The organism is Pseudomonas fluorescens, assembly GCF_902497855.1.
In the GTDB taxonomy this organism is placed as follows: Bacteria; Pseudomonadota; Gammaproteobacteria; order Pseudomonadales; family Pseudomonadaceae; genus Aquipseudomonas; species Aquipseudomonas fluorescens_BI.
Window position 1 is genome coordinate 610290 of sequence record NZ_CABVHU010000001.1, and the last position, 57671, is coordinate 667960.

Below are 57671 nucleotides of genomic sequence, written 5' to 3' on the forward strand. Positions count from 1 at the left end.
CTTGGGTGCTTGCAGGTTGGTGTAGGCAAAATGACTGAAGTCGGCGGGATACTTCGCCGGTTCGCCATACACGGTCAGCGCATGTTGCGGTGTTGCATTCACCCCGGCGGCACCCGCTAACAGGGCCACGGCAGTGAATAATAAAGTAGGGAAAGCCAATCGCATTGTCAGCCTTTGAGCCGGGTGGTCGATAACCGCAATTTGTACGCTAGCGGCGCGCCCCCCGCCAGCCGTATCACATAACCGAAACACAACGGCCCGCCAAAAGGCGGGCCGTTATGGAGGAAACTGCGGATCGATCAGTCCTGACGACTGGTCACTTCCAGCAAGTGGTAACCGAACTGGGTCTTTACCGGGCCTTGTACCACGTTGATCGGTGCGCTGAAGACCACGGTGTCGAATTCCTTGACCATCTGGCCCGGACCGAACGAACCCAGGTCACCGCCCTGGCGGCTCGACGGGCAAGTGGAGTTGGCTTTGGCGATTTCGGCGAAATCAGCACCAGCCTCGATTTGCGCCTTGAGTTCGTTGCACTTGGCTTCGCTGGCAACGAGGATGTGACGGGCAGTGGCTTTAGCCATGGGAAATACTCCTTTCAATGTTCAGAAAAGTGGTGAGCCTACTGGATTCAGTGGCCAATTTCCTCCCAAAGTTCCCCCAGTGGCCGCCCGACAGCGGGGCATTGCTCACAGGCCGGCCTGTTTCAAGCGTTCGGCGTGCTCTACATAAAGCTCCACCGGGTCGATGCCTCTGCGGATCTGACCGGCCATCTGACTGATGCTGTCGAAGTGATCCAGCGGATAGTCGGAGCGGATCACGGTGCCCAGATGGGAGCTGTAGCGCCCGACCAGGCCGTCGTTCTGCCTGGCTTCGGTGGTGAAATAACGGGAAAAGCCCTGGCAAAACCCGTGCAGCGGGTCGAGTGCATTGAGCCCTTGATCGAGGAGGTTCCCTTGCAGCGTGCCGCTCCAGGAGTAGTAACGAACGCCGTTGACCAGTTCACGGCCGTTGCCGCCCCATGTGTGCGGCAGCCCTTGAGGGTATTTGTCATTGAATGTGCCCACGCCCTCGGTGGTCAGCGCATTCAGCGCCGCAACGGCGTCTTTTGGCAGCTGGCGGTTGCCACTGAGCAACGATATGAAGTCTGTGAACAAAGTCGCAACCGCCTCGGCGACTTGCTCTGACAGACGCCCGGGTGTCACGGCCTTGCGCAGGACATCGGCCAGCTCCGAGCCGTGGTTCGGTCCGCTGACGGAGGTTACCGACGCGACGGCCCCGGGTGCGATCGCCGCCGCATAACGCGCGGCCAGCGCGCCCTGGCTGTGGCCGATGAGGTTGACCTTGTGCGCGCCGGTACGTTCCAGCACCCGTTCGATCTGCGCCAGCAGCTGGTCACCGCGTACTTCGTTGCGATGGGTGGCCGACAGGTGTGGGACAAACACTCGGACGCCGGCGTTTCTGAGGGCTTGCTTGATGTCATGGAAGAGCTCGAACCGGCCGATGCGATCGAAACCGAAGAGCCCATGGACCAGCAGAATCGGGTAGAGAGTCGTTGCATTCCGTTGCATTGTTCATACCTTTTTCACAGGAGGTTGTGGGATGCTTGCGCCTCACTCTAAAGCACTCCAGCGCGGGTGCGATGTATGAAAAAGCCGCGGTAACCTGATGAAAACGGAATAGGGAAAGTACGAAAGCTCGAAGGGATATGAGGTATTTGTCGCACGGTCTGGACGGCCTTTCGCCGGAGGCAGTGCGCCTGCCTCCGGCGAGTCATTGGTCTGTCAGTCGCGCTGAGCCCGCAACCGGATCGCCGCCTGGCGCAACAAGTCTTCGGTCGCGGTCCAGCCCAGGCAGCCGTCGGTAACCGACACCCCGTACCGCAGCGATGGGCCCAACGCCTGGCAACCTTCGAACAGATGGCTCTCGATCATCATGCCGATCAGCGATCGATCACCTTGCAGGCGTTGCTCGAGCACGTCGTTGAAGACTGCCGGCTGCCGCAACGGGTCTTTGCCACTGTTGGCATGGCTGCAGTCGACCATGATCCGCGCCGGAATCTTCAGCCTGGTCAAATCGCTGTGTACCTGGGCGACGCTCTCGCGATCGTAGTTCGGACCGCGATGGCCGCCGCGCAGAACCAGGTGAGTGTCCTGATTGCCAGGGGTCTGGATGATTGCAGGATGCCCATGACTGTCGACACCGAAATGACGATGGGGATGGGCGGCCGAGCGCATGGCGTCGCTGGCTACGGCCACACCGCCATCGGTGCCGTTCTTGAAGCCGACCGGCATGCCCAGGCCGCTGGCCATTTCCCGGTGGATCTGCGATTCGGTGGTGCGGGCGCCGATCGCCACCCAGCTCAGCAGGTCGTCGAAGTAACCGGCGGCCATCGGTTGCAGCAGTTCGGTGGCAATCGGCAAGCCCAGCTGGAGCATGTCGCGCATCAGCTCGCGAGACAGGGTCAGGCCGCCTGCCATGTCGTCGCTGCCATCCAGGTGCGGATCGTACGCCAGGCCTTTCCAGCCGACTGTGGTGCGGGGTTTTTCGACATAGGCGCGCATCACCAGGAGCATGTCATCGCTGACTTCGGTGGCCAGGCGAGCAAGGTTAGTGGCGTATTCGAGGGCGGACCGGGGATCGTGAATCGAGCAAGGGCCGACGATGACCAGCAGGCGGGCGTCTTCGCCATCGAGGATCGCGCGAACCGCCTGGCGGTGGGCAGCGACTTGTCGGGTCAGGGCATTGGTCAGCGGTAATTGCTGCTTGAGTTGCAACGAGCCTGGCAGACGCAGGGTCAGCGCTTCATTGGCAGGGCTCAGGGTGGACAACGGCAGAGCGGAGACGGACGAGTTCATGTTCAGGCTTCCTGGGCAGGCGGCGGGTTCGGTCCCGCGCACTCGGCCCTACTGGGGTGTTCGACAATTGGCCGGATTGGCTGCGTGTGTGTGCTTGCCACCTGTGGGTGACCGATCGGAGGCGGCAGGCTGTCCCGAGCGGAGGCTGCTAAATCGCCAGGCGGTAAAACTGTCGTAACGGTAATAAGTGGCGTAGTTCATGTCTAAATCCTCGAGTTGTCAGGTGTGTCGCTAAAAATGTGCAGGGCTGAAAAAACAAAACCCCCGGTCGGGAAGCCGACCGGGGGTTGAGAATTCTCTGGTGGCGACCCGTTCAAAGTGGGCGCCGTGTGGGTATCAGGCGCGCCAGTGGCTAAACCAATACCCAAAATAAAAGCTGACCGAAGCACAGACGTCTTTCACCCGGACAGCCGCGACCGAGCGCGGGGCGCTGGCGGTCTGAAGCGGTGAGAGGGTGTCGAGCATGGTCTGTCTCCGATGAGTGCACCGAGCTTACTAGAGGCGGGCAGGCAGATTCAATCAGAAAATGCTATCGGTCGCCGATAGCGTTTTCTATCGCTTGAGTGCGTCGCAGGTTGTGACACACTTGACGCCTGGACCAACCCCATGTCAGCGAGTCGGCAGGACGCCGTGCAATCCTGGCGTCGGACCTGGTGGCCGTTGCCCGGTGCAATGCCAATGGCCCCAAGAGCAAAACAGTGGCGGTCGCGGAGGCTTGATGGCATTGGAATTACGCCCGGCGACGCTCCGGGACCTCGACTTCGCTCGAAAGCTGACCTGCGACAACATGCTGCGCTATTACCGTCAGCATAATCTGCTGTGGCTGGACGAAGGTTTCGATATCGGCTGGGCCGCACGCGAGAACTGGTTGATCGTGGAGGGCGAGACCGTGCTCGGTTACGTCAGCCTGAGTCGGGACGCCAGGGACCTGTACATCCGTGAATTGCACGTCCTCGAAGCGTTTCGAGGGCAGGGCGCCGGCGCCTGGGTGATTGATCGGGTGCTGGCGATGGCGTGCCGGGAACGTCGCCGGGCGTTGCGGCTGACAGTTTTTCAGAACAACCCCGCACGAGCTTTATATGAGAGAAAGGGGCTGGCAGTCGTTGGCACGGACGGGTGTTTCCTGAAGATGCAGCGCGAGATCGATGGGGCGCCTGGCTAAGACACGTATACGGCAAGCCTTTCAAGAACTATTGATACTTTTTATATAGCGCGTTCCGCTAGGTCTGCCAGTCGCTTTTTGCTAAGGTGTCGAGCAACCCAATAAGACCATATCGCGAGGTGTCTGCTTGATTAGGGTGCTAGTAGTCGATGACCATGATCTCGTTCGTACAGGCATTACACGAATGCTGGCTGACATCGATGGCCTGCAAGTGGTCGGCCAGGCTGAATCAGGTGAAGAATCCCTGCTCAAGGCGCGTGAGTTGAAACCCGATGTGGTGCTGATGGACGTCAAGATGCCGGGAATCGGCGGTCTCGAGGCCACGCGCAAATTATTGCGCAGTCACCCGGACATCAAGGTCGTCGCGGTCACCGTGTGCGAAGAGGACCCGTTTCCGACCAGGTTGTTGCAGGCCGGCGCCGCGGGTTACCTGACCAAGGGTGCCGGGTTGCCGGAAATGGTCCAGGCGATCCGCCTGGTGTTTGCCGGGCAACGCTACATCAGCCCGCAGATTGCCCAGCAACTGGCGATCAAGTCTTTCCAGCCGACCAACGATTCACCCTTCGATGCACTGTCGGAGCGCGAAATCCAGATCGCGTTGATGATTGTCGGCTGCCAGAAGGTCCAGATCATTTCCGACAAGCTGTGCCTGTCGCCAAAAACCGTGAATACCTACCGTTACCGCATTTTCGAAAAGCTTTCGATCAGCAGTGATGTCGAGTTGACGCTGTTGGCGGTTCGTCACGGCATGGTCGATGCCAGCCTCTGAAAATGACTGAAGCCTTTGATCCAGGCGCCTTTCTGTCGACGGTCAGTGGGCGCCCCGGTGTGTATCGCATGTTCGACAGCGATGCGCGCCTGCTCTACGTCGGCAAGGCCAAAAACCTCAAAAGTCGTCTGTCGAGCTACTTTCGCAAGTCCGGGCTCGCACCCAAGACCGCGGCCCTGGTGGCGCGTATCGCCCAGGTCGAAACGACGATCACGGCCAATGAAACCGAAGCCCTGTTGCTTGAGCAGACGCTGATCAAGGAGTGGCGTCCGCCCTACAACATCCTGCTGCGCGACGACAAATCCTACCCCTACGTCTTTCTCTCGGATGGCCAGTTCCCGCGCCTGAGCATCCATCGCGGTGCGAAGAAGGCCAAGGGCAAGTACTTCGGTCCTTATCCCAGTGCCGGCGCGATTCGCGAAAGCCTGAGTCTGCTGCAGAAGACCTTTTTCGTGCGCCAGTGCGAGGACAGCTATTACAAGAACCGCACGCGGCCGTGCCTGCAATACCAGATCAAACGCTGCAAGGCACCCTGCGTCGGCCTGGTGGAGCCCGAGGTATACGCCGAAGACGTGCGGCACTCGGTGATGTTCCTCGAGGGGCGCAGCAATGCGTTGACGGACGAATTGTCTGTCGCCATGGAGGAGGCGGCGATCAATCTCGAATTCGAGCGTGCCGCCGAGTTGCGCGACCAGATCTCGTTGCTGCGCCGGGTCCAGGATCAGCAGAGCATGGAAGGTGGCACGGGGGATGTCGACGTGATCGCGGCCTTCGTCAATCCGGGCGGTGCCTGCGTGCACTTGATCAGCGTGCGCGGCGGGCGGGTGTTGGGCAGCAAGAACTTCTTCCCGCAGGTGGGTATTGAAGAAGACGTGTCCGAAGTCATGGCGGCGTTTCTCGGACAATATTACGTCAGCAGCCCCGAACGCGACTTGCCGAGCGAACTGATCGTCAACGTGGTTCACGAAGACTTTCCGACCCTGATCGCGGCCATCGACAAGCTGCGCGGTCGCGAACTGACCATCAGTCACAGGGTTCGCGGAACCCGAGCGCGCTGGCAGCAATTGGCGGTTACCAACGCCGAGCAGGCCCTGGGCGCACGGCTGGCCAACCGGCAACATGTTGCAGCACGTTTCGATGCCTTGGCCGAAGTGCTGAACCTGGACGAGCCACCCCAGCGTCTGGAGTGTTACGACATCAGTCACTCCAGCGGTGAAGCGACCGTGGCCTCCTGCGTGGTGTTCGGCCCGGAAGGCCCGATCAAGTCCGACTACCGACGCTACAACATCGAAGGCGTCACCCCGGGCGATGACTACGCCGCGATGCACCAGGCCCTGACCCGACGCTTCAGCAAACTGAAGGACGGGGAGGGCAAGTTGCCGGACATCCTGTTGGTGGACGGCGGCAAGGGCCAGCTGTCCATGGCCCGGGACGTGCTCAATGAACTGGCGGTGCCCGACCTGATCCTGGTGGGCGTGGCCAAGGGCGCCACACGCAAGGCCGGCTTCGAAACTTTGTACCTGAATGATGCCGCCCACGAATTCACCTTGCGCGGCGATTCCCCCGCGCTGCATTTGATCCAGCAGATACGCGACGAAGCCCACCGTTTCGCAATCACCGGGCACCGTGCCCGTCGCGGCAAAACCCGCCGTACGTCTACGCTTGAAGGCGTCGCCGGCGTCGGCCCGACACGTCGGCGCGATTTGTTGAAACATTTTGGTGGATTGCAGGAGCTGTCTCGTGCCAGCATCGAAGAGATCGCCAAAGCCCCCGGGATCAGTAAAAAGCTCGCAGAGTTGATTTATGCAAATCTGCACAGCGAGTAGAATGCCACCTCACCTCGTAGCCAGTTGTGCCGATGAATATCCCTAATCTGATTACCGTTCTACGCGTCCTGCTCATTCCGATCTTTATTTTGCTGTTTTACCTGCCTTACCACTGGAGCTACCTGGCGTCCGCCTCGGTGTTCGCCTTTGCCGCCGCCACAGACTGGCTGGACGGGTACCTGGCCCGCCGCCTGGAACAAAGCACGCCTTTCGGGGCGTTCCTCGATCCGGTGGCCGACAAGCTGATGGTCGCCGTGGCGCTGGTGTTGTTGGTACAGGAACACGGCAACCTGTGGCTCACGCTGCCGGCCGCCGTGATCATCGGTCGCGAGATCGTGGTCTCGGCGCTACGCGAGTGGATGGCCGAACTCGGCGCCCGTGCCCACGTCGCGGTGTCGAACCTGGGCAAATGGAAAACCGCCGCGCAGATGCTGGCGCTGGTGATCCTGCTGGCCAACCCGTCGGACTTCACGTTCTGGGTCCTGTTCGGTTATGCCTTGCTGCTGGTCTCCGCCGGCCTGACGTTGTGGTCCATGATCCAGTACCTGCGGGCTGCCTGGCCGCATCTGAAGACCGATGCAGAAAAGAAATAAAACTTTTTTGAATCAAAGGCTTGACGGCGCTTCTGAAATCTATAGAATGCGCCACACCAAGACGCGGGAATAGCTCAGTTGGTAGAGCACGACCTTGCCAAGGTCGGGGTCGCGAGTTCGAGTCTCGTTTCCCGCTCCAAACATAGCGCTGCAGAGTTTCATTGAATTCTGTAGTGATTGAAATAAGGACCTTCGGGTCCTTTTTTCGTTCCAGTGGGAAGCCCGTTGCGCCTGCGGTCAGCGCTTCCATCGTGGGTTAATTCCGAAGTAACCGAGCTGTCGCACTGACAAAAACCAGCAGAACACTCACGCAGCCAAGAGCGAATGACAAGGTGCTCAGATGGGCGACCGCCCCGATAAATACGGGACCGATCAGAATCCCCGCGTAGCCCATCGAGATAACAGCGGGGATCGCTACCGCCTGTGGCATACGTTGCTGGCGGCCAACAGCAGTAAAGAGCACAGGGACAATGTTTGAGCATCCAGCACCGACCAGAGCGTAGCCAATCAAGGACGCGGCCCAGCCATCGATTCCAAGCGACACGATCATGCCTGCGGCTGCGCAGAGTCCGCCAAGCGCAACGACGCGCACGCCGCCCAGTTTGCTGACGATGGCATCTCCTGTCAGGCGGCCCACCGTCATCGCAGCAGCGAAGGATGCGTAGCCCAAACCGGCGATGCTCGGCTCTAACCCTCGGCTCGAGACAAGGAAAACCGCGCTCCAGTCGAGTATTGCGCCTTCAGTGAGGAAGACGATGAAACAGAGCGCCCCTAAAAACAGCACGATACCCCTGGGCACCGCGAACATGGGTCCACCCCGTTCAGTGCCATAAGTCAGCAAAGCAGGCGCTGCCTTGTAAAGCGCTCCCAAAACGGTGGCAACGATGCAGAGCGCAGCAATCAACGGATGCAGGCCCAAGGTCAGCAGAGCGGTCGTCGCCCCGGCGCCCAATATGCCTCCGACGCTGTAAAGGCCATGGAAGCCGGACTGAAGTGCCTGCCCGCTGTTTTTTTCGACGATGACGGACTGTATGTTCATGGCGCAATCAAGCATGCCCATGCTGGCGCCGAAGATAATGACGGCGATAACCAGACCCGGCAGCCACACCAAGGTGCTCAACAGCGGAAGAACGGCACACAAGACAATCGTCGACCAGATTACGACGGGGCGGCATCCATAGTGTGCAGTGAGATAACCAGCGAAGGGCATCGCCACGATAGATCCACCGCCCAGGCCAAGCAGCAGCAACCCCAGGCCACCATCGTCCAATCCTGCGCGTGCTTTAACCAATGGGACCAGAGGCGCCCATGCGGACATGAGCAAGCCCGCGATAAGGAAGGCGATGCGTGTAGACATCCGCTCGCTATGGTTAGCCGTGGGTACCAACACCGGCGATGGAGCATTCATAATTCTCGGTAATCCTTATCGATGATGCTAGCCATCGTTTACTCAGCTTAGAAGGTGCGGGTTTCGTATGTTTGTCGCGTGCCCGGGATTCGGAAAACTTAGCGCCTGCGCTCATACGTTGCTCTATAGCTGCTTGGCGCGACGCCAAAGAAGTCACGAAAGCGCATATGGAAGTTGGCGAAACTACAGAAGCCGGTCGCAATCGCGATATCGGTGATCGGCCGATTGCTCTGCAGAATAAGCTGCCGCGCTCGAGTCAAGCGCAGCTCAAGGTAGTAGCGTGTGGGCGTGGCACCCACGAAACGGCAAAAGCGACGCTCTAATTGTCGTCGGGAAATGTTCACACACTCAGCCAGTTCGTCGATCGATAACGGCTCTTCGATGTTCTTTTGCATCAGTTCTAAAGCGAGCTTCAGGGTTTGTGGCAAGGTGGGGTCAGTGTCAACGATGACAGTCGATATCCCGGAGACTTCAGCGGTTTGATCGCAACTGAGTATTTCCTCGACAGCGTGGGTCAGCGACACGCCTTGTTTAGCGGTTATGAGCTCCAGCATCATTCGTAACGAACTGCTGGCGCCGGCGCATGTGATACGGTTTCTATCTAATACGTGAGTCCGACAAGTGACCAGGACTTTGGGGAAAACATCCTCCATCATCGCTCGTCCATCGGGATGGAAGGCACACTCGACACCGTCCATAAGCTGAGCTTCCGCCAGGAAAAATGCACCGTTCCACAAACCGCCCATGGTCGAGCCAAGAGAGGCGACGTTACGTAGCTTGCGCCGTAGTAGTGGGTCGCTGATGAGCTTCACTCGTAAACCACCGGCGACGATGAGGACGTCGATACGATCCGGTAGTTGTGATAGCTCCAGGTCTGCTGAAATCGCAATTCCCAGATCGCTCATTACCAAACGGCCCTTGATGCCGACAGTCAACACCTCAAATGCCGGTGTCTCGCTAATCAGGTTGGCGGTCACCAGCGCATCGATAGCGCCGGTGAACGACATCATCGAGAAATTGTTCAAAAGCACGAAAGCTACACGAGTCACCGCCTGCGGCTTTATTGGTTTCTCCGCCGTATAGGAGTACCCCATGTTTTTGTCTTTGAGCACGCTCTCGAATACGAATGGCATAAAACCTCTTTGACACCTGAACGAATAGCTAAGAAACCGTTGCGGAATCTAGGCAGCGGTTTTTGGAGCGGACAGCAACAAATCAAAGAATGATTGGCAGTCATCACTACCAGGCAATGCTTCAACACTGTTCTTGATGGCATTGCTGAGTGTGGCTCCCAAGCTGTCATCAGCCAGTAAATGGAATTTGGTAGTGAGTTCGTCACTCGACATAGGGTTGCCAGGGTCGCCCTTGGCCGTCGCGGTTGGGCTCGTAAGACGCGTGCCGTCTTTCAGGGTCACCGTGACGCGGGACAGAATTTCCTCCGGGAACCTGGCGGACAGGTCAGGCGCCTCATGAAGAGTTATTTTCTCGCTGATACTTAAGATGTCTGGCGCATGAATGGAGTCCCCGGTGACCTCTTTAGGGCCCAGCTTCCCGCGAACGATCAAGGCAGCCAAGGGGAACGCTAGCGCATACTGGGCCTCGTCCGCATTCTTCGGGAAATGCCCCTGCAAGCACACAGACTCGTGGAAAGTTTCGACATCAATGGTCTCGATCAACTGCGCAGTGATGACTGGATGTGCTCGCATCAAATCGGTCATGGCCGTGAGTGCCGGTTGCGCCCAGCGACATACAGGCCACGGTTTGAAATATTGCTCGTCGATCTCCCAGCGGGCGCCGATGTCCTGCCAGAAAGTGGAAATCTCCAAAGGTTCAACGGTAGCGGCTGGAGCGCCAGTGACACCGAGCTGCGCCATCAGTAGTGCGTTCAGTCCGGCATACGCCCCGGCACCGTGGGCATCACGCAACATCGTCGGAAAGCTCACCAGGCGCATCATCGGGCACCTCGGGCCAAAGTATTCCGCGATACCCAGCGCATGACGGAACGTCGTTTCATCAAGCTTCAGCAGGCGGGCGCCAGCGCAAACCACCCCGATCCCGGAAAAGGCACCTGAGGCATGATATTCCGGGGCGGTGGCCATCAATGCCTGGCCCGCACGCAAGGCAGTCTCGTAGCCGATGCACAGTGCGCTGAGGAATTCTTCGCCGCTGATGTCTTTGCCCTGACTGCGATACGCGTCAACCAATGCAACAATGGCCGGGACAACGGTTGCACCCGCATGCCCCTTGGAGGTGAAGTGACCTTCATGTGCATCCAGGCTATCAACGCAGAAACCGCCTGCATACGCGGCGCCCAATGGATGTACGGCTCTGCCGTCGAACCAAAGGCGGCTGGACAGCTTGTTGGCAGAGTAGTGGGTGTCAGCGTAGGTTTTGAGCATCACGCTGGTTTGATTGTCACGAGCACCGGCGGCCACACCAATGATGTCGAGCAGGCAAGTTTTAACCAACTCGCGTGTATGCAGGGGGGCGTCCTTGAAACTGAAATTCTGGACGAATGAATACAACTGCATTTCATGATTCCTGAATGATGAAGCAGAAACGGATGAAAAAGTTGCCCAGGGAAGGGCAACCTTTTATGCAGATTTAAATGAAGGGACTAATTTTTTGCGGTCGATGTATTAGCCGCGGCGCGTGCGTCTGCCAGCCAGCTGTCGTATTCCGCGCGATGGGCCGCGATCCATTCCTTGGCGTGACGAGTAATGTCAGCTGCACTTTTTTCACCATTGTGCATTTTGAGATTTTGCGCGCTTTCATCGTCGGTAGTGATCTGCATTTCAGACAGGAACTTCACGGCAGCCGGATTTTTCTCGGCGAACTCTTTGTTGATTACCGCTTTGACACTGTCTACGGCGAAACCAAGGTTTTTACCATTAAAGGTAGTGTTGACATCGTTTTTGCCACCTGGAAGATCCGTACGCGGCACGGTTAGCCAGACAACATCTTTGCCTTCGACCAGAACACCGGAGATCCACTGAGGCACCCAGGTGTAATAGAGAATCGGCTTGCCTTGTTTATAACGAGCAATGGTGTCAGCCATCAAGGCAAAGTAGGAGCCCTGGTTGTTTGTGACGGTTTTTTCCAGGCCATAGGCTTTCATATGGTGGGCAATGATCAGCTCACAGCCCCAACCGGGGTTGCAACCTGTCAAGTCGGCTTTACCGTCGCCATTACTGTCGAACAGCTTGGCAATTTCTGGCTTTTTCAAATCATCGATATTGGTGATGTGGTACTCATCAGCCGTTTTCTTATCGATCATGTAGCCCTGCAACACACCCGGCATAATGTCGCCGGTTTTCACCATCGTCTCATCGCCGCCGGCCTTCTGGTAGAAAGATTTGTGCAGCTCCTCCCACAGATGTACCGAGAAATCAGCGTCACCATTGGAAATCGCTACCATCATAGTGGAGTACTCGGTTTCCTTGGGTGTCTCAACGTCGTAGCCCAATTCCTTCAGACCCGCCATTGCAATCTCTCCGCGAAATCGCTCTTCGGCGATTGACGGGAAAATGGGAGTGATTGATACCCCTTTTCCGGGCAACTGTGCCGTAGCGGCCGATGCAAAAACAGGTGAAACCGCTAGTACTAGAAGCGCCACAGAATGAATGAATTTCTGTTTTATGCCGACTGTTGTGAAGTTCATTATCGTTTACCTTGGCTTGGTTAATATGTTGGCAGTTCTTTTGGTTCCTGACGCGCGGCTAGGCGGGTTAACTTTCTTTGGGACTAACTTCTATTTTTGTAACAGTGTTTTTTCTCTTCAGGCGATAAATGACGCCGGCCGGGCCTGTCTGGTACCAGCGCTCACCTTTGGTTGCCCTGTTACTGCGTTCGCCCATTGCCTGGGTCAGGCGGTCGAGGAAAATCGCCAGCAATACCAGCCCCAATCCACTGACGGTTGCCAAGCCCATATCAAGGCGGCCAATCCCGCGAAGTACCATCATCCCCAACCCGCCAACCGAAATCATTGACGCGATCACCACCATGGAAAGCGACAACATTAATGCCTGATTCAGACCCGCCATGATTGTCGGTGCGGCCAAAGGAAGTTGAACCCGCCTCAGCATCTGGCGTGGGGTGCATCCAAAAGCCCGGGCCGCCTCAACCTTGTCTTCCGGTACCTGGCGAATTCCCAGATTGGTGAGCCTGACCAGTGGTGCTACCGAAAAGATAATCGTGACCAGTACACCCGGTACGTTTCCGATACCAAACAGCATCACGACGGGTACCAGATAAACAAATGCAGGCAGTGTTTGCATGGCGTCGAGTACCGGACGCAGAAGCATCTCCAGTCGGTCACTACGGGCACACAGGACACCCAGCGGTATGCCAATAACTGCGCAGAAAAACAGTGAAGTGAGCACCAGGGCGAGGGTAATCATGGCGTCATTCCACACGCCGATCACACCTAATAGAGTGAGAGTAACGAAGCAAAGGATACCTATTTTTCTCCCTCCTACCTGCCAGCCAAAGAGCGTCGCGATGATAATGAATATTGATGGAGGAATAGCCAGCAATCCGTACTGAATACCATTAAGTACCTGGTCGATAGGCCATCTTATCGAGCGAAATATCTCGCGGAAATTATGGACCATATAATTCAGGGCAACTTCCACCCATTGGCCCAAAGGGACGTTGATGGATTGAAACGGGTCTAGAAAACTGAATTCGTTCATGCTAATCACCTGAATGTCCGAACCTGGCAAGCCAGCAAATAGAGACTATTAGTGTCGGCTCATTGTCTGAAGCAGTAGGCTCTTGGAGATCGTGCCTTTGAACACACCCTGGCGATCCAGCACGGCAACTGGATTAACGGCATCAGCAACGATGTGAAAGACGTCCTGCAGGAGAACATCGTCGCGCAGCGTAGGAGTTGATTGATCCATGGCGTACGGATGCTCTGCGCAAATTTTGGCAACATCACCAGCCTTGAGGATCTTCGAGGCATCAAAGCCTTTGAAGAAAGCTCTGACGTAATCGTTCGCGGGGTTGCAAAGCAGCTCTTGCGGAGTACCTATCTGTACTACCCGGCCACCCTCCATGATCGCAATGCGGTGGCCGATGCGAATCGCCTCGTCAATGTCATGGGAGATGAAGATGATGGTGCGATGCTGTTCTGCCTGCAGGCGGATCAGTTCGCCCTGCATTTCGTGGCGAATCAACGGGTCGAGTGCCGAGAAGGCTTCGTCCATCAGCAAGATGGCTGGGTCATTGGCCAGCGCTCGGGCCAGGCCTACCCGCTGTTGCATACCGCCGGACAGTTGGTGCGGATAGCTGTAGGCGTGGCCATCGAGCCCCACCTGCTTGAGTGCTTCGATTGCACGTTTATGCCGTTCACTTTCCTCGACGCCCGAGATCTCCAGGCCGAAAGCAACGTTGTCGATCACACTCATGTGGGGCATCAGGGCAAACGACTGAAACACCATGCTCATGTCTTTGCGACGAACGCTCAGGAGATCAGCATCCGACAGACCGGTGATTTCATGGCCGTTAAGATGGATGGTTCCGGAGGTTGGCTCGATCAATCGATTGAACAACCGGACCATCGTCGACTTCCCGGAACCGGAAAGCCCCATGATGACGAAAATCTCTCCACGTTTTACGGAGAAACTGGCATCAAAAACGCCAACGACTTGACCGGTTTTGCTGAAAATTTCACTTTTATCAGCACCGCGAGCCAGCATCTCCATCGCAAGCTTTGGCTGAGTACCAAAGACTTTGTAAATGTTTTTTACCGAGAGTATCTCGTCACCAAGACTCATAACCCCTCCTGCTGCAATTACGACGTAAGATCAAGAATTCAGGTGTACGTGTCTTGATCAGTTAAGACGGTGCTTGTGGGGGCAGTCAAACTGGGAAAAAGGTTGGGAATTAGTCATTTTGACCATCCTCTTTATTATGTGATGTTTATTATTTTTGTTTTATCGGCGCTGAATTCAGCAGTACCTTGAGAGCCAAGTTATTACCTAAAAGAGTCAGCGTCTAACAACATTTCCTCCAGCCAATCAATAACGTCATGTTATCAATCATTTAGTTATGTCAATTTGCGACTGCGGCAGTGCCGATTGCGAAGACGACTGCCGCTGGACCTGTCTTAGACCCATCGTTTCAGCTACGCTGCAGCGTAGGCTCTAGGTGAAACCCTCCTGCCGATCTCGTCCCTAACGGCCCTCCAAGGGGCCCCGAACCGGATATTCAATACTCTAGGTTATGGTTAAGCACATCGATCCAGACATGACGCTGCTGAAAATGCCGTCTCTGAAAGCCGTGAAGTCATTCGTAGCAGCCGCCAAATATCAGAGCTTTACGCGTGCGGCAGAAGCACTGTGCGTTACTCAAGCGGCAATCAGCCGTCAGATTCGGGAGCTTGAGGCGTACCTTGGGGTAGATCTCTTCAAAAGGGTAGGTCGAGCGGTGGAGTTAACGGAAGCCGGATCCATATTTTTTGATGCGGCACAGATATCTTTCGTCAACATTTCCCAGGCTGCGGAACGCATTCGCACCAACAATGCAGGCAAGCGCACGTTGACGCTTTGCTGTTCTCCCGCGTTTTCAGCCCTCTGGCTCGCAGCGAAACTGCCGGGGTTTTTTACCAAGAACGCAGACATCGACCTCAATCTGGTGACCACTCAAAACTTTTTGTCGATGGAGCCGGGTGTTACTCCAGACATCTTCATCACCAAAATGGCCAGGATTCAGGATGGCTACCGCAGTTATCCGTTGTTTCATGACGTCATCTACCCGGTGTGCACACCTCGTTACAAAGAGGAGCACCCTGAGCTGTCCAGCCTGGAAGGATTACGCGACGGTGTTTTGCTAAACCTCAGCCCCTATGGCAGATCCCAGGTAGCGGAGCACGTTGACTGGGGCGTTTGGCTGGCTTATCACGATGTTGATATCGAGAAACGCCCCCACGACAGCCCTCACGTTTTCAACGCGAACGACTACAACCTGGTAATCAGCATGGTGTTGACACATCAGGGCGTAGCCCTCGGATGGAATCACCTGGTTGCAAACCTGATCGAAAACGGCACGCTGATTCGGCCGATCGAAGAAGAAGTCGTTCTCCATGAAAGTCAGCACTATCTTACATTTCGTGAAGACCGGATCAATGACGACGCCTGTTGCCGGCTCCGCGACTGGATTCTCGCCCAGTTTTCCTGAGCGTTTAGAAGAAAGGACCACGGGCAGTGGCTGAGCAGTCACTTGGGTTGCGGGGAGGGGAGTAGGACGGACGCCCACGGCTAACGGGTACTTCTTCAGGGAGAACTGAAAGGTGTGCCGGTGGTGATCATTCGTGGTTCTCACCACCGGCAGTGACGCACTTAGCCGACAGATCTTAACGGGATCGTGTCATTGAGCTGCTCAAGCATCGTTTTGCAGTACCAATCATCGAACTGACACACGCCAATTTCGCTGGCCACCGATAACGGACCTGGCTCGTAAGCAGGAGAGCTGACGCCGACCTGTGCGCCTTCAACCAAGGTGCGGTCCTGGTCATTGGTTGCCAGCCAAACCTTGGTGAGGCGGTCAATGTCGTAGTCGACACCCTCCTGCGCGTCCTTCTTGACAATCCATTTCGTAGTGACCAGTGTCTCGCCCGGACCGATCGGCAGAACGCGGAAGCTCAGTGCGTGATCACCCAAAAAGTGGTTCCAGGTTGATGGGTAGTTGAAATACAGCAGCGCACCGATGTTGGCTTCACCGGTTGTGTCCAACCGGCCAGCGACCGCAGGCTTGCCATCCATGGTGTAGCTGACGGCCCCGGAAAACAGGGGGATGCGCGTCATTCGGAAACGACCTTCATCATCCATGACCAATCGGCTAGGCAGACCTGCCGCCTCGCAGCGATCCCAGTGCTCTTTGAGTTCGAGATCTTCATCGCCGCCGGCGCCGCCCACTGATGGGTTGTCCACGAATGAGTGCATCAATTCCGGGTGAGTGCAGTCGCAGTGGTAGCACTCACGGTTGTTCTCGAAAACCAGTTTCCAGTTGCCTTTCTCGATGATGTTCGACTCAAACGCGACTTTGCAGTCGTCCAGGTTATGAGGCGCAACGAAAGGGGTGACGGATTTTCTGAACGAAGAAAAGTCTGGGGCGACGTCAGCAACACACACATAAATGTATGTTTCGACGACCTCACAATGCACGGATTTCAACCCATGCTGAGACTTGTCGAAATCGTCCCCCATGTTCCCGGCGAACAGCAGGCGGCCATCCAGTTCGAATGTCCATTTGTGGTAAGGGCACACCAGCTTGGCGACCTTGCCGCTTGCTTCCGGGCACACCTTGGAACCGCGATGACGGCAGGAGTTGTGGAAGGCCCGAATCTGTTTGTCTGCGCCACGGACGACCGCGACGGGGTAGTCGCCGACTTGCAGCGACAGGTACTGACCCGACTTCTCCAGCTCAAATGTGTGCCCTGCGAAGATCCAGCTTTTGTGCCAGATCTGTTCCAGATCCTGCCTGTAAACATCTGGGTCGCTATAGAGGGCACCTGGCAGCGCATGGTCAGGCTTGCGCTGCGCAATAAGATTTGAAACTGCCGATTTAGTGCTCACGGTCAACACACTCCAAAATACCAAGGGGGCGACACGTTCAGCCTGCTCTGCGAGGCGAGGCCAAACGGTCTTGAGTTCGCAGTACCGTCTGTGGATGCAAGCCCATCAAACCGTGCTGCTTCTATCCGCGAACCGGAACGGTTTGCCACGTCCGGGAAGCGCCTTACGAAAAAAATGTGCCTTCTTGGATGGTGGTGCCATCCGTGCACTCATTTCGTTCGAATCCTTACTGATGCAGACAATTCTGTAATGCCGATGTTTGCATCAATAGCAATATTTTCTACAGCTCCTTATTCGAGCTCGGGCAAACGGATTCTAACTAATGGGACGAGTGTACGAGAAGTCTTCGTCGCCAATTCGTCGGTAGATTATCGCTGTTGTAAGGCTACGACGGTAATCATGCACCAACAAGAAACTTTTACGCTGATCAATGCATAAACAAATGTTATCGATTGAAGCTATGACCTCAGTGGCTATCTTTTAAGTCATTGAATATCAAGGAGAAAATATTTTCTGCGGTGCTCGATTTTTCGATCTGAGAACGTATACGCCAGAAATACACGCTATTGACCGCCTTCTTGGCCCATGCCAGTCTGGATTCAACAGTTAACCGTGTTAGTCGGTAAAACAACCTCTGGAGGTCATTTGTGAAAGGCAGCAAAAGTGCTCTTTACGAAGACTTGAAGCCATTGAACAGCGTGATGAAAGTGCCGTAGTTGATCTCGTGTTTGAGCATTGGGAACTGTCCCGTGAAAACAGGGAGATTTTTATCGCGCCTCAAGGCATCAAGCTGACGCGCTCGTTGATCTTCCACCTAACTCGCATTCGGAGCATTTATCTTGAAATTTGAAGGTATTTATACGCCAGCAGTAACTCCTTATAACTCTGATGGGGAGATTGACTGGAATGTGTACTCGGAAGTTTTGGAGTCGCTGATTGAAGCGAAGGTGCACGGCATTATTATCGGCGGGTCGACCGGCGAGTATTATGCGCAGACTTCGGAAGAACGCACCGAGTTGGCAGCCTACGCCAAAGATGTGATCGGCACTCGGGTGCAACTGATCGTCAGTACCGGGGCGATTCGTACCGAAGATGCGGTTCAGTACGCCAAGGATGCCAAATCGATCAAAGCGGACGCTATTCTCGTCACGTCCCCACCTTACGCGCTGCCAACCTCACAGGAAAACGCGATTCACGCGCTCACTATCGATCGCGCAGCGGACTTGCCGATCATGCTTTACAACTATCCGGGGCGCATGTGCGTTTCGATGGATGAAGAATATTTCACGCGTGTCAGCCAATCGAAAAACGTCGTCGCCATCAAGGAAAGTTCCGGCGACATGGGCCAGGTGCATATGCTGGCCCGGCAGTTCCCCAACATCGCCTTGTCCTGCGGATGGGACGACCAGGCCCTCGAATTTTTTGCCTGGGGCGCCCGCAGTTGGGTGTGCGCAGGTTCCAACTTCCTGCCCAAGGAACACGTTGCGCTTTATGAAGCCTGCGTGATCGAAAAGAACTTCGATAAAGGCCGTCAAATCATGTCGGCAATGATGCCGCTGATGAATGCCCTGGACGGCGGCAAGTTCGTGCAGTCGATCAAGTACGGCTGCGAAGTTGCCGGATTGAAAGTCGGTAACGTGCGCCTGCCGTTGCAGCCACTTGAAGCGGACGAAAAGCAGAGTTTCGCGTCGGTCATTACCGAACTCAAACGTAACGTAGCCAACATTTCTTCGGGAGTCAGCCATGGGTGATCTTCTGAGCAAGGCCGAATATGCCGCTCTGGCCAAAGACATTTCGTTGCCATCCAAGGCGTTCATCAATGGCGCGTTTAAACCCGCGAACTCGGGCAAAACCTTTGCCACGAACAACCCGGCAACGGGTGAGTTTTTGACAGACGTCGCTGCCTGTTCGTCCGAGGATGTCGACTTTGCGGTGAGTAACGCCAAAGAGGCCTTCGAGGATGGACGCTGGAGATCGATTTCTCCCAGGGAGCGCAAAGCTGTTCTGTTGAAGTTTGCAAACCTGCTTGAAAGCCATCAACACGAACTGGCAGTCCTCGAGAGCCTCGATAGCGGCAAACCGGTCAGTGAATGTCAATTGGTCGACATCCCGGATACCATCCACACGATCCGCTGGCACGCAGAATTGATTGACAAGATTTATGACAACACCGCCCCGGTGGGCAGCGACGCGCTGACCATGGTGGTCCGGGAGCCGATCGGCGTGGTGGGCTGCGTATTGCCCTGGAACTTCCCGCTGTTGATGCTGGCCTGGAAAATCGGCCCGGCGCTCGCTGCGGGCTGTTCGGTCATCGTCAAGCCTGCCGAACAAACCTCGCTGACCACGTTGCGTGTCGCGCAGCTGGCGTTTGAAGCCGGTATTCCCGCTGGTGTACTCAACATTGTGACCGGCACGGGCAAAGAGGTCGGTGAGCCGATCGGTTTGCATAACGATGTCGACATGGTGAGCTTCACCGGCTCCACCGCGACCGGCCGCCGCTTCCTGCATTACGCCGCCGATTCGAACCTGAAACGCATCGTCCTTGAGTGTGGCGGAAAAAATCCGGCCGTGGTGATGGACGATGCCCAAGACCTGGATCTCGTCGCTCAGCATGTCGTCAATGGCGCGTTCTGGAACATGGGCGAAAACTGCTCCGCAACTTCTCGTCTGATCGTCCATGCGTCGGTTAAAGACGAGCTGCTGGAGCGCATGGGCGCCTACATCCGCGAATGGAAGATGGGGGACCCACTCGATCCGCAGAACCGCGTAGGGTCGCTGGTCAGCCCAGAGCATTTCGCCAAAGTGAAGTCGTACCTTGAGCACGCCGCTGCCGGAAAGCTTGAAGTGGTTTACGGTGGCGCGACCAAAGACGGTGCCTTTGTAGAGCCAACGGTGATAGATGGTGTCGGTCGAGACAACCGTCTGTTTCAGGAAGAGATCTTCGGCCCGATTCTGTCGGTCACCACCTTCAATACGATCTGCGAAGCGATTGCCCTGGCCAATGACACGGTCTATGGCCTGGCCGCCTCGGTGTACACCGCCAGCCTGCGCCGGGCGATCAGGTTGTCGCGGGAAATTCGTGCGGGCATCGTCACCGTGAACTGCTTTGGTGAGGGCGATGCGTCGACGCCATTCGGCGGCTACAAAGAGTCGGGCTTCGGCGGTCGGGACAAATCCATTTTTGCCCATGACCAGTACACCGAAATCAAGACCATCTGGATCGATGTGTCCGATCGGTCGGATGAAGAGACCGAAAAATGAGCACCCATACCATCAAGCGCCTGCCGGTAGACACCGGGGTTTCAGGTTGGGAGGCGATTTCCGCACGCACTGCGCCTGTCCGCATGATTGATGGAAACGTGACGGCGGACTGGCTGATTATCGGGGCCGGTTTTGCCGGCCTGTCCGCCGCACGCAGACTTTCACAGCTGCACCCGGGTGACAGCATTGTTGTGGTCGACGCTCATGAAGTCGCCAAGGGCCCGGCGGGCAGAAACTCTGGCTTCATGATCGATGTGCCGCACAGTTTGTCGTCCGGGGAATACTCGGTGGCGAGTGAGTCTGCAACGGCGCTGGAAATCACGCAAAATCGTTTTGCCATTGCTTTTGCCGCCGACGCCGCACGCGAGTACGGCATGTCCCCAGATACCTTCGACCCTTCCGGGAAGATCAACGCGGCCGCCACTGAGCGGGGATTGAAGCTGAACGTCAATTACGCTCAATCCCTTGAACGCATTGGCGAGAAGTTCAAGATGTTTGATGCCGCGCAAATGCGCGAAATCACCGGGTCCACCTATTACCACGGTGGGATCTACACTCCCGGCGCGGTGATGATTCAACCCGCGCAATACATTAGAGACCTGGCAGCAGGGCTCGAAGGGAAAATCACGCTGTTTGAACGCTCTCCCATTATTGAATTGACGAAGCAGGGAAGTGGTTGGAGCGCTCGCTCTCATAACGGGACGGTGCACGCACCCAAGGTCATTCTGGGGGTTAACGGGCACATTGAAGACTTTGGCCATTATCAAGGACGCCTGTTGCACGTCTTCACTTACGCCTCCATGACGGCAGCTTACAGCGATGATGCATTCAGGAAAGAGGTGCCGGGCAAAGCCAGGTGGGCTTTGTTGCCGGCGGATCCAATGGGTGCGACCGTTCGCAAGATCTCTTCAGACGGTCTCTCGCGTATTGTCATTCGGACAAAGTTCACCTATGACCCGAGTATCCAGGTCACCCCAGAGCGGGTAGCTGCTGTGGCTAAGGAACAGCGACATTCCCTGGATGCGCGCTTTCCCGAGTTGAAATCCACTGCGTTGGAATTCAGTTGGGCCGGCCGTCTGTGTTTGAGTCGTAACAACGCCGCTGCATTTGGCGAGATCGAAGAAAACCTGTATTCGGCTTGCTGCGAAAATGGGTTGGGAACGGTCAAGAGCACCCTGGCAGGTGTCATGGCGGCGGAATTGGCTTCGGGTATACGTTCTGATTTTCTGGACAGTTTCAGTCACGCGCCAGGACCCAGCAGGCTACCCCCCAAGATAATAACGAAGCTGGGCGTCAGTTCGGTCATTCGTTGGCATGAGTTTTGGGCCGGGCGAGAAGGTTAGTAAGTTAAGTTGTCGGCTTTTCCTATAAAGGCCGTTTAATAAGTCACTAATAAGAACGGAATAATCCATGAAAAATATCTGGAAGGCACTCTGCGCACTCGCGCTTTTGGGCATGATGAGTGTGCAGGCACACGCTGAAGAAAAAAACATAGTAATGGGTACCATGTCCTGGGAGGATTTGGTGCCCATTACCGGCATTACCAAGAAAGTACTTGAGAATGCGGGATATACCGTAAAGGTCGTGGAGTTTTCCGAATGGGGTATCGCCTACGCTGCACTCAGCAAAGGGGATATTCAGGTGTTGGCATCCCAGATTGATTACGCTGCAGCCGATTACTGGAAAAAGAATAAAAACAAAATCGAAAAACTGTCGCCGGTCTCCTTTGGTCTTTATCAGGGCATGGCAGTACCCAGTTATGTAGACATCGACTCCATCGAACAACTGAATGCAAACGCGGAAAAACTGGGGAACAGAATCATTGGCATCGAGCCTGGTTCGGGTTTGATGAGTGACGCGAACAACGTTGTCAAAGCGTACGACATCAAGCTCAAGCTGGTCGAAGGTAGTACTTCCGCCATGACCGCGGCTTTGAAATCGGCAGTCGACCGCAAGGAATGGGTGGCGGTAACCGTTTGGGATCCTTCGTGGATGACCAAGAAATTTGATCTCAAATTCTTGAAAGATCCAAAAGGAGTCTTCCCGCCATTGCAGGGTTATTACTGGATCGGACACAAAGGCTTCGCTGAAGCCAATCCGCGTGCGCGCGAACTGATGGCCAGCGTTTATGTGCCTATCACGGACATCACCGCGATGAATGCTGAAGTCAAGGATGGCAAGACCATGGACGAGGCTATCAAGGGCTGGATAGACAGCCATACAGATCTTGTAAGTCGTTGGGGAAATATCAAGAACTATTGAGTTTTGTTTGTTCGCCACTGCCGCCCTTTTGATTAATTAAAGAAACCAGCAAACAACTGGTTCGATGGATTGCGAAATGACAATGGCCACAATTAATACTGACGAAGTGCTGGTGGATTGCCAGTCGGTTTGGAAAATCTTCGGTAAAAGTGCACCGGCAGCCATGAATGCGGTTGTCCAGCAGGGTCTTTCAAAGACCCAGATCCTGCAACATTACGGCTGCGTGGTCGGGGTTTCCGATGTCAGTCTCCAGGTTCGCCGCGGGGAAATCTTTTGCATCATGGGTTTGTCCGGCAGTGGCAAATCCACCCTTATAAGGTTGCTGAACAAGCTGATCACCCCTAGCTCGGGTAAGGTGCTGGTCAAAGGCAAAGACGTTTCATCCTTGTCGCCGGCACAGCTGCGAGAGGTGAGGGCGCGTCACATCGGAATGGTCTTTCAAAGCGTTGCCTTGCTGCCTAATCGTACGGTTCTTGAGAACACCGCGTTTGGCCTGGAAGTGCAGGGTGTGGGCAAGGCTGAACGTTACAAAGTGGCCGAGCAGGCGCTGGCGAAGGTTGGATTGAGCGAGTGGACTTCGCGCTATCCCAGTGAGCTGTCCGGGGGCATGCAACAACGGGTCGGACTGGCGCGTGCACTGACTGCCGATCCAGAAGTGATCTTGATGGATGAGCCGTTCAGCGCGCTTGATCCGCTGATTCGCCGACAGTTACAGGATGAGTTCCGCCAACTGACCAAGGAACTGGGCAAGTCCGCGGTGTTTATTACCCACGACCTGGACGAGGCCATCCGCATTGGTGATCGCATTGCGATCATGAAGGATGGCGCCATCATTCAGGTCGGCACCGCCGAGGAGATCGTGCTCAACCCGGCTGATGACTACGTGGCTGAGTTTGTTGCCGGCATTTCCCGACTGCATCTGGTGAAGGCTCATTCGGTCATGACGTCGGTCCAGGCCTACAAGGCAGCACACCCGATGTGCGACATATCCAGGCTCACCAAAACCTCCCTTGACGCCGATATCAATGAGCTGATCGGATTGACGATGAAGTCCGAGCGCGACGCGCTTGCCGTCGTCGATAACGCAACAGTGGTGGGGATCATTACCCCCCGTGATCTGCTGCGGGGGGTGCAAGGTATTCCCAATGAACTGGCGCCCGTAGCAACTGCCAATGCGATGGAGGCGTCCGCATGAGCACGCCGGATTTTTCCAGTCAGTTCGATGCATCCATTGATACAGGGCTGGAATGGCTTTCGGATAATGGCGAGTTCGTGTTCGATGCCGTCAATGCGGTGCTCAATGGCATTTACGCAGGCGTGCTGTGGTGTATCGCTTATCCACCCCATTACGTCGTGGCGATTGTCCTGGCGTTGATTGGCTGGCGTGTGGTCGGCGTGCGCTTCGCGATTCTCTCAGGTCTGGCATTGCTGCTGTGCGACCTCATCGGGTTGTGGCCAGAGACAGTCAGTACGCTTGCACTGGTGCTCACCGCTACCGTGTTGGCACTGGCGGTCGCCATTCCTCTGGGAGTCGTCGCAGGCCTGGCGCCGGCCTTTGATCGTGTGGTTGATCCTTGTCTGGATTTGATCCAGACGATGCCGCCCTACATCTACCTGCTACCGGCCATTGCGCTGCTCGGCTACGGCCCCGCCACGGCGCTGTTGGCGACTTTTATCGTCGCGCTTCCCCCAGCTCTACGACTGACCTCCCTGGGTATTCGCATGACACCCAAGGAGTTCATCGAATTGGGAGATGCCAGCGGCGTGACTGGTATGCAGATGTTTTTCAAGATCCGCTTACCGTTCGCCATGCCCAGCATCATGGCCGGCGTTAACCAAAGCCTGATGATGGCATTTGGCATGGTTGTCATTGCAGGCATTGTAGGTTCGGGCGGTTTGGGCGAGGCGATTTACGGGTCCGTTCGTACTTTGGATATTGCCAAGTCGATCAACGCAGCCATCGCAATCGTCATATTGACCATGATTCTGGATCGTCTGGCGCAGAGCGCTGCACAATCGCGGGTGGGGGCTTCTCAATGACAACGCACATTCAATTTTCTCCAGGCGAATACCTGGCGCCTGCCGTTGATTGGCTGAACACGAATTTACATGGTTTGTTCAAAGGGATCAGTCAGGTCGTCGAGGCGGTACTCGGTGCAGTGGAGGGAACGCTGCTTGCTCCCCATCCGTATTTATTCATCGGTATTGTCGTCGTCGCGGCGTTCCTTTTTGCCAATAAGCGGGTCGCTGTTTTCGCTGCGGTGATGTTGGCTTTCTGTTTGTTCGCGGGCCTTTGGCTCGCGTCCATCCAGACGATCGCGCTCGTCAGTGTGGCGGTCCTGATCTCGGTGGCCATCGCTTTCCCGCTGGGGGTTCTGGCTGCCCGGGTGAAGCGAGTAGATGAAGCGTTGCTGCCGATTCTGAACATCATGCAAACGGTGCCGCCCTGGGTTTACCTGATCCCTGCGGTGATGCTGTTCAGCCTGGGTCGCGTTCCCGCGATCATCGCAACGATTGTTTACGGCATCCCACCAATGCTCAGATTGACGACCCTGGCCTTCAAGCAGTTACCCAAGGATCTCCTTGAGTTGGGTCAGGCATCCGGTGCTTCACCTAAAGACATTCTGTTCAAAATTGAACTGCCGACGGCTGCACCCACGCTGTTGGTAGGCCTGAACCAATGCATCCTCATGTCGCTGGCGATGGTGGTGCTGGCCGGTCTGGTGGGGGCAGGCGGTCTGGGGGCTGAAGTCACTCGTGGCCTCTCCAGGATGGAGATGGGCCTGGGGCTTCGAGCGGGCCTGGCCATTGTCGCTATTGCGCTGCTGTTGGATCGACTGTCACGGGGCGCGTTGCAGCGTCACTCCCCCAGCAAACACCTTTGAGAGGGCTTCAGTATGAGACGCAGCTTTTTTTGCATTGATTCGCACGCGTGCGGCAACCCGGTTCGGGTCGTAGCGGGCGGGGCACCGCTGATGCCTTCCGTATCGATGGCAGAGCGGCGCGATATTTTCGTGCGTGACCACGACTGGGTGCGCACCGCATTGATGTTCGAGCCCCGGGGGCACGACATCATGTCTGGCGTCATCATCTATCCATCGGTACGTGATGACTGCGACTTCGGTGCATTGTTTATCGAAGTCAGCGGCTGCCTGCCGATGTGTGGAGCGGGCACCATCGGATTATCGACCGTGGTCATTGAAGAGGGCTTGGTGACACCTCGCGAGCCGGGAAAACTAGCGATTGAAACACCGGCAGGACGGGTCGATGTCGAATACACCCTGGGCGGGGAATTTGTTGAGTCGATTCGCTTGTTCAACGTAGCCAGCTACCTGCACAGCGCCGACGTGGTGGTGGAAGTACCTGGCGTTGGAACATTTACGGTGGACATCGCCTACGGCGGGAATTTCTACGCGGTGGTTGAACCACAGGAGTGCTGGACTGGATTCGAAGGGCAGACGACGGCTGACATCGTGGGGTTGAGCCAGAAGCTACGCGCAGCGCTCTCGGCCATTTGTGACCCAGTGCATCCAGAGAACAGCAGAATCAGTGGTGTTCATCACATCATCTGGTGTGACAAACCACAGAGCAGAACCGTGCATGGACGCTGTGCCGTGTTCTACGGTGATAAAGCTATTGATCGTTCTCCCGGCGGTACCGGTACCTCGGCCCGGATGGCTCAGCTCTTCGCAAAGGGTCGGCTGAGCGTCGGGGACGTTTATCGACTCGAAAGTCTGATCGGTACAATCTACGAAGGAAAGGTGGAGGCGTCGGTAAAGGTCGGAACCTTCGACGGCATGAATCCAAGTGTCAGCGGCTGGGCTGAGGTGATAGGTCACAACACTATTTTCGTCGATGACAAAGACCCTTTGGCGCACGGGTTCCAGCTCGCATAAACAGTACGGTCACGGCGCCAGCGGTTGATTCTTCGCAAACGCAGATTCAACCGTGGTTTGCACAAAGGCTGCGTTCGTCAGTGTAAAGAAGCGAGGCGTAAAGTGATCGAACGACGAGATCAAATAACAACTGGGTACCACACCGCAAAAAATACTGCGCCCACCGTTGCCGCTAGTCCTGGGGTCGCAAGGCCCCAACTCGGGATTTTTTTATGCCTGCTTTCAATGCTTATCTTTGCGAGCCAGGACGGAATAACCAAGGTGCTTGTCAACGACTTTCCGGTCGCCCAACTGGTCATGGTGCGTTATTGGGTGTTTGTCGTTTTTGCTCTCGGATATGCCGCCTACCAAGGTAGGGGCAAAGAGTCATTGCGCAGTAAGCACCCTTGGCTCCAGATCATTCGAGCGTTGTTAGCCGTGGGTGAAACCATACTGTTTGCAGTGGGGCTACGATATTTGGGCCTGGCCGAAATGCATGCGCTCTATGCCGTATTTCCACTCATGGCACTTGCATTGGCGGGGGCCGTGCTTGGGGAGTTCATAGGTCTGCGGCGCTGGATTGCCGCCGCCATAGGGTTCACCGGGACACTGATCATCCTTCGGCCTGGCGCAGGCATTTTTGAAGTCGCGGCGCTGATTCCCCTGCTGGCTGCTTTGGCGTTCGCGGTGTTCAACGTACTGACGCGCCGGATTAGCCAGCACGACTCCTTTGCTACGAACATGCTCTTTATGGCAAGTGTGGGTGCCCTGACGGTCACATTTGCGGGGCTACCCGCATGGGTTTCTCCGACTCCGGTCCAGGGCCTCTTGATGGGGATCCTGTCATTGACGGGCGTAGTCGCTCAGATTCTGTTCATTCAAGCACTGAAATACGCAACTGCTGCTACCCTGCAGCCTTTCAACTATGCGCTTCTGGTGTTCGCCACTTTGATTGGTGTGATCGTTTTTGCCGAGCGCCCGAATACCTGGGTGGTTGTCGGCGCAGCGTTGGTGATTGTTGGGGGGCTGTATGCGATTAAAGCGAAGGCGTGAACGTACCTGAGTGTCTGTAGTAATCAATGTGTGGCTGGTTTCCTGGATGAGCACGGCCATAAAAAAGGGCAGCTCAAAGTTGCCCTTTTCCCAACCTGCTCCTCAGGCGGCGCTAAACAGCTTGTGCGGGTCCATGACGAATTTCTTCGGCACCCCGGCATCGAACTCGTGGTAACCGCGCGGTGCGTCGTCCAGGCTGATCACCTGCACGCCGACGACCTCGGCAATGTTGATCCGGTCCCACATGATCGCCTGCATCAGCTGACGGTTGTACTTCATTGTCGGGGTCTGGCCGGTGTGGAAGCTGTGGGACTTGGCCCAGCCAAGGCCGAAACGGATTTTCAGGCTGCCATGCTTGGCGGCTTTGTTGACCGCGCCCGGGTCTTCGGTGACATACAGACCGGGGATCCCGATATTGCCGGCGACCCGCACCACGCCCATCAGCGCGTTGAGCACTTCGGCCGGGGCCTCGTGCTGCGCGCCGTCATGGCCGTGGCCACGGGCTTCGAAGCCGACGGCATCGACCGCACAATCGACTTCCGGCTCACCGAGCAGATCGGCGATTTGCTCGTGCAGCGGAGTGTCCTGAGTCAGGTCGGCGATCTCGAAGCCCTGGGCCTTGGCATGCGCCAGACGCAGCGGATTGACGTCGCCGATTATTACCACCGCCGCACCCAGCAGACGGGCAGAGGCGGCAGCAGCCAGTCCGACTGGACCGGCACCGGCGATATACACTGTGCTGCCAGGGCCGACGCCGGCGGTCACCGCGCCGTGGTAGCCGGTCGGCAGGATATCGGAGAGGCAGGTCAGGTCGCGGATTTTCTCCATGGCCTTGTCGCGGTCGGGCAGCTTAAGCAGGTTGAAGTCGGCATACGGCACCAGCACGTATTCGGCTTGGCCGCCAACCCAGTCACCCATGTCCACATAGCCATAGGCACCGCCGGGGCGCGCCGGGTTGACCGTCAGGCAAACGCCGGTGTGCTGTTCCTTGCAACTGCGACAACGGCCGCAGGCGACGTTGAACGGCACCGAGACCAGGTCACCGATCTGCACGTTTTCCACGTCACGGCCCTTCTCGATCACCTCACCAGTAATCTCATGGCCAAGCACCAGCCCGACCTGGGCCGTGGTCCGACCACGCACCATATGCTGGTCGGAGCCGCAGATATTGGTTGAAACCACGCGCAGGATCACGCCATGGTCGATGCGCTTGCCGCGCGGGTCTTCCATTTTCGGATAGGGGATGGTCTGCACCTCGACCTTGCCTGCGCCGAGATACACGACACCACGATTACCAGACATGTTTTCACCTCGCTTTTGTTGTTGTGAGAACACGGCCCTTGTACTGCGAAGGGGCGCGCGGCCTTACAGTGCAGTGGTATATGTCTTGCGTTTGCGCGTGAGTGCAGATTGGTTGGAAGTCACCTCCCAGCGACGCGTGATTAGCAGTCATCGTATCGATCCTACGCCTGGTATCAGCACCCTGCGAGAGCAGTTTTTCAGGGTTTGTCCGCGACCGGGTTCGCCGTCCTCAGTTCGGGCACAGTCTGCGGGGCCGATCGGACAATCACGCTGATGATGGTCAGTGCTGCAATCACCAACCCCGGTGAAGTCGCCAACAACACCCCAGTGGTCCCGGCCCCGGCCGCCAGAATCTGCCCTGCGGCCAAGGGACCGGCGACCGACCCCAGGCGACCGACAGCCACCGCGGCACCGACGCCGGTGGCACGCACCGAAGTCGGGTACGACGGGGGTGCCAGGGCGTAAAGCACCAGTTGCGCGGCCATCACAAACAACCCAGCGCAAAACCCGGCGACGGCCATGGGGACAATGCCCACCGACAGGCCGACCCCGGCCAGCGCCGCCAGCAATCCGGCATATACGTACAGCACCACCTTGACGCCGTTGCAGCGATCCAGCAGCACCCCACCAAGTAGCGAGCCGAGGGCGCCACCAAGGTTGAACAGCATCTGCACCAGGCCAGCCTCGGCTTTGCTGAAACCTTGTTCCAGCAGCAGTGATGGCAGCCAGTTGAGCAACATGTACATCACGGTCAGGGTGAAGAAGTAGCTCAGCCACAACGCCAGGGTGACGCGAGCCCGGCCTTCGCCGAACAATGCCTGGCCGGTTGAAGCGCGGGGCTCGGTGACAGTGCCTTGTTGCTGGCGAAAGGCGCTGGACTCGGGCAGTAGCAGGATCATCAGCGGCACCACCAGCAAGGGCGCGAGCCCGCCGATGATGAAGGTCGTCTGCCAATGTTCGGTGAAGAGCATGGCGACCACCGCCGCCAGTGCGCCACCCAGCGGCACGCCGGCATACATGATGCTGATCGCGGTGCCACGACGTTGTTCACCCACGGCTTCGGCACACAGAGCGATCAGGTTGGGCAGGGCGGCGCCCAAGCCCAGGCCGGTCATGAAGCGCGCCAGGAGCAGGGTTGAGAAACTGCTGACGTAAGCGGTGCTGAGGGAGAACACGCCGAACAGCAGCACCGCTGCAATGAGGATTTTCTTGCGGCCGATTCGATCGGCAATCCAGCCACCGAAAAAGGCGCCCGGCAGCAAACCGATGATTCCGGCGCTGAACACCCAGCCCATCGATTTCGGGTCCAGGGTAAAGGTCTGGCGCAGGCCCGCGGCGGCGGTACCGGCAGCTTGCAGGTCGAAACCTTCGATCAATGCAACGATAAAACACAGGGCAATGGTCAGCGTCGTACGACGTGATGGGATGTCCATGGCGAACCTCATTATTGTTTTTGTGGGAGTGCTGACGGATGAGCGCGAGCCTGTTCCCCCGAGGCGGTGACAGGCCTGAAATAAGATTAACAAAGATAACTAAAAAATGAATGTCCAAGATTTTTTGCTGAAAAACACAATTAAATTCCATAAAATCAGTTAGATAGCATTGCGATAAAGGTACATCGAAAAAATAGATAATAATATTAATGTTCGTTTATCGGTCACTCACGATTGACGCCACGTCCGGCTGTTTCCATTCTCTGGCCGCAGATCTGCGGGATAACCCAACGATCCCATTCAAAAAACAACAACAATAAGTGGACATCGAACATGCCAGACCTTCCTTGGGACGCCCTTGTGGCGGATTCAACCTTACCTGTTCGCGTACGCCACCTGGCCTTGCTGGGCCTGAGTTTGATTGCGCCATCGGCGCTGGCTGACGGCTTCATCGATGACAGTCACGGCACCTTGACCTTGCGCAATTACTACCTGGATCGGGATTACAAGGACGACGGAGCGAAAACCGCGGCCCGGGAATGGGCTCAGGGTTTCATCATGAATGTGGAGTCGGGCTTTACCCCGGGGAGTGTCGGCTTCGGCCTGGACGCCCGTGGGTTGATGGGGGTCAAGCTGGATTCGGCACCGGACCGTAGCGGCACTGAGTTGCTGCCGGTGTCCAGCAGCGACAAGCGCGCGGCGGACGAGTATTCGCGCCTGGCCATGACTGCCAAGATGCGTGTTGCCCAGACCACGGTGAAGACCGGCGACGTGTCGATCTTCCTGCCATTCGCTTTCGCCAGCCCGTCGCGGCTGCTGCCGCAGACTTTTCGCGGCACCACGCTCAGCTCAAAGGACATCGACGGACTGACCGTCAACACCGGCTATATCGATCGCATCAACAAGCGTGATTCCACCGACTACCAGCCGATGAGCATCGCTTCGCCAAACGGGCGTTTCAACGGCGCGGCCACCTCATCGCACATGGCCTATGTCGGCGGCGATTACCAGGTGAACAAGGACCTCAGCCTGCGCGTGTATCACGCCGAAGTGGCGGACCTGTATCAGCAGAACACCCTGGCGTTGCTGCACACGCTGCAGGTGGGTGAGGGCACGCTGACCAGCGATGTACGCAGTTTTTTCAGCGATGAAGACGGCAGCGCGAAGGCCGGTAAAGTGGACAACCGCAACCTGTCGGCGCTGTTCGGCTATCGCGTCGGCGGCCATCGTCTGAGCCTTGGCTATATGCACGCCAGTGGCGACACGGCGACGCCCTATGTGTCAGGCACCGAGTTGATGGGCATGAGCGAGCTGACCATGAGTTCGGATTTTCTCAATGCCAGGGAGCGAACCTGGCAGGCGATCTACGACTATGACTTCGCTGCCGCCGGGGTGCCCGGCCTGAAGAGCCGCCTGCGTTATGTGCGCGGTGACCATATCGAACTGGCGGCGTTGAATGCCGACGACCGCAAGGAGCGGGAGTTCCAGATGGAGCTTGGGTATGTGATCCAGAGTGGCCCGCTGAAGAATGTCGGGCTGATGGCACGCAAGTCGATCTATCGCAACGACTTCCCCGCCGGCGCGGCGTTTCGCGATGAAAACCAGACCCGCTTTCTGGTGCTCTACACCGTGCCGATCTGGTGAGCCTTTTACAGCCATAAGGCCAGCCGTTCCCCAGGAATGCGCTGGCATCGGCGTTTCAGGCTTGATAGACCTTTTTCAGCAGCCTGAGCAGTTCTTCGCGTTCCTGGCTGTCGAGGGCTGAGGTGGCATCCCTGTCGCTCTCGGCAGCGATCAGCTTCAGCTCCTTGAGCAGCGTCTCGCCGGTCTTGCTGAGGAATATTCCATAGGAGCGTTTGTCCGGTTTGCAGCGTACCCGTACCGCGAGCGCGCGCTCTTCGAGCTTGTTGAGCAGCGGCACCACTTGGGGCGGCTCAATGGCCAGGGCCTTGGCCAGGTCGGACTGCATCAGCCCAGGGTGCCGCTCGATGATTGCCAGTGCCGAGAACTGCGCAGGCCGCAAATCGTGGGTCGACAGTCGGCTGATCAGATTCTGGAACAGTTTCAGCTGGGCACGGCGCATGGCGTAACCGATCAGCTCGTCCAATGCGGAGTCCATCGGCGCCTGAGTTTCGACGTCGTCGGCCAAGGCTTCGGGAGCTGCGACATGTTTGGACGACTTGGCCATTGCAGGGAAATCCCTCGGGTTGCAGGTTAATAAAGATATCTAGTTTGACGAGGTTGGCCAGGAATAGCTACGGCAGAAGCCTGATACGGGGTCTTTTGGAACACCTCGGTGGTGAAAAATATTTGGTTAATTCTGTTAATAGTTAATTGACATAACTAATTTGCCGGTTTAGCTTTTACCCATCGTCAAGCCAAGAACAAGAGAGCATCGCCATGAGCAATTACGAAGGTCGCTGGACAACGGTCAAAGTGGAAATCGAGGAAGGCATCGCATGGGTCATCCTCAACCGCCCGGAAAAACGCAACGCCATGAGCCCGACCCTGAACCGCGAGATGATCGACGTTCTGGAAACCCTGGAGCAGGATCCGGACGCGGGCGTGCTGGTGCTGACCGGTGCCGGCGAAGCCTGGACCGCCGGCATGGACCTCAAGGAATACTTTCGCGAAGTGGACGCCGGCCCGGAAATCCTCCAGGAAAAAATCCGTCGCGAAGCCTCGCAATGGCAGTGGAAACTGCTGCGCATGTATGCCAAGCCGACCATCGCCATGGTCAACGGCTGGTGCTTTGGTGGTGGATTCAGCCCGCTGGTGGCCTGTGACCTGGCGATCTGCGCCGACGAAGCGACCTTCGGCCTCTCGGAAATCAACTGGGGCATTCCGCCGGGCAATCTGGTGAGCAAGGCCATGGCCGACACCGTGGGCCATCGCCAGTCGCTGTACTACATCATGACCGGCAAGACCTTTGGTGGGCAGAAAGCTGCCGAGATGGGCCTGGTCAACGAGAGCGTACCCCTGGCGCAATTGCGTGAAGTGACGGTCGAACTGGCGCGTAACCTGTTGGAGAAAAACCCGGTGGTGCTGCGCGCAGCCAAGCATGGCTTCAAGCGTTGCCGCGAACTGACCTGGGAGCAGAATGAGGATTACCTCTACGCCAAGCTCGATCAGTCGCGCTTGCTCGACACCGAAGGCGGTCGCGAGCAGGGCATGAAGCAATTCCTCGACGACAAGAGCATCAAGCCCGGTCTGCAGGCGTATAAACGCTGAAGCCCGCCGGGACGAACAGCGGGGTCCATCCTGCTGTTCGTTGCCCACGGCGACGCTACTGTTGCACCCCTCGAATGCATTCCCGATAAAGACAAGAAAGAGGAATCACCATGCTGGACGTGCCCCTGTTGATCGGCGGCCAGTCGTGCTCCGCCGGCGACGGTCGAACCTTCGAACGCCGTAATCCGGTGACCGGTGAAGTGGTGTCGCGGGTTGCCGCCGCGACTCTGGAAGATGCCGACGCCGCAGTAGCCGCGGCCCAGGCGGCGTTCCCCGCCTGGGCCGCCCTGGCCCCCAATGAACGACGTACGCGCTTGCTCAACGCGGCTGAGCAATTGCAGGCGCGCAGCGCCGAGTTTATTGCCGCAGCCGGCGAGACCGGGGCCATGGCCAACTGGTATGGCTTCAATGTGCGTCTGGCGGCCAATATGCTGCGTGAAGCGGCGTCGATGACCACCCAGATCAACGGCGAAGTGATCCCCTCGGATGTGCCTGGCAGTTTTGCCATGGCCCTGCGCCAACCCTGCGGCGTGGTGCTGGGCATCGCCCCGTGGAACGCTCCGGTGATTCTCGCCACCCGCGCCATCGCCATGCCCCTGGCCTGCGGCAATACCGTAGTGCTCAAGGCCTCGGAACTGAGCCCGGCGGCGCACCGCCTGATCGGCCAGGTTTTGCAGGACGCCGGCCTGGGCGATGGCGTGGTCAATGTCATCAGCAATGCCCCGGCCGATGCCGCCGCCATTGTCGAACGCTTGATCGCGAACCCGGCGGTGCGGCGCGTCAACTTCACCGGCTCGACCCATGTCGGGCGGATTGTCGGCGAGCTCTCGGCGCGCTACCTCAAGCCAGCGTTACTGGAACTGGGGGGCAAGGCGCCGTTGCTGGTGCTGGATGACGCCGACCTGGATGCGGCAGTCGATGCGGCAGCCTTCGGCGCCTATTTCAATCAGGGGCAGATCTGCATGTCCACCGAGCGCCTGATCGTCGACATCAAGGTCGCCGATGCCTTTGTCGCCAAGCTGGCGGCCAAGGTCGTGACCCTGCGTGCCGGTGATCCGGCTGCTGAAGACTCAGTGCTCGGCTCCCTGGTCGATGCCAGTGCCGGTACGCGGATCAAGTCGCTGATCGACGATGCCCTGGGCAAGGGCGCCCGGCTGGTGGTCGGCGGGCAACTGGACGGCAGCATTTTGCAGCCGACCCTGCTTGATGGCATCACCGAGCAAATGCGCCTGTACCGCGAGGAATCCTTCGGTCCGGTGGCTGTGTTGCTGCGCGGTGAGGGCGATGAAGAGCTGCTGCGTCTGGCCAACGATTCCGAGTTCGGCCTGTCGGCGGCGATTTTCAGCCGTGACACTGGCCGCGCCCTGGCCCTGGCGCAACGGGTCGAGTCGGGCATCTGCCACATCAACGGCCCGACTGTGCACGATGAAGCGCAAATGCCGTTTGGCGGGGTCAAGTCCAGCGGCTACGGCAGTTTTGGCGGCAAAGCCTCGATCGAACACTTCACCCAATTGCGTTGGGTCACCTTGCAGAACGGTCCACGGCACTACCCGATCTGATCCGTCGCCACGGGCGCAGGCTCCTTGGAGTCCGCCGCCCGTGTGCAGGCCAGGCATAACAATAACAAGGCCGCGCAGCCACCGGCTGCCATGCTTGCTGCCCGTCGCCCTGCGTGCGCGGCGCAGGCGTGCCTTGATGGAGGACACGTACGTGAGTTCCGAATTCAGAGCACCATCCCAACCCGTGGCCAACCCGTCGCGTTACCGCCAAGTGTCCATCGGCCGGCCATCGGTCGAGGTCAGTGAAGTACAGGGCGTGTTGCATATGCGCTCCCTGGAGCCACTCGCCGAGCTGCCTTCGCGGCTGCTCGATCGTCTGGTGCATTGGGCCCAGGTGCGCCCCGAGCAGACCTTTATTGCCGCGCGCCAGCCCGGCGGCGAATGGCGCCGAGTCAGCTATGCCGAAATGCTCGACAGCGTGCGGGCCATCGCCCAGGGCCTGCTGAGTTACGGGCTGTCGGCCGACAAGCCCCTGGCGCTGTTCTCGGGCAATGACATCGAACACCTGCAACTGGCCTTGGGCGCGATGTACGCCGGGATTCCCTACTGCCCGGTGTCGCCGGCCTATTCGCTGCTGTCCCAGGACTTTGCCAAGCTGCGCCATGTCTGCGACCTGTTGCAGCCGGGCCTGGTGTTTGTCAGCGATGCCGGCGCTTACCAGCGCGCCATCGACGCCGTACTGCCGCCTGACACGCCGCTGATCACCGTGCGGGGCCAGGTGCCGGGACGCAGCCAGACGAGCTTTGCCACCCTGCTCGAACAGCCCGGCGGCGCCGAGGCCGACGCTGCCTTTGCCGCCACCGGCCCGGACAGCATCGCCAAGTTTCTGTTTACCTCGGGCTCGACCAAATTGCCGAAGGCGGTGATCACCACCCAGCGCATGCTCTGCGCCAACCAACAGATGCTGTTGCAGACCTTCCCGGTGTTCGGCGAAGAACCACCGGTGCTGGTGGACTGGCTACCGTGGAATCATACCTTCGGCGGCAGCCACAACGTTGGCATCGTGTTGTACAACGGCGGCACCTTTTACCTGGACGACGGCAAGCCCACCGCCCTGGGCTTTACCGAAACGCTGCGTAACCTCAAAGAGGTATCGCCCACCGCTTACCTGACCGTACCCAAGGGCTGGGAAGAGCTGGTCAATGCCCTGGAGCAGGACGCCGAGCTGCGGGCGTGTTTTTTCAAGCGCATGAGCCTGTTTTTCTTCGCTGCCGCCGGGCTCTCGCAAAGTCTCTGGGACCGCCTCGACCGGGTCGCCGAGCAGCACTGCGGCGAACGCATCCGGATGATGGCCGGGCTCGGCATGACCGAGGCTTCGCCGTCCTGCACCTTTACCACCGGGCCTCTGTCCATGGCCGGCTACATCGGCCTGCCGGCACCGGGTTGCGAAGTACGCCTGGTGCCGGTGGACGGTAAACTCGAAGGACGCTTTCGCGGGCCGCACATCATGCCCGGCTACTGGCGCGCACCGCAGCAGACCGCCGAGGTCTTCGACGCCCAGGGCTTCTACTGCTCGGGCGACGCGCTCAAGCTCGCCGACCCGCGTGACCCGCAACTGGGGCTGATGTTCGACGGGCGCATCGCCGAGGATTTCAAACTGTCGTCCGGGGTCTTTGTCAGTGTCGGGCCGCTGCGCAATCGCGCGGTGCTCGAGGGCTCGCCCTATGTCCAGGACCTGGTGATTGCCGCGCCGGACCGCGAATGCCTGGGAGCCCTTGTGTTTCCACGGCTGTACGAATGCCGGCGGCTGGCGGGCCTGGGCGCCCAAGCGAGCGACGCCCAAGTGTTGGACAGCGAGCCGGTACGCCAATGGTTCGGCGACTGGTTGCAGCGGCTCAATCGCGAGGCCACAGGTAATGCCAGTCGCCTGGAATGGATTGCCTTGCTCGACGAGCCGGCCTCCATCGACCGTGGGGAAATCACCGACAAAGGCTCGATCAATCAGCGCGCGGTATTGCAATGGCGTGCAGCCAGGGTCGAGGCGCTGTATCGCGGCGAAGACTCGACGATCCTGCGCGCCGGGCCCAAGCCGTGAGTAGCGCCGGGCAATACTCGGCCTTTGCCGATGCGGCGATTTTCGACGCCGTGCGCACCCCTTGGGTCGACCTCGGCGGGGCCCTGGCCCAGGTTTCGCCGATCGACCTGGGGATCAAGGTCGGCCGTGAAGTGCTGGCCCGTGCCGGCATCGACCCGCTGGCGGTGGACAGCGTGCTGGCCGGCTCCATGGCCCAGGCCAGCTTCGATGCCTACCTGCTGCCACGGCATATCGGGTTGTACAGCGGCGTGGCGCAATCGGTCCCGGCGCTGGGAGTGCAGCGCATCTGCGGCACCGGCTTCGAGCTGTTGCGCCAAGCCGCTGAACAACTGCGCGACGAGGTGCAACTGGCCTTGTGCGTGGCCAGTGAATCGATGTCGCGCAACCCGATTGCCGCCTATACCCACCGGGGCGGGTTTCGTCTTGGTGGCGGGGTCGAGTTCAAGGATTTTCTCTGGGAGGCCCTGTACGACCCGGCCCCCGGACTGGACATGATCGCCACCGCCGACAACCTGGCGCGGCGCTATGAGCTGAGCCGCGAGGCGGTAGACCGCTATGCCTGCGACAGCCATCAGCGGGCCTTGCTGGCGCAGCGCGCAGGGGCCTGGGTCGGGGAAATCGTCGCCGTGGATAACCAGCTGTTTGAATTGGAGGGCTATCAGTCGCGCGGCATCAACCTGCCGCGCCGGGCCAGTGCCGTCACCGAGGACAGCCATCCACGGCCCACCGACTTACCGGCCCTGGCCCGCCTGCGAGCGATGCACGCCGGCGGCGTACAAACCGCCGGTAACAGTTGCGCGGTGGTCGATGGCGCGGCGGCGGCGTTGGTGGGGCGGGCCTCGGCTTGCGCGCGCCCGGCCCTGGCTCGGTTGCTGGCCAGTGCGGTGGTTGGCGTGGCGCCAGAGTTCATGGGTATCGGCCCGGCGCCGGCGATCCGCCTGCTGCTGCAACGCAGTGGGCTGAACCTGGGCGACATCGACCGTTTCGAGATCAACGAAGCCCAGGCGGCCCAGGTGCTGGCGGTGGCCCGGGAACTGGAACTGGACAGTGCCCGGCTCAACGTTCAGGGCGGTTCCCTGGCGCTGGGGCATCCCCTGGCCGCTACCGGCCTGCGCCTGGTCATGAGCCTGGCCCGGCAATTACGCCAGCACAATTTGCGTTACGGGATTGCCGCTGCGTGTGTGGGCGGCGGGCAGGGCATGGCGTTGCTGATCGAGAACCCGGCGTACCGCGCCTGAGGCAATATCGGCCCGTCCAGCGAGGCGGGCGACTCTTTTTCTCTCCGATGAGGTTTCCCATGTGGAGCTATCAGGCGCCCCTGCGCGATATGCAATTTGTGCTCGAACACTGGCTGCAGGCGCCCATGGCGTGGCTCCGCAGCCCGGCATTCGAAGGGCTGGATCTGCCCCTGGCGGTACAGGTGCTGGAAGAGGCGGGACGTTTCAGCCAAGGCGTGCTGGCACCGTTGAACGGCAGCGGCGATCGCCAAGGCTGTCGCTGGGCGGCGGGGCAGGTCAGCACCCCGGACGGCTTTGCCGACGCCTACCGAGCGTATGTCGACGGCGGCTGGCCTGCGCTGGCCTGTGCCGAAGCATTGGGCGGGCAAGGCCTGCCGCAACTGCTCGATGCGGCGCTGCAAGAGATGCTCTACGCCAGCAACCACGCCTGGGCCATGTACACCGGCATCTCGCACGGCGCCTACCTGTGCCTCAAGCACCACGGCGCGCCCTGGTTGCAGGAGCGCTACTTGCCTGACATCGTCAGCGGCCAGGCCTTGCCCACCATGTGCCTGACCGAGCCCCAGGCCGGCAGCGATGTCGGGCTGCTGCGCTGTCGCGCCAAGCCCCAGGACGATGGCAGCTATCGCCTGCACGGCAACAAGCTGTTTATCTCCGGTGGCGAGCACGATCTCACGGGCAATATCCTGCACCTGGTGCTGGCGCGCTTGCCGGGTGCGCCGTTGGGCAGTCGCGGTGTTTCCCTGTTCCTGGTGCCCAAGCGACTGGACACTGGCCAGGCCAACGGCGTGCGCTGTGACGGCATCGAACACAAGATGGGCATCAAGGGCAGCGCCACCTGCTCCCTGGTGTTCGAAAGCGCCCAGGGCTGGCTGATCGGCGAGGCCAACCGGGGCCTGGCGGCCATGTTCGTGATGATGAACTCGGCGCGCCTGCATGTCGGCCTGCAAGGCCTGGGGCATGTCGAGGCGGCCTGGCAGAACGCCCGTGAGTATGGTGCCGAACGCTTGCAGATGCGCGCGCCGCTGCGACCGGAAGGCGTGACGGCCCAAGCCGCCGACCCGATCAGTTATCACCCGGCCATGCGCCGGGTGTTACTGGAGCTGCGCACCACCAGCGAAGGCTTGCGGGCCATCGGCTACTGGGCCGCCCATTTACTGGATCAGGCCGAGCATGACCCGGACCCACAGACGCGGCAGCAGGCCGGGCAACTGGCGCAGTTGTTGACGCCGATCATCAAGGCCTTTTTCACCGAGCAGGGGTTTCGTCAGGCGAGCAACGCCTTGCAAGTCTTCGGTGGTTACGGCTACGTCGCCGAGTTCGCCATCGAGCAGACGCTGCGTGACAGCCGCATCGCCATGATCTACGAGGGCAGCAACGAGATTCAGGCCAACGACCTGCTGCTGCGCCAGGTCCTGGGGGATCAGGGCCGCGCGTTCGCCCTGTTGTTGACACAACTGCGCGACGAGGCCAGGCAGGGCGGTAAATGGACCGAATGCGCAGGTTTCGCCGTCGCCCTTGGCAGTCTGTGCGACGCGTTGGCGGCGGTGGTCGACGACATACGTGAACGGTCAGGGGAGGACAGCGAATATCCCTATCGGGCCGCCGGGGATTTTCTTCAGTTGTGCGGCATGACCTTGCTGGCCCTCGCCTGGGCGCGAGCGGCGCGGGTCTCCAGGGCGCTGCCGGAAGAGGATCCGTTGCGCGCCGGCAAGTTGCAAAGCGCCGGGTTCTTTTTCAACTACTTGCCGTCCCGAGTGGCGCAGCATCTGGCAGCGATAGAGGGGGCACAGGCAGCCTTGGCGTTTGTCTGATAGGAGATAATGGATCCATTGGTCGACTCTGATCAATGGTCGTACTCAGAGGGACGAGGACGCTTGTGGATGGTCGATAATCGAACGGAAATATTTGAGGTGAATTAAGGATGTAAGGCATTGATATTTAAGCAGTAAATAATAATGTCCTGAGAGTTTTTCTTCGGCCTGGAACGGTTTTCAGGACAATCAACACTCAAAGCCTATTGCCTATGGATCCATTAGCGGGTTAATTAGCGCCCTGGCAATGGCAGGAGCCCTCCTGACCATTCCGATAAAAACTACAAGAAGGGTTTCGTCATGAATGGCTTATCAAGGGCGCGGAACTGCCCGGGTTCCGTCCGCCGCCTGTGTGTGTGCACGCTGCTGTCTGCTCTTCCATCACTGTGGGTTCATCGCGCGAAGGTCCTGTCATGAGCCTCGATCTGAAGAGCCGCGTGGATAGCGGCCCCATGACCTCCTTTCAATACCTGGCGATCGCCGTCTGCATTGTGCTGAACATGATTGACGGTTTCGACGTGCTGGTAATGGCATTTACCGCCGCCTCGGTATCGGCCGAATGGAGCCTGAGCGGGGCACAGATCGGCTTGCTGCTCAGCGCCGGACTGTTCGGCATGGCCGCCGGTTCGTTGTTTATCGCACCCTGGGCCGACCGCTTTGGCCGGCGCCCGTTGATCCTCTTCTGCCTCGGGCTTTCCGGCCTTGGCATGCTGCTCTCGGCCCTGAGCCAGACTCCCGTGCAGCTGGCCTTGTTGCGTGGCTTCACCGGCCTGGGCATCGGCGGCATCCTGGCCAGCAGCAACGTGATTGCCAGCGAGTACGCCAGCAAGCGCTGGCGCGGCCTGGCGGTCAGCCTGCAATCCACCGGCTATGCCCTGGGCGCGACCCTCGGCGGCTTGCTGGCGGTGTGGCTGCTGACCCACTGGGGCTGGCGCTCGGTGTTCCTGTTTGGCGGCGTGGTGACCTTGCTGGTAATTCCACTGGTGCTGCTGTGGCTGCCGGAATCACTGGACTTTCTGCTCGCCCGCCGCCCGGCCAATGCCCTGGCCCGGATCAATCGCCTGGCCCGGGGCCTGGGACAACCGGCGCTGGCGCAAATGCCGGCGCCGGTGCTCAAGGAGCCCGGTGCTGCCAGTGGTTTCGGCCAGCTCCTGGCGCCGGCCATGCGCCACACCACCTTGCTGATCTGGCTGCTGTTTTTCCTGGTGATGTTCGGCTTCTACTTCGTCATGAGCTGGACCCCGAAACTGCTGGTTGCCGCCGGCTTGTCGGCGCAGCAGGGGATTACTGGCGGGGTGCTGCTGAGCGTCGGCGGGATCTTCGGCGCGGCCCTGATCGGCGGCCTGGCCTCACGCTGGCCGCTGACCCGGGTATTGTCGCTGTTCATGCTGATCACTGCCGGCTTGCTGGTGCTGTTCGTTGGCTCAGGCTCCTCGATTGCCGCGGCCCTGGGGCTCGGCTTGCTGATCGGACTGTTCTCCAACGGCTGCGTCGCCGGGCTCTATGCGCTGTCGCCCGTGGTCTATGACGCCTCGGTGCGCGCCACCGGGGTCGGCTGGGGTATCGGTATCGGGCGCATCGGCGCGATTCTCTCGCCGACCGTGGCCGGCTTCCTGCTCGATGGCGGCTGGCAACCACTGCATCTGTATGGAGTTTTTGCCAGCGTCTTCGTGATGGCCGCCGGCTGCCTGTTGCTGCTCAAGTTGCCCAAGGTCGAGGCCCGACCGGCGCTGGCCAGCGCCTGACCCTGGCGTGCAGCACTCGCGCGCCAATACCCCTTCCGATGCCTTGACCGACTGATTGACGCCCGGCCGCGCCGGGCATTTTCGCAGCCAAAGATGGACGGGCCCTGAACGGCCTGTCGGGGAGCGGCTGCGCCTGTGAAAAGCGGAGAACAATAATAATGAACACCCCTTGCTGCATCCTTGCGCGCTCGATGGCTGCGGCCTCGCTGACCCTGGGCGTCGGCCTGCCGGCCTGGGCTGAAGACGCCGGCTTTTTCGAGAACGCGAAGACCGATCTGCTGTTGCGCAACTATTACTTCAATCGGGATTTTCGCGATCCGGGAGCGGCCAAGAGCCAGGTCGAAGAGTGGGCCCAGGGCTTTATTCTCAAGTTCAATTCCGGCTACACCCCGGGTACCGTCGGCTTCGGTCTGGACGGTATCGCCATGTTCGGCGTCAAGCTCGACAGCAGCCGGGTGGCCAGTGGTTCGGAGTTGCTGCCGGTGCAGGACGACGGGCAGGCAGCGGATAACTTCGGGCGGGTCGGCATGGCGCTGAAAATGCGCATTTCTGCCACCGAATTGAAGGTCGGAGAATTGCTGCCGGATATCCCTGTGCTGCGTTACGACGATGGCCGGCTGCTGCCCCAGACCTTCCGCGGGGCCATGCTCGACTCACGGGAAATCGAAGGGCTGGGGCTAAAGGCCGGGCAATACCGCTCGGTGAGCCTGCACAACTCTTCAGACATGGAGGATCTCTCGGCCTGGGCGGCTCCGGGGGTAACCTCCGATGGGTTCAATTACGCGGGTGCCGAATATCGCTTCAACCAGCAGCGAACCCTGGTCGGGGCCTGGCATTCGCAGTTGGAAGTGGCGACAGCCCGTGGATGTCCGTTTACGGCAGCAGTGGCCGGACCCTGGGCAACGATATGTTCAACGGTAACTTCAGCAACGCCGACGAGCGCTCCTGGCAGGCGCGCTATGACTACAACTTCGTCGCGATGGGTGTTCCCGGGCTGTTGGCGATGGTGCGTTACGGCCATGGTGATAACGCCACTACCAGGGTTGGCAGTAACGGCAAGGAGTGGGAGCGTGATACTGAGGTGAGCTATACCTTCCAGAGTGGCAGCTTTAAGAACCTCAGCGTGCGGCTGAACAACGCCACTAATCGCCGCAGCTTCAACAGCGACTTCGACCAGACCCGGTTGATCGTCAGCTACCCGCTGTCACTGTAGGGGCTGTCTTTGAGATCGCTATCGCCGGCAAGCCGGCTCCTACAGGGTTAAGGCTTGCGGTACTATGGCGGCCCACGTTTTCTGGAAGCCGCCTGGATGAGTAAGCCCGGTCAATTGGTGCTGGTTGCGCTGCGCAAGATGATCGCCTCCGGCGAATTGGCGGCGGGTGAACGCTTGATGGAAATTCCCACGGCGCAGCTGTTCGGTGTGTCACGGATGCCGGTGCGCATGGCGTTCCGCACGCTGGAGCAGGAAGGCTTGCTGGTGCGCTTTGGCGGGCGCGGATTTCAGGTGCGCTCGGTCAGTCCCAATGACATTGCCGGTGCGGTTGAAGTGCGGGGTGTGCTTGAAGGCCTTGCGGCGCGCCAGACCGCCGAGCGAGGGTTGTCGGACGAAGCCCGAGCGACCCTTGAGCTGTGCCTGTTGCAGGGTGATCAGCTGTTTGACAAGGGGTACGTAACCGTAGAGGACCTGGAGGTCTATCACGACCTCAACATGCGATTTCATGAGGTGATCGTCGAAGGCAGCCATAACCCGGCAATTGCCGACGCACTGGCGCGCAACGATCATTTGCCCTTCGCTTCGGTGACAGCCCTGGCAGTGGACCGCGACGACATGGTTCGGGAATACCGACGCTTCAACTACGCCCACATGCAACACCATTCGGTGTTCGACGCCCTGGTCAATCGCCAGGGCGCGCGGGCCGAAGCGATCATGCGTGAGCACGCCAATGCGACCTTGCGCTATGCCGAGATCTTCAGCTCCGCGGCGGCGGATGAGCGCATGAAGGTGATCCTGCGCACGGAGTGAATCGCGTCAGATATCCAGCACCAGCAGCGGCGTTTTCGAGCGTGAGCAGCAGGGCGTGAACTGGTCGTTGAGGGCCTGTTCATCTTCGGTGAGGAACAGGTCGCGGTGCTCTGGCACGCCTTCCAGCACGCGGGTCAGGCAGGTGCCGCAGATCCCTTGCTCGCAGGACATCGCGATCTCGATGCCGTGGCTTTCCAGGACCTGGACCACGGTCTTGTCGGCCGGCACCTCGAAGATCTGGCCACTGCTGCCGACCTTGACCGAAAAACTGCCGTCGTTGCTGCTGTCCAGCGGCGCGGCGGCGAAGTATTCGCGGTGCAGGCAGTCTTCCTGCCAGCCTTGGGCCCGGGCGCTATCCAGCACATGCTGCATGAAGCCTCCAGGCCCGCAGACATACAGATGCACGTTGTCTTCCGGCGTCGCCAGGACCTTGGCGGCATCCAGGGCGGTGTGCGCTTGCTCATCGAAATGCAGAAATACCCGGTCGGCGAAGGGCGCGTCACGCAGGCGCTGGACAAAGGCCGCGCGCTCGCTGGAGCGGGCGCAATAATGCAGCTCGAAGTCGGCGCCGGCATGGGCCAGGCGCTCGGCCATGCACAGGATCGGGGTAATTCCGATACCGCCGGCGAACAACAGGCTGCGACGTGCCTGGTGGGCCAGGGGGAACAGGTTGCGCGGTTCGCTGATGCGCAGGTGTGCGCCACTGTGGATCTGTTCGTGCAGGCTCCGGGAGCCGCCCCGGGACGCCGGGTCCTTGAGGACGCCGATCAGGTAGCGATGCCGTTCCTCGGGGTGATTGCACAGGGAATATTGGCGGATCAGCCCGTCGGGCAGGTGCACGTCGATATGCGCGCCGGCGCTGAAGGCCGGCAGTGGGTGGCCATCGACGTTGGCCAGTTCAAAGCTGCAGATGTCCTGGGCTTCGTTGTTACGGGATACCACCATCACATCGATCATGTTCAGTCCTCGGAGCGTTGCCGCCGTTGGCGGTCACTTCTGGTTATTCGGTAAAGGGCGCAGGCAAGGGAGGAGCGCGGCACCGTCAAGGTGCCGTGCCCGGGTCAGGCGGTGGCGGTGGCGATCAACTGCGGTTCGACTCTCTGTTCCTTGGCGATCAGGCGCTCCAGGACCTTGCGCGATTGCACGCCGCCAGCATCGATATTCAGCTTGAGCAGGTTGCGCGCCGGGTGGGCGAGCAAGTTCTGTTGCTGGCGCTCGAGCATCTCCAGGTCCTCACTGAAAATCTTGCCCTGACCTTCGCGAATGCTCGCGGTCAAGGCTTCATCCTGCGGATTGAAGTTGCGCGCCATGCCCCAGAAGTACCAGATCGAGGTCTCTGTTTGCGGGGTGATGAAGTCGACTACGATGCTCGACGCCTTGAACTGCGGGTCGGCGTGATAACCGCCTTTGCCGGCATGGGCCACGCCGACTTCAATCAGCACATGGCTGGGCGGGGTGAAGCGGCAGATCTGCCAGCGGTCCACCGGCACATCGTCAGCCAGATTGTTGCCGCGCAGGGCCATGCGCCAGAAGGGCGGTGCCATGATGTTTTCCATATGGCGGGCGGTGACCACTTCGTCACCTTCGACCGTGGTCAGCGGCGGCGCTTCGTCAATTTCCTTTTGGCCGATGCTGGACGCATGAACGTAGGTTTCATGAGTCAGGTCCATCAGGTTGTCGATCATCAGGCGGTAGTCGCACTGAATGTGGAACAGGCCACCGCCATAGGCCCACTCGTCGCTGACCGCCCATTCGAGGTGATGGATCAGCGTCGGATCGGCCAACGCCTGATCGCCGGGCCAGACCCAGATAAAGCCATAGCGCTCAACCACGGCGAATGTCTTGTTGCACGGAAAGCCGCGAACCCGTTGCCCGGGCATTTCCACGGTCTTGCCATCACACCCCATGACCAGGCCGTGATAGCCGCAGACCAGATTGCCGTTTTGCACATAACCAAGGGACAGCGGTGCGCCGCGATGGGGGCAAAAATCCTCGACAGCGGCCACCTTGCCTTCGTGCCCGCGGTAAAAAACCATCTTCTCACCACAGATCTGACGGCCCAGTGGCTTGTCGGTGATTTCATCGGGCGTGCAGGCGACATACCAGGTGTTCTTGGGGTACATGGACATTCTCCAAGGCTATTTGTTGTTATTTAGTGGATCCATTAACGTAGATTTCAGCTCAAAATGTCAAATAAAATCCTGGCAAAAAGCGATCAATGGATCCATTGATCGCTTGCCCGATAGATTCACGAATGAGCGTCTCGAAAATGTACGATGGTGTACATGCCGTGTACGCCACGGATCCAGGGGTGTACAGTGGAGAAGAATTTTCAAATTAAAGGTGCAACCCGAATGTCACAGACAGGAAGGGCGAAAACCAAAGCGCAGGACGCAGGCTGGCGAGGCTCCGTCGATGGTTGGCTGGACGCCGCCTACGATGCCCTTAAAGAGTCAGGTGTGGATGCTGTGCGGGTAATGCCGCTGGCCAAACGCTTGAATTTGTCTCGTACCAGCTTTTACTGGTTCTATGAAGATCGGGAGCAGCTGCTCGCGGCACTCCTGGCTCGATGGCGCGACAAGAACACCGGCGGCATGGTCAGCCAATGCGAGAGTTACGCAGAAAGTATTTCCGAAGCGATTCTCAACGTCTTCGAGTGCTGGGTGAACCCTGAGCTGTTCGACTCGCAATTCGAATTTGCCGTGCGCAGTTGGGCGCTGCAATCGGACGAGGTTACTGCTGAAATCGCTCTGGCCGATGAGACGCGGATGAATGCGCTGGCCGCGATGTTCCGACGGTTTGGCTACGACGCAGAGGGGGCCGATGTTCGGGCCAGGACGATTTACCTCACGCAGATCGGCTACATCTCCATGAAAACCAGTGAAGATATCGTCATACGATTTCGACGGATTCCTCAGTACGTGAGCGTGTTTACCGGCAAGGTACCGAAGCGGCGCGAGCTGGACCGCTTTTATGGAAAGTTCGGCTACGCGGAAAAAGAACCGGGCGTTTTCGTTCCCTTGGTCGAAACATTCGAGGAGTCCAACGCCGATGGAGAATAGAACGCTGGGCATTATCGGGGGAACCGGTTGGCTCGGGCGCGCAATCGCGCAGGCGCTGCTCGACAGCGGGTTCATCGGGCCTGACCGTTTATTGATCTCGAACCGCTCCGGGGTCAGTACCTTCGAGCCAGGCGTGAGACTGCTGGCCGACAACCAGCAGTTGGTGGACCTCAGCGATATTGTCGTGCTGTCTATCCGGCCGGAGCAGTTTCGCGAACTACTGATCAACGCCCGCGGCAAGGTAGTGATTTCTCTGATGGCCGGAGTTCCGGCGGCAGCCATCAGCGCGGCAACCGGTGCGGATGTAATAGTGCGGGCCATGCCGAATGCGGCGGTGGAAATCAGGCAGTCGTTCACGCCCTGGTACAGTGTCGGAAATCTTGTTGAACGCGACCGCCAGTGGGTGCAGCGGCTGTTCGAGTGCGTAGGTTCGGCGGACGAAGTGCCTGATGAAGACTGTATTGACTACCTCAGCGCGTTGTCCGGGACTGGGCCAGCCTTCCCGGCAATGTTGCAAATGGCACTGACTAATCAGGCGGTGGCTGCGGGAATTCCCCTTGCGATCGCGCAGCGCGCGGCACAAGGCGTAGTGGTGGGGGGCGGGCAGATGCTTGCCAGCCGCGATCCGCAGCAAATGATTGAGTCGTTGATGGCTTACCGTGGCGTGACGGCGGCAGCGCTGCAGTCGATGGCCGATCAGAACATCGAGTCCATTGTGGGGCGGGCAATAAAGGCAGGCGCTGAGGTTGCGCGGCGGGGAATGTAGCCAGGGCAGGGGATATACAGTGAGGGCCCGCTGAAGGGCCTTCACTGCAGAAGGCGTCAAACGGTTGAGATTATTTACAGTCACGCCATTGCCAACGTTGGCAGGGTTGCCATTGGCAGGTGGTCACTGCTGACATGGTTCCCCTCTTGTTCATGGCGAGCCTCCGTTCCAAGAGGAACGGAGGTTCGGATTCAGATTTCTTTCACCAGGCGCAAAGCGTCGTAGATGGCCGCGTGGGTGTTGCGAGCAGACACGGCGTCGCCGATCCGGAACAGCTGGAAGCGTCCTTCGGGATTGGTGACGATGTTCTGCGCCGTGCCGGCGATCAGGTCATGCTGTTCTACCGCGCCACCATTGGTGGAAAGAGGACGCAGCTCGAAGTACAAGTCGTCCAGGGGAAGAGTGCCGTGGTTGACGACCACCTGATCGACCACGCGCTGCTTGTGAACCTGTCCGTAATCGCTGCCAAAGCTTGCAACGAGCCCGCCATCACGTTTTTCCACTGTATCGACCCGGTAGGTGACGGTGAAGGTGACGTCCAGATCCTGCAGGCTGCGCATGTAGGGCACCAGGTTCATAGCCATGACTTCAGGTGCAAACGAGCGGTCAGGGGTGACGATTTCGACTCTCGCACCGCTTTGCGCGATGACCTCGGCAGCCTGCAGGGCAGCATGATCCCCCGCATCGTCGAAGATCAGTACGTTGCGACCGGGCTTGATGTCACCGGAAATGATGTCCCAGGTTGAAACCACCAGTTCGTTGCCTTTGCTGAGCACCTCGGTATCTGGCAGGCCGCCGGTCGCTACGATAACCACGTCTGGCTCGAAGGCTTGCACAGTGTCGGCTTCGGCCCAGGTATTGAAGTGAAACTTCACCCCCAGCCGTTCGCATTGCGCCATGCGCCAATCAATGATGCTGATCATCTCGCGACGACGCTCGCTCAACGCAGTCAGACGAATCTGCCCGCCAGGTTGGTCAGCCGCCTCAAGCACCGTCACGTCATGGCCGCGCTCACCGGCGACCCGCGCCGCTTCCAGCCCAGCAGGGCCGGTACCGACCACCAGCACCTTGCGCTTGACGGCGGCTTTGGGAATGTCATGAGGCATGGTGGTTTCCCGACCCGTCGCTGCGTTGTGGATGCAGTAGGCCGCGCCACCCTGGTAAATGCGATCCAGACAATAGTTGGCGCCCACGCACGGGCGAATGTCTTCTTCGCGCTTCTCGATGATTTTGCGCACGATGTGCGGATCGGTCATGTGCGCGCGGGTCATACCCACCATGTCCACTTTGCCCGAGGCGATCGCGTAGCGCGCGGTGGCCACGTCGGGAATCTTCGCGGCGTGGAAGGTCGGAAAGCCTGTCGACGAGCGGATCTCGCCAGCGAAGTCGAGATGGGGCGAGTTGCGCATACCCTGAATCGGGATGACATCGGTCAGCCCTGCATCCGTATCGATGTGACCGCGCACGACGTTCAGGAAATCGACCAGTCCGCTGTCCTTGAGCATGTGAGAAACCTGCATGCCCTCACTGGCAGTGAAGCCGCCGGGCAGTTCTTCATCACCGGTGTAGCGAACTCCCAGTAGAAAATCTTCGCCTACCCGCTGGCGGATACCACGCAAGACGTCGAAGGTAAAGCGCATGCGGTTTTCCAGCGAGCCACCGTAAGGGCCGTCGAGGTCATTGGTCAACGGCGACCAGAACTGATCCATCAAATGCCCGTAGGCCTGAAGCTCCAGACCATCGAGACCTGCCGCCTTCATGCGCTCCGCGGCGTCTACATAGTCCTTGATGATCCGCTCGATGTCCCATTCCTCCATTTTCTTCGGGAAGGAGCGGTGCGAAGCCTCGCGACGGTGTGACGGCGACACCACCGGTAACCAGTCGGCCTTGTCCCAGCGGGTGCGACGGCCCAGGTGAGTCAGCTGGATCATCACTGCCGCGCCATGTTCGTGGCATTCATCGGTCAGGTCCTTTAACCATCCGACTACTTCGTCCTTGTAGGCGAGCACATTGTTGAACACCGGCGGGCTGTCTCGGGATACGGCAGCGGAACCGGCGGTCATGGTCAGGGCGACACCGGCTTTGGCGCGCTCCACGTGGTAGGCGCGATAGAGATCCTTGGGCATGCCGTCCACAGGGTAGGCCGGTTCATGGGAGGTGGTCATGATCCGGTTTCTGAGGGTCAGATTCTTGATTTTATAGGGTTGCAGCAAGGGATCGCTGGACATCGTAGTGCGCTCCAAAGTGGGCTTCATCAGGCTCGGTGACTTAAAATTAGGATAAATGTACACCTGTGTCAACGTCTGATGACACAGGTGTACATTTTGCTTGCGTGCCAAAAAATCCAGGATTAACATCCGCCCAAACAAGGACGAATGTGGCTCGTCCGCGTCTGTCATCCATTTAGAAAGGAGAGAAGCGTGACTGAGTTATTTGATATTCGTTTGGCCAGCAAACAAACTGCCTTCACTGAAATCCCGGTCATAGATATTTCGCCACTCATAAACGGCGAAAATCCGCTGTGGGTGGCAAGCCAGATAGGCGAAGCGTGCGAAAAGGTAGGGTTTTTTTACATAAAAAACCATGGCGTTTCGCAGCAACTGATAGACGAGATGTACAGGCTCACCAAACTTTTTTTCAAGCTTACATCCGAGGAGAAGAACACACTTAACATCGTGAACTCCGGGCTTACGCTACGTGGTTACATTCCGATGTATGCGGAAAACGTAGACCCTGCTAATACGCGCGACTTCAAAGAGTGCTTTGATTACGGCGCCCATTACGATGAGGTTTCTCCGTTTTTTGGCCCTAATCAAATGCCGTCCGGACTGCCGCAATTCGAAACGGTTGCCGAGGCTTATCATTCAGCCGTATTGTCGCTTGCGAGAACGCTCATCGGCGGCATCGCGCTGAGTCTGGATTTGCCGCAAAATTATTTTGAACAACGCCAACGCAAGCCCATCACTATTCAGCGCGTTTTGCGTTATCCGCCTCAGATAGGAAAGGTCTCCCTGGAAGAGATCGGTATTGGTGCTCACACGGATTACGGCTTCCTGACAGTCCTGTCTCAAGACACAGTTGGCGGTTTACAAGTCAGGAACCGTGCAGGCGAGTGGGTAACTGCCCCACCAGTTGAAGGGACTTTTATCGTCAACATTGGTGATCTGGTTCAAACCCTCACCAACGATCGCTACACCTCGACAATGCATCGCGTCATAAACACTAGCGGTCTAGAGCGCTATTCAATACCTTTCTTTATTGATTTGGATTTCGATGCGGTTGTTGAGCCTGTGCCAACCTGCGTGAGTGAGGCTCTACCCGCGAAGTATGAGGCGTACACTTGTGGCAAACACAAATTTAAGCGTTTCGTTGATAGCTATGCGCATCTGAAAGTCGAATAGGGAGTTTCTATGTGCATCCTATACACGGCCGACCCCGCCGATGCGCAGAAATGGCGAGATTGCCGGTCAACGCTCGCCCCTGAACTTGAGTTCCGCCAATGGCCTGATATCGGTAGCCCGGCAGAGGTGCACTATCTGCCAACCTTTCCTCTAAAGGACAACGCTAGTCAAATTGGTAGCTGACAATGGGCTGAGCGGCTGGGGTGAGACCTGCCCGCCAGATCCCACCTATGCCGAAGCCCACTCTGCAGGAGCATTGGCCGCGCTGAAAGAAATGGCCCCAGGCTTGATCGGCATTGAGGTGTTGCCGGTGCCACTGCACCGCAGAATGAATCCATTGCTTAATCGCCACAATTACGCCAAAGCCGCTATAGACACGAGTACCACAGTATCAACATCGCCGACGGTGCGCCGGTGCTCATTCAAGAAATCAATTCCAAAACCGATACACCTCATGGACTATACGCACCATTTTCCCGCGACACTGCGTGCGGGGCGAGCGTGAGCGAGCTCAAGGAGCAAAGTTTATGAGCATCAAGATCGAGGGGGTGATTGCCAGCAAGATTGGCTTCGCTTCTCACCAGAATGCTGTGCCAGTTGTGCGTGAACTCGCCTTGTGGCATCACGGTGATATTGTCTATCAGGATCTTGTGCTCGAACTCAAGGCCGATCCTCCTTTCCTGGAAGCGAAGACCTGGCGCCTGGATCGATTGAGTCCTGGGGAAAGCCTGCGAGTGGCCGATCGAGACATTAAGCTCAACGGCGGTTTCCTGGCCGACTTGTCAGAGAGCCTGAGGGCGGAAGTCGCGCTGCGTTTGACCTGTGCCGGGAACGTAGTTGCCGAGGAATGTTTTCCAGTCGAATTGCTGGCAAAAACCGAGTGGGGTGGCGTGAGTGCCATGCCGGAGTTGCTGGCTGCTTTTTGCATGCCGAACGACCCCGCTGTCGACCGCATTCTCAAGGCCGCCTCTGTCGTGTTGCGTCGGGCCGGAAAGAAAGACGGGATCGATGGCTATGAAAGTCAATCCAGGTCGCGAACCTGGGAGTTGACCTCTGCTATATGGTCGGCAGTGTGCAGCTTCAAACTGAGTTATGCATTACCTCCCGCCAGCTTTGAACATCAGGGACAGAAAGTCCGGCCCCCGGGTTTGATCCTGGAAAATGGCGTGGCGACCTGTCTCGATACTGCTTTGCTGTTCGCCGCGGCGCTCGAGCAAGCGGGGCTCAACCCGTTGTTGATCATGACCAAAGGGCATGCATTTGCAGGGGTGTGGTTACAACCGCAGGAATTTTCGCAATTATTGACCGACGAGGCGTCGGCGGTGCGCAAGCGCCTCGACCTCAAGGAAATGGTGGTGTTCGAGACCACATTGTCCACCCGGGCGCCGGTGCCAGGCTTCAGCCAGGCAGTGGCTTCTGCCGAACGCCAGGTCGAAGATGAACACTTCATCATGGCCATCGATATCCATCGGGCGCGCATGCAACGTATTCGCCCGTTGGCGATGTCCGCAGCGACATCCATCCAACCCGCTGCCGAAGATGGGAACAGTACTGAGGCGTTTGAGGAGGCGCCAGTGCTGCCGGGGTTCGATGTGGAAATCGTTCCGGAAAACGATGGGCCTGCCGGCAAGCTGACGTTGTGGCAGCGCAAGTTGCTGGACCTGACGACACGCAACCGCTTGCTTCATCTGCCGGACAGCGCCAAAGGCGTTCGGCTGCTTTGCCCCGAGCCGGCCGAGCTGGAAGATCTGCTGGCCAGCGGCAAGCGCATCCGCATCGTGTCGGTGCCGGACCTTGAGAGTGGCGGCCGCGATGCTGCCCTCTATGAGCAGCAGAACCGTGAGAGCCTGCGGGATGAGTATGCGCGCGGCGCCATGGCGCGCGGTGAAGTACTGGCCACACTGGAAAAGCCCAGGCTGGAAGCCGCGCTGATCGAGCTGTTTCGCAAGGCGCGCAGCGACCTGGACGAAGGTGGCGCCAATACACTGTTTCTGGCGATCGGGTTCCTCAAGTGGAAGAAGACAGCAGATGACCCGAAGTCTTACTCTGCGCCGCTGATCCTGCTTCCCGTCAAGCTGGAGCGCAAAAGTGCGTTGTCTGGTGTGACGATGAGCATGCTCGAGGACGAGCCGCGTTTCAATCTGACGCTGCTCGAGTTGCTGCGCCATGACTTTGAGCTGGCGATACCTGGCCTGGAAGGCGAACTGCCGACAGATGAAAGCGGTATCGACGTGATCGGTATCTGGAACACGGTACGCCGGGCGGTCAGGGATGTTCCAGGGTTCGAAGTCACCACCGAACTGGTGTTGGGGACCTTCTCATTTGCCAAATACCTGATGTGGCAAGACCTCTCGGCGCATTCGGTCCAGCTGTTGCAAAGCCCGATGGTCAAGCACCTCCTGGAACGGTCCAGCGGTGGCGAAGGTTTCGTTTCGCCCGGAGAGTTCCCCAAGCCCGAGAACCTGGATAAAACCGTCGCGCCGGCGGACCTCTTTACCCCATTGCCGGCGGACTCTTCCCAATTGGCCGCTGTGGTGGCGTCGGCGGGAGGCAAAAGCTTTGTGCTGGACGGGCCACCCGGAACAGGCAAGTCGCAGACTATCGCGAACATGATTGCGCATAACCTGGCGCTGGGACGCCGGGTGCTGTTCGTCGCAGAAAAAATGGCGGCCCTGGACGTGGTTTACCGGCGCCTGGAAGAAAAAGGCCTGGGAGAATTCTGTCTCGAGCTGCACTCCAGCAAAACGTCCAAGGTCGAAGTGCTCAAGCAACTCGAGCGGGCCTGGGATGTGCGCGACGCCTTGACGGCGCAGGAGTGGGAGCGTGAAGCCGCCAAGATGCATGCATTGCGTTCACGCCTGAACAACGTGGTGCAAGTGCTCCATCGGCGCTGGCCAAACGGCTTGTCCGTGCACCAGGCCATCGGGCGCGTGGTACGTGATGAAACCCTGTCGACTCCGCGGTTGACCTGGCCGGTCGGCACCGACCATGACCTTGCCCAATATACGCAACTGCAGGACGTGGCCCGCAGGCTTGACCTTAATGGCAAGGCGGCGCGGGAACTGTCCTCCGAGTTTTCCCTGTTGTCGCGTTCCGACTGGTCCAATGGCTGGCAGGCAGCGATCGCCAGCAGCGCGCGCGAGCTGCCGGATGCGCTCGATCAATTGCAAAGTGCCTGTGAGCGCCTGCTTGCAGCAACGCATCTCGACTTGCCGAGCGATCAGGTTGCACAGATTCAGCCGCTCATTGAGCTGGCTACCCTGATGACTCGCGCTCACGGGCTCAATCTGACCTTTGCCTTCGCTCCCGATGCCGTCGCCAGGATTGAAGCCGCCCGGCGGGCAATGCAATTGATCGCGGAGTATCGCGAGATTGAGCCGTCGTTGTCAGTGGCCTATGCAGCCGAGGCCTGTCGGCGAGTTCCTTTCGAACAGATCGCGACCGATTGGCGTGAGGCCGAAGGAAAGTTCTGGTTCCTGGCCACATTGGCGAAGAAGAAAGTCTGCCAAAACCTCGCCAGCCTGGGAGGCGCCGCTGGCATGCCCGACACGGTCAATGACCTGTCGAAGTTGCAGCGCATGCAGGTATTGCTGCTGGAGCTTGATGGCCTTTCGTCCGGGGTCAACTCGATACCAGGGTGGGGTGGCTTGTCGAGCGATACAGGGCGGATGCTGGACGGGGTCGAACTGGCAGAGAGACTTCGCTCGAAGATGATTTCGCTTGCCCGTTCACCGGAGCACTTGATTGCCTTGCGTGGGTCGGTATCCAGGCTGGTGATTGAAGCAAATGAAATGCTGGGCCCGGACCGTGTTATTGAGCTGTCACTGCGTCGGTTGAAGGAGGCATTGGCTCGTTACATCCAGGTAGCGGGGCGTTTCGCAGAATTGGCCGAAGTCGCCGATGTGCCTGCAATGGGTATTCAGGCATTGCGCAGAGTCGCACATTCCATTGTCCGCCAAGAGGCGCAACTCAAGTCGTGGTGTGACTGGTGCCGTGTCAGGGACGAAGCGCTGGCGCTCGGCCTGGGGCCCCTGGCCGATGCGTTGGCGGCCAATGCCCTGGCTGAAGGGCAAACCGGTAAGTTATTTGAAACGGCTTATGCGCGATGGTTTGCAGCGAAGGTTATCGACGATGAACCCTTGCTGCGCAATTTCGTGGCTGCGGAGCATATGAGTGATATTGCTTCGTTCGTCCAGCTGGATGATGAACTGTCCCGCCTCACGGTACGTTACATTCGTGCCAAATTGTGTGGCTTGATCCCGTCCAAGAACGAGATCGCAACAAACAGCGGCTTCGCCATCCTCAAGCATGAACTGCAAAAATCCCGGCGGCACAAACCCGTGCGCCAGCTGGCACTGGAAATGGGTGACGCCATGTCCAAGCTGGCGCCATGCATGCTGATGAGCCCATTGTCCATTGCGCAATTCCTGCCGGCCGATCAGGTGCAGTTTGACCTGGTGATTTTCGATGAGGCCTCGCAAATCGCTCCCTGGGACGCCATCGGCTCCATCGCTCGCGGTAAGCAGGTGGTCATTGCCGGTGATCCACGGCAGATGCCTCCGACCAACTTCTTCAATCGCGCAGCCAACGCTGACGATGATGACACCGCCGAAGACATGGAAAGCATTCTCGACGAATGCCTGGGGGCAGGGATTGCGAGCCACAGCCTGAGCTGGCATTACCGCAGCCGTCATGAAAGTCTGATCGCATTCTCGAACCAGCGCTATTACGACAGCCAACTCATCACTTTCCCGGCGGCGCAAACCCGAGCGAGCGCTGTGGAGTGGCGTCGAGTCAACGGTCTGTATGCCAAAGGCAAGGGCCGGCACAACCAGGTTGAAGCCGAGGCGATCGTGACTGAAACGGTAAGGCGCCTGACCGATCCGGCCTTTGTTGCGAGCGGGCATTCGATCGGAATCATCACCCTTAACTCGGACCAGCAAAAGCTGATCAGTGACTTGCTCGACAGTGCCCGGCAGCAATACCCGCAGATCGAGCCATTTTTCCAGGACAATCTGGCCGAGCCGGTGGTGGTCAAGAACCTTGAGACTGTGCAGGGTGATGAGCGTGATGTGATCATGCTGGGTGTGGGGTATGGCCCGACAGAACCCGGTGCGCAGGTCATGTCCATGAATTTCGGGCCGCTCAACAAAGAGGGCGGATGGCGTCGATTGAACGTAGCGATCACCCGGGCGCGCAGGGAAATGCTGGTGTTTTCTTCATTCGATACGTCGATGATCGATCTCAACCGAACCAATGCCCGGGCTGTTCGTGACCTCAAGCACTTTCTGGAGTTCGCCCAGCGCGGGCCCCGGGCTCTGGCTGAAGCGATACAAGGTTCGGTGGGCGGCTATGACTCACCGTTCGAAGAGGCCGTGGCGCAAGGATTGAGGCAAAAAGGTTGGCAAGTCGTTCCACAGATTGGCGTATCCCGTTTTCGTATCGACCTCGGTATTGTCCATCCGGACCGGCCCGGCGATTACCTGGCTGGCGTCGAGTGCGATGGTGCGACTTACCATAGCGCGGCTACGGCCCGGGATCGGGACAAGGTCCGCAGTGCTATTTTGCAAGGTCTCGGATGGAAACTGGTTCGGCTCTGGTCCACCGAGTGGTGGGTGGACAAAGCCGGCGCACTCCAGCGCCTGCATGAAGCGCTCGACGCGTTGCTCGCGCACTCGCGTGCCGAGGTACCGCCTGTGGAACCGGCGTTGCCGCAGGTATTGCCTAGGCTGACTTTCACCACGGGTGAGATGGAAGAAGACATGACGTTGCTGGCGGTCGAAGCAATCGAGAAGTCGCCGGCAACCCGTCTCGAAGAGCCGCAGCTGCAAGTTGCCCGAGCGGTTTCTACGGTCAAGCCTGTAAGGGGTGAGTACCGGGTTGCCGACCTGGCAACAGTTGCCGAGCGCATCAATGCCGACCTGTTCCATTCCCCGGAATACACCCCGGTATTGATGGAAGTCATCCACCACGTACTACAGCAGGAAGCTCCCATACTCGACTCACTGTTAGTCCAGCGTGTTGCCAGGGCCCACGGGTTTCAGCGCTCGGGGCGGTTGATTCGTGATCGGGTTCTGGAGCTGGCCGAGCGTAATCATCACCTGCAGAATTCTGGCCCGGATGAGCAGTTTGTCTGGCACTCCCAGGCAGATGTGCAAACCTGGTCGTCTTACCGGGTGCCATTCTCGGCCAATGATGTGAGGTCGGTGGAAGAAATCGCGGCCGAAGAGCTGCGAGTGGCGGCCGCCCTCGTCGATGCGGGGGACCCAGCGTTGGAGATCGCTCGTTTGTTGGGCGTGAAGCGCCTGACCGGTCTTGCCCGGGAGAGGATCGAACGAGTGCTGCGAACGGGCTGACAAGGGATAATTTAGAAAAGTGTTCCGCCAAAGCAACAGTGCGCCTATGTGCCGTCGAGGGTT

The 57671-nt window shown here is 58.6% G+C and carries 44 protein-coding genes, 1 tRNA gene and 2 pseudogenes (1 of these 47 only partly in view); 29 read left to right on the forward strand and 18 right to left on the reverse strand.

All coding sequences use genetic code 11. The features are described 5' to 3' along the window. The 5 genes from F8N96_RS02850 to F8N96_RS35670 all read right to left on the reverse strand — a co-directional run. Positions 1–165: the beginning of an extracellular solute-binding protein gene (locus F8N96_RS02850; RefSeq protein ID WP_150796478.1), read on the reverse strand. 1704 nt of this gene lie to the left of the window's left edge; the window shows 165 of its 1869 coding nt (coding positions 1–165); its start codon is at positions 163–165; its stop codon lies off the left edge, out of view. Positions 166–299: 134 nt separating this feature from the next. Further along, the gene (locus F8N96_RS02855) at positions 300–581 is read right to left on the reverse strand and encodes a peptidylprolyl isomerase (RefSeq protein ID WP_047529711.1); all 282 of its coding nucleotides are present in this window, start codon (positions 579–581) and stop codon (positions 300–302) included. A gap of 105 nt (positions 582–686) precedes the next feature. Further along, entirely contained in the window at positions 687–1568 is an 882-nt protein-coding gene (locus F8N96_RS02860) for a lipase family alpha/beta hydrolase (RefSeq protein WP_150796479.1), read from the reverse strand. A gap of 213 nt (positions 1569–1781) precedes the next feature. Then, complete coding sequence (locus tag F8N96_RS02865) at positions 1782–2855, reverse strand: 3-deoxy-7-phosphoheptulonate synthase (RefSeq protein ID WP_150796480.1); 1074 nt, start codon at positions 2853–2855, stop codon at positions 1782–1784. Positions 2856–3191: 336 nt separating this feature from the next. Beyond that, complete coding sequence (locus F8N96_RS35670) at positions 3192–3320, reverse strand: hypothetical protein (protein WP_263596447.1); 129 nt, start codon at positions 3318–3320, stop codon at positions 3192–3194. Positions 3321–3573: 253 nt separating this feature from the next. Here F8N96_RS35670 and F8N96_RS02870 point away from each other — a divergent pair, with 253 nt between their 5' ends. The 5 genes from F8N96_RS02870 (at position 3574) to F8N96_RS02890 (ending at position 7344) form a co-directional block, all read left to right on the forward strand. Beyond that, positions 3574–4017: a GNAT family N-acetyltransferase gene (locus F8N96_RS02870; RefSeq protein ID WP_150796481.1), complete on the forward strand. Its 444-nt coding sequence runs from the start codon at positions 3574–3576 to the stop codon at positions 4015–4017. 127 nt (positions 4018–4144) lie between these two features. Further along, positions 4145–4786, forward strand: a complete 642-nt coding sequence (gene uvrY / locus F8N96_RS02875) for a UvrY/SirA/GacA family response regulator transcription factor (protein WP_008015884.1) — start codon at positions 4145–4147, stop codon at positions 4784–4786. A gap of 2 nt (positions 4787–4788) precedes the next feature. Then, positions 4789–6612: an excinuclease ABC subunit UvrC gene (gene uvrC / locus F8N96_RS02880; protein ID WP_150796482.1), complete on the forward strand. Its 1824-nt coding sequence runs from the start codon at positions 4789–4791 to the stop codon at positions 6610–6612. Positions 6613–6644: 32 nt separating this feature from the next. Then, complete coding sequence (gene pgsA, locus F8N96_RS02885; protein WP_128872701.1) at positions 6645–7205, forward strand: CDP-diacylglycerol--glycerol-3-phosphate 3-phosphatidyltransferase; 561 nt, start codon at positions 6645–6647, stop codon at positions 7203–7205. Positions 7206–7268: 63 nt separating this feature from the next. Further along, a tRNA-Gly gene (locus F8N96_RS02890) sits at positions 7269–7344 on the forward strand. A 117-nt stretch (positions 7345–7461) separates the two neighbouring features. Here the strand turns inward: F8N96_RS02890 and F8N96_RS02895 are convergent. The 6 genes from F8N96_RS02895 to F8N96_RS02920 all read right to left on the reverse strand — a co-directional run bounded on the left by F8N96_RS02895 (position 7462) and on the right by F8N96_RS02920 (position 14393). Beyond that, positions 7462–8613, reverse strand: a complete 1152-nt coding sequence (locus F8N96_RS02895) for an MFS transporter (protein ID WP_150796483.1) — start codon at positions 8611–8613, stop codon at positions 7462–7464. A gap of 98 nt (positions 8614–8711) precedes the next feature. Beyond that, positions 8712–9746: a GlxA family transcriptional regulator gene (locus F8N96_RS02900; protein WP_150796484.1), complete on the reverse strand. Its 1035-nt coding sequence runs from the start codon at positions 9744–9746 to the stop codon at positions 8712–8714. A 48-nt stretch (positions 9747–9794) separates the two neighbouring features. After that, the gene (locus F8N96_RS02905; RefSeq protein WP_150796485.1) at positions 9795–11144 is read right to left on the reverse strand and encodes an MmgE/PrpD family protein; all 1350 of its coding nucleotides are present in this window, start codon (positions 11142–11144) and stop codon (positions 9795–9797) included. An 86-nt stretch (positions 11145–11230) separates the two neighbouring features. Beyond that, positions 11231–12274 (reverse strand): glycine betaine/L-proline ABC transporter substrate-binding protein ProX, encoded by a 1044-nt coding sequence (proX, locus tag F8N96_RS02910; RefSeq protein ID WP_191630698.1) that lies wholly within the window; start codon positions 12272–12274, stop codon positions 11231–11233. Between the two features lie 67 nt (positions 12275–12341). After that, complete coding sequence (gene proW, locus F8N96_RS02915; RefSeq protein WP_150796486.1) at positions 12342–13307, reverse strand: glycine betaine/L-proline ABC transporter permease ProW; 966 nt, start codon at positions 13305–13307, stop codon at positions 12342–12344. Positions 13308–13355: 48 nt separating this feature from the next. Beyond that, a complete protein-coding gene (locus F8N96_RS02920) occupies positions 13356–14393 on the reverse strand; it encodes a quaternary amine ABC transporter ATP-binding protein (RefSeq protein WP_150767315.1) in 1038 nt (345 codons plus the stop codon). Positions 14394–14841: 448 nt separating this feature from the next. Here F8N96_RS02920 and F8N96_RS02925 point away from each other — a divergent pair, with 448 nt between their 5' ends. Next, positions 14842–15795 carry a LysR family transcriptional regulator gene (locus F8N96_RS02925; protein ID WP_160386874.1) on the forward strand — a complete coding sequence of 318 codons (954 nt, stop codon included), beginning with the start codon at positions 14842–14844 and terminating at the stop codon, positions 15793–15795. A gap of 161 nt (positions 15796–15956) precedes the next feature. Here the strand turns inward: F8N96_RS02925 and F8N96_RS02930 are convergent, their stop codons facing one another. After that, on the reverse strand, positions 15957–17192 hold the full coding sequence (locus F8N96_RS02930; RefSeq protein ID WP_150796487.1) for an aromatic ring-hydroxylating oxygenase subunit alpha: 1236 nt from the start codon (positions 17190–17192) through the stop codon (positions 15957–15959). Positions 17193–17871: 679 nt separating this feature from the next. Between F8N96_RS02930 and F8N96_RS35255 the strand changes: the two are divergent. The 10 genes and pseudogenes from F8N96_RS35255 to F8N96_RS02975 all read left to right on the forward strand — a co-directional run. Continuing rightward, positions 17872–18035: pseudogene (locus F8N96_RS35255) on the forward strand (GntR family transcriptional regulator); the annotation flags it as partial. Next, positions 18032–18943: a dihydrodipicolinate synthase family protein gene (locus tag F8N96_RS02935; RefSeq protein ID WP_123366508.1), complete on the forward strand. Its 912-nt coding sequence runs from the start codon at positions 18032–18034 to the stop codon at positions 18941–18943. The pseudogene F8N96_RS35255 and the gene F8N96_RS02935, both read left to right, overlap by 4 nt. Next, a complete protein-coding gene (locus tag F8N96_RS02940) occupies positions 18936–20453 on the forward strand; it encodes an aldehyde dehydrogenase (protein WP_150796488.1) in 1518 nt (505 codons plus the stop codon). The genes F8N96_RS02935 and F8N96_RS02940 overlap by 8 nt, the downstream gene beginning before the upstream one ends. Continuing rightward, on the forward strand, positions 20450–21796 hold the full coding sequence (locus F8N96_RS02945; protein ID WP_150796489.1) for an NAD(P)/FAD-dependent oxidoreductase: 1347 nt from the start codon (positions 20450–20452) through the stop codon (positions 21794–21796). The genes F8N96_RS02940 and F8N96_RS02945 overlap by 4 nt, the downstream gene beginning before the upstream one ends. A gap of 67 nt (positions 21797–21863) precedes the next feature. Beyond that, positions 21864–22715: a glycine betaine ABC transporter substrate-binding protein gene (locus tag F8N96_RS02950; RefSeq protein WP_150796490.1), complete on the forward strand. Its 852-nt coding sequence runs from the start codon at positions 21864–21866 to the stop codon at positions 22713–22715. Between the two features lie 76 nt (positions 22716–22791). Continuing rightward, positions 22792–23910 (forward strand): quaternary amine ABC transporter ATP-binding protein, encoded by a 1119-nt coding sequence (locus F8N96_RS02955; RefSeq protein ID WP_150796864.1) that lies wholly within the window; start codon positions 22792–22794, stop codon positions 23908–23910. Further along, on the forward strand, positions 23907–24755 hold the full coding sequence (locus F8N96_RS02960) for an ABC transporter permease (RefSeq protein WP_150796491.1): 849 nt from the start codon (positions 23907–23909) through the stop codon (positions 24753–24755). Before F8N96_RS02955 ends, F8N96_RS02960 begins: the two co-directional genes overlap by 4 nt. Beyond that, entirely contained in the window at positions 24752–25600 is an 849-nt protein-coding gene (locus F8N96_RS02965) for an ABC transporter permease (protein ID WP_150796492.1), read from the forward strand. Before F8N96_RS02960 ends, F8N96_RS02965 begins: the two co-directional genes overlap by 4 nt. A gap of 12 nt (positions 25601–25612) precedes the next feature. Next, on the forward strand, positions 25613–26611 hold the full coding sequence (locus F8N96_RS02970) for a 4-hydroxyproline epimerase (protein WP_150767307.1): 999 nt from the start codon (positions 25613–25615) through the stop codon (positions 26609–26611). 102 nt (positions 26612–26713) lie between these two features. Beyond that, a complete protein-coding gene (locus F8N96_RS02975; RefSeq protein WP_224789488.1) occupies positions 26714–27643 on the forward strand; it encodes a DMT family transporter in 930 nt (309 codons plus the stop codon). A gap of 102 nt (positions 27644–27745) precedes the next feature. On the opposite strand, the gene fdhA is transcribed toward F8N96_RS02975, so the two are convergent. Both fdhA and mhpT read right to left on the reverse strand, forming a co-directional pair. Continuing rightward, positions 27746–28945, reverse strand: coding sequence for a formaldehyde dehydrogenase, glutathione-independent (fdhA, locus tag F8N96_RS02980; protein ID WP_150796493.1), 1200 nt, complete (start codon positions 28943–28945; stop codon positions 27746–27748). Positions 28946–29142: 197 nt separating this feature from the next. Beyond that, positions 29143–30378, reverse strand: coding sequence for a 3-(3-hydroxy-phenyl)propionate transporter MhpT (mhpT, locus tag F8N96_RS02985; protein ID WP_150796494.1), 1236 nt, complete (start codon positions 30376–30378; stop codon positions 29143–29145). Between the two features lie 333 nt (positions 30379–30711). Here mhpT and F8N96_RS02990 point away from each other — a divergent pair, with 333 nt between their 5' ends. Continuing rightward, positions 30712–32022, forward strand: coding sequence for an OprD family porin (locus F8N96_RS02990; RefSeq protein ID WP_150796495.1), 1311 nt, complete (start codon positions 30712–30714; stop codon positions 32020–32022). Positions 32023–32077: 55 nt separating this feature from the next. Here F8N96_RS02990 and F8N96_RS02995 read toward each other — a convergent pair whose 3' ends face one another. Next, a complete protein-coding gene (locus F8N96_RS02995; protein WP_150796496.1) occupies positions 32078–32566 on the reverse strand; it encodes a MarR family winged helix-turn-helix transcriptional regulator in 489 nt (162 codons plus the stop codon). Between the two features lie 212 nt (positions 32567–32778). On the opposite strand from F8N96_RS02995, the gene F8N96_RS03000 reads away from it, so the two are divergent. The 8 genes and pseudogenes from F8N96_RS03000 (at position 32779) to F8N96_RS03035 (ending at position 44023) form a co-directional block, all read left to right on the forward strand. Continuing rightward, entirely contained in the window at positions 32779–33609 is an 831-nt protein-coding gene (locus F8N96_RS03000) for a p-hydroxycinnamoyl CoA hydratase/lyase (RefSeq protein ID WP_138965462.1), read from the forward strand. Positions 33610–33719: 110 nt separating this feature from the next. Next, on the forward strand, positions 33720–35168 hold the full coding sequence (locus F8N96_RS03005) for an aldehyde dehydrogenase (protein ID WP_150796497.1): 1449 nt from the start codon (positions 33720–33722) through the stop codon (positions 35166–35168). A gap of 151 nt (positions 35169–35319) precedes the next feature. After that, on the forward strand, positions 35320–37203 hold the full coding sequence (locus F8N96_RS03010; protein ID WP_150796498.1) for a feruloyl-CoA synthase: 1884 nt from the start codon (positions 35320–35322) through the stop codon (positions 37201–37203). Next, entirely contained in the window at positions 37200–38441 is a 1242-nt protein-coding gene (locus F8N96_RS03015; protein WP_150767301.1) for a thiolase family protein, read from the forward strand. Before F8N96_RS03010 ends, F8N96_RS03015 begins: the two co-directional genes overlap by 4 nt. Before the next feature lie 59 nt (positions 38442–38500). Beyond that, the gene (locus F8N96_RS03020) at positions 38501–40255 is read left to right on the forward strand and encodes an acyl-CoA dehydrogenase family protein (protein ID WP_150796499.1); all 1755 of its coding nucleotides are present in this window, start codon (positions 38501–38503) and stop codon (positions 40253–40255) included. 413 nt (positions 40256–40668) lie between these two features. Beyond that, positions 40669–42000, forward strand: a complete 1332-nt coding sequence (locus F8N96_RS03025; protein WP_150796500.1) for an MFS transporter — start codon at positions 40669–40671, stop codon at positions 41998–42000. 158 nt (positions 42001–42158) lie between these two features. After that, positions 42159–43213: pseudogene (locus F8N96_RS03030) on the forward strand (OprD family porin). A gap of 96 nt (positions 43214–43309) precedes the next feature. Next, positions 43310–44023 carry a GntR family transcriptional regulator gene (locus F8N96_RS03035; RefSeq protein WP_150767298.1) on the forward strand — a complete coding sequence of 238 codons (714 nt, stop codon included), beginning with the start codon at positions 43310–43312 and terminating at the stop codon, positions 44021–44023. A 6-nt stretch (positions 44024–44029) separates the two neighbouring features. Here the strand turns inward: F8N96_RS03035 and F8N96_RS03040 are convergent, their stop codons facing one another. Both F8N96_RS03040 and F8N96_RS03045 read right to left on the reverse strand, forming a co-directional pair. Next, positions 44030–44980, reverse strand: coding sequence for a PDR/VanB family oxidoreductase (locus tag F8N96_RS03040; RefSeq protein ID WP_150796501.1), 951 nt, complete (start codon positions 44978–44980; stop codon positions 44030–44032). Positions 44981–45084: 104 nt separating this feature from the next. Continuing rightward, positions 45085–46146, reverse strand: coding sequence for an aromatic ring-hydroxylating oxygenase subunit alpha (locus F8N96_RS03045; protein WP_150796502.1), 1062 nt, complete (start codon positions 46144–46146; stop codon positions 45085–45087). 231 nt (positions 46147–46377) lie between these two features. On the opposite strand from F8N96_RS03045, the gene F8N96_RS03050 reads away from it, so the two are divergent. Both F8N96_RS03050 and F8N96_RS03055 read left to right on the forward strand, forming a co-directional pair. After that, positions 46378–47085, forward strand: coding sequence for a TetR/AcrR family transcriptional regulator (locus tag F8N96_RS03050; RefSeq protein WP_150796866.1), 708 nt, complete (start codon positions 46378–46380; stop codon positions 47083–47085). Next, positions 47075–47851, forward strand: a complete 777-nt coding sequence (locus tag F8N96_RS03055) for a pyrroline-5-carboxylate reductase family protein (RefSeq protein ID WP_150796503.1) — start codon at positions 47075–47077, stop codon at positions 47849–47851. Before F8N96_RS03050 ends, F8N96_RS03055 begins: the two co-directional genes overlap by 11 nt. A 191-nt stretch (positions 47852–48042) precedes the next feature. Here the strand turns inward: F8N96_RS03055 and F8N96_RS03060 are convergent, their stop codons facing one another. Further along, positions 48043–50079, reverse strand: coding sequence for an NADH:flavin oxidoreductase (locus F8N96_RS03060; RefSeq protein WP_150796504.1), 2037 nt, complete (start codon positions 50077–50079; stop codon positions 48043–48045). A gap of 192 nt (positions 50080–50271) precedes the next feature. Here F8N96_RS03060 and F8N96_RS03065 point away from each other — a divergent pair, with 192 nt between their 5' ends. Both F8N96_RS03065 and F8N96_RS03080 read left to right on the forward strand, forming a co-directional pair. Then, the gene (locus F8N96_RS03065; protein WP_150796505.1) at positions 50272–51252 is read left to right on the forward strand and encodes an isopenicillin N synthase family dioxygenase; all 981 of its coding nucleotides are present in this window, start codon (positions 50272–50274) and stop codon (positions 51250–51252) included. Between the two features lie 527 nt (positions 51253–51779). Continuing rightward, on the forward strand, positions 51780–57608 hold the full coding sequence (locus F8N96_RS03080; RefSeq protein ID WP_150796506.1) for a DUF3320 domain-containing protein: 5829 nt from the start codon (positions 51780–51782) through the stop codon (positions 57606–57608). The last annotated feature ends 63 nt before the right edge of the window (positions 57609–57671 follow it).

Bases quoted from the DNA above. Each gene is read 5' to 3' on its own strand.
- F8N96_RS02855 (WP_047529711.1), bottom strand. From the start codon at position 581: ATGGCTAAAGCCACTGCCCGTCACATCCTCGTTGCCAGCGAAGCCAAG.
- F8N96_RS02860 (WP_150796479.1), bottom strand. From the start codon at position 1,568: ATGCAACGGAATGCAACGACTCTCTACCCGATTCTGCTGGTCCATGGG.
- F8N96_RS02865 (WP_150796480.1), bottom strand. From the start codon at position 2,855: ATGAACTCGTCCGTCTCCGCTCTGCCGTTGTCCACCCTGAGCCCTGCC.
- F8N96_RS35670 (WP_263596447.1), bottom strand. From the start codon at position 3,320: ATGCTCGACACCCTCTCACCGCTTCAGACCGCCAGCGCCCCGCGCTCG.
- F8N96_RS02870 (WP_150796481.1), top strand. From the start codon at position 3,574: ATGGCATTGGAATTACGCCCGGCGACGCTCCGGGACCTCGACTTCGCT.
- uvrC (WP_150796482.1), top strand. From the start codon at position 4,789: ATGACTGAAGCCTTTGATCCAGGCGCCTTTCTGTCGACGGTCAGTGGG.
- pgsA (WP_128872701.1), top strand. From the start codon at position 6,645: ATGAATATCCCTAATCTGATTACCGTTCTACGCGTCCTGCTCATTCCG.
- F8N96_RS02895 (WP_150796483.1), bottom strand. From the start codon at position 8,613: ATGAATGCTCCATCGCCGGTGTTGGTACCCACGGCTAACCATAGCGAG.
- F8N96_RS02900 (WP_150796484.1), bottom strand. From the start codon at position 9,746: ATGCCATTCGTATTCGAGAGCGTGCTCAAAGACAAAAACATGGGGTAC.
- F8N96_RS02905 (WP_150796485.1), bottom strand. From the start codon at position 11,144: ATGCAGTTGTATTCATTCGTCCAGAATTTCAGTTTCAAGGACGCCCCC.
- proX (WP_191630698.1), bottom strand. From the start codon at position 12,274: ATGAACTTCACAACAGTCGGCATAAAACAGAAATTCATTCATTCTGTG.
- proW (WP_150796486.1), bottom strand. From the start codon at position 13,307: ATGAACGAATTCAGTTTTCTAGACCCGTTTCAATCCATCAACGTCCCT.
- F8N96_RS02920 (WP_150767315.1), bottom strand. From the start codon at position 14,393: ATGAGTCTTGGTGACGAGATACTCTCGGTAAAAAACATTTACAAAGTC.
- F8N96_RS02925 (WP_160386874.1), top strand. From the start codon at position 14,842: ATGGTTAAGCACATCGATCCAGACATGACGCTGCTGAAAATGCCGTCT.
- F8N96_RS02940 (WP_150796488.1), top strand. From the start codon at position 18,936: ATGGGTGATCTTCTGAGCAAGGCCGAATATGCCGCTCTGGCCAAAGAC.
- F8N96_RS02945 (WP_150796489.1), top strand. From the start codon at position 20,450: ATGAGCACCCATACCATCAAGCGCCTGCCGGTAGACACCGGGGTTTCA.
- F8N96_RS02950 (WP_150796490.1), top strand. From the start codon at position 21,864: ATGAAAAATATCTGGAAGGCACTCTGCGCACTCGCGCTTTTGGGCATG.
- F8N96_RS02955 (WP_150796864.1), top strand. From the start codon at position 22,792: ATGACAATGGCCACAATTAATACTGACGAAGTGCTGGTGGATTGCCAG.
- F8N96_RS02960 (WP_150796491.1), top strand. From the start codon at position 23,907: ATGAGCACGCCGGATTTTTCCAGTCAGTTCGATGCATCCATTGATACA.
- F8N96_RS02965 (WP_150796492.1), top strand. From the start codon at position 24,752: ATGACAACGCACATTCAATTTTCTCCAGGCGAATACCTGGCGCCTGCC.
- F8N96_RS02970 (WP_150767307.1), top strand. From the start codon at position 25,613: ATGAGACGCAGCTTTTTTTGCATTGATTCGCACGCGTGCGGCAACCCG.
- fdhA (WP_150796493.1), bottom strand. From the start codon at position 28,945: ATGTCTGGTAATCGTGGTGTCGTGTATCTCGGCGCAGGCAAGGTCGAG.
- mhpT (WP_150796494.1), bottom strand. From the start codon at position 30,378: ATGGACATCCCATCACGTCGTACGACGCTGACCATTGCCCTGTGTTTT.
- F8N96_RS02990 (WP_150796495.1), top strand. From the start codon at position 30,712: ATGCCAGACCTTCCTTGGGACGCCCTTGTGGCGGATTCAACCTTACCT.
- F8N96_RS02995 (WP_150796496.1), bottom strand. From the start codon at position 32,566: ATGGCCAAGTCGTCCAAACATGTCGCAGCTCCCGAAGCCTTGGCCGAC.
- F8N96_RS03000 (WP_138965462.1), top strand. From the start codon at position 32,779: ATGAGCAATTACGAAGGTCGCTGGACAACGGTCAAAGTGGAAATCGAG.
- F8N96_RS03005 (WP_150796497.1), top strand. From the start codon at position 33,720: ATGCTGGACGTGCCCCTGTTGATCGGCGGCCAGTCGTGCTCCGCCGGC.
- F8N96_RS03020 (WP_150796499.1), top strand. From the start codon at position 38,501: ATGTGGAGCTATCAGGCGCCCCTGCGCGATATGCAATTTGTGCTCGAA.
- F8N96_RS03025 (WP_150796500.1), top strand. From the start codon at position 40,669: ATGAGCCTCGATCTGAAGAGCCGCGTGGATAGCGGCCCCATGACCTCC.
- F8N96_RS03035 (WP_150767298.1), top strand. From the start codon at position 43,310: ATGAGTAAGCCCGGTCAATTGGTGCTGGTTGCGCTGCGCAAGATGATC.
- F8N96_RS03040 (WP_150796501.1), bottom strand. From the start codon at position 44,980: ATGATCGATGTGATGGTGGTATCCCGTAACAACGAAGCCCAGGACATC.
- F8N96_RS03045 (WP_150796502.1), bottom strand. From the start codon at position 46,146: ATGTACCCCAAGAACACCTGGTATGTCGCCTGCACGCCCGATGAAATC.
- F8N96_RS03050 (WP_150796866.1), top strand. From the start codon at position 46,378: ATGTCACAGACAGGAAGGGCGAAAACCAAAGCGCAGGACGCAGGCTGG.
- F8N96_RS03055 (WP_150796503.1), top strand. From the start codon at position 47,075: ATGGAGAATAGAACGCTGGGCATTATCGGGGGAACCGGTTGGCTCGGG.
- F8N96_RS03060 (WP_150796504.1), bottom strand. From the start codon at position 50,079: ATGTCCAGCGATCCCTTGCTGCAACCCTATAAAATCAAGAATCTGACC.
- F8N96_RS03080 (WP_150796506.1), top strand. From the start codon at position 51,780: ATGAGCATCAAGATCGAGGGGGTGATTGCCAGCAAGATTGGCTTCGCT.